This window comes from Stenotrophomonas sp. YJH_SMC_36 (genome assembly GCF_059369935.1).
In genome coordinates, this window is record NZ_JCAFTD010000003.1 from 392,005 (window position 1) to 448,912 (window position 56,908).

General features: G+C 66.3%; 50 protein-coding genes and 1 tRNA gene (1 of these 51 cut by a window edge). 27 read left to right on the top strand and 24 right to left on the bottom strand.

Annotated features, from left to right (window positions below):
* Together AC5P76_RS08365 and AC5P76_RS08370 are read left to right on the top strand one after the other, a co-directional pair.
* Positions 1 to 390, top strand: the final stretch of a protein-coding gene (locus tag AC5P76_RS08365) for an NYN domain-containing protein (RefSeq protein WP_253119249.1). Its footprint begins 405 nt before the window's first position; only the last 390 of its 795 coding nucleotides appear in the window; its start codon lies off the left edge, out of view; its stop codon occupies positions 388 to 390.
* Between the two features lie 106 nt (positions 391 to 496).
* Positions 497 to 1,117, top strand: a complete 621-nt coding sequence (locus AC5P76_RS08370; protein ID WP_065174440.1) for a glutathione S-transferase family protein — start codon at positions 497 to 499, stop codon at positions 1,115 to 1,117.
* Positions 1,118 to 1,176: 59 nt separating this feature from the next.
* On the opposite strand, the gene AC5P76_RS08375 is transcribed toward AC5P76_RS08370, so the two are convergent.
* On the bottom strand, positions 1,177 to 3,354 hold the full coding sequence (locus AC5P76_RS08375; RefSeq protein WP_253119246.1) for a primosomal protein N': 2,178 nt from the start codon (positions 3,352 to 3,354) through the stop codon (positions 1,177 to 1,179).
* 413 nt (positions 3,355 to 3,767) lie between these two features.
* On the opposite strand from AC5P76_RS08375, the gene AC5P76_RS08380 reads away from it, so the two are divergent.
* From AC5P76_RS08380 to sppA, 4 genes are all read left to right on the top strand, one after another.
* Positions 3,768 to 4,775, top strand: coding sequence for a hypothetical protein (locus AC5P76_RS08380; protein ID WP_128987728.1), 1,008 nt, complete (start codon positions 3,768 to 3,770; stop codon positions 4,773 to 4,775).
* A complete protein-coding gene (locus AC5P76_RS08385; RefSeq protein ID WP_065181583.1) occupies positions 4,768 to 5,337 on the top strand; it encodes a DUF3106 domain-containing protein in 570 nt (189 codons plus the stop codon). Before AC5P76_RS08380 ends, AC5P76_RS08385 begins: the two co-directional genes overlap by 8 nt.
* Positions 5,338 to 5,462: 125 nt before the next feature.
* On the top strand, positions 5,463 to 6,827 hold the full coding sequence (locus AC5P76_RS08390; RefSeq protein ID WP_053515745.1) for an MATE family efflux transporter: 1,365 nt from the start codon (positions 5,463 to 5,465) through the stop codon (positions 6,825 to 6,827).
* 109 nt (positions 6,828 to 6,936) lie between these two features.
* Positions 6,937 to 8,859, top strand: a complete 1,923-nt coding sequence (gene sppA / locus AC5P76_RS08395; RefSeq protein ID WP_262101410.1) for a signal peptide peptidase SppA — start codon at positions 6,937 to 6,939, stop codon at positions 8,857 to 8,859.
* Between the two features lie 100 nt (positions 8,860 to 8,959).
* On the opposite strand, the gene AC5P76_RS08400 is transcribed toward sppA, so the two are convergent.
* Positions 8,960 to 9,172 carry a hypothetical protein gene (locus AC5P76_RS08400; RefSeq protein ID WP_053515748.1) on the bottom strand — a complete coding sequence of 71 codons (213 nt, stop codon included), beginning with the start codon at positions 9,170 to 9,172 and terminating at the stop codon, positions 8,960 to 8,962.
* A gap of 111 nt (positions 9,173 to 9,283) precedes the next feature.
* On the opposite strand from AC5P76_RS08400, the gene AC5P76_RS08405 reads away from it, so the two are divergent.
* The gene (locus AC5P76_RS08405; RefSeq protein WP_065181584.1) at positions 9,284 to 10,060 is read left to right on the top strand and encodes an SDR family oxidoreductase; all 777 of its coding nucleotides are present in this window, start codon (positions 9,284 to 9,286) and stop codon (positions 10,058 to 10,060) included.
* A gap of 38 nt (positions 10,061 to 10,098) precedes the next feature.
* Here the strand turns inward: AC5P76_RS08405 and AC5P76_RS08410 are convergent, their stop codons facing one another.
* The 9 genes from AC5P76_RS08410 to AC5P76_RS08450 all read right to left on the bottom strand — a co-directional run bounded on the left by AC5P76_RS08410 (position 10,099) and on the right by AC5P76_RS08450 (position 19,564).
* Positions 10,099 to 10,821: a hypothetical protein gene (locus AC5P76_RS08410; protein WP_495222721.1), complete on the bottom strand. Its 723-nt coding sequence runs from the start codon at positions 10,819 to 10,821 to the stop codon at positions 10,099 to 10,101.
* Between the two features lie 25 nt (positions 10,822 to 10,846).
* The gene (locus tag AC5P76_RS08415) at positions 10,847 to 11,521 is read right to left on the bottom strand and encodes a DUF4124 domain-containing protein (protein ID WP_111186262.1); all 675 of its coding nucleotides are present in this window, start codon (positions 11,519 to 11,521) and stop codon (positions 10,847 to 10,849) included.
* A 56-nt stretch (positions 11,522 to 11,577) separates the two neighbouring features.
* Positions 11,578 to 12,168 (bottom strand): L-threonylcarbamoyladenylate synthase type 1 TsaC, encoded by a 591-nt coding sequence (gene tsaC, locus AC5P76_RS08420; protein ID WP_080375246.1) that lies wholly within the window; start codon positions 12,166 to 12,168, stop codon positions 11,578 to 11,580.
* Between the two features lie 105 nt (positions 12,169 to 12,273).
* The gene (locus AC5P76_RS08425) at positions 12,274 to 14,760 is read right to left on the bottom strand and encodes a DNA topoisomerase I (protein ID WP_111186261.1); all 2,487 of its coding nucleotides are present in this window, start codon (positions 14,758 to 14,760) and stop codon (positions 12,274 to 12,276) included.
* Positions 14,761 to 14,951: 191 nt separating this feature from the next.
* Positions 14,952 to 15,884, bottom strand: coding sequence for an RDD family protein (locus AC5P76_RS08430; protein ID WP_053517104.1), 933 nt, complete (start codon positions 15,882 to 15,884; stop codon positions 14,952 to 14,954).
* A 48-nt stretch (positions 15,885 to 15,932) separates the two neighbouring features.
* Positions 15,933 to 16,670, bottom strand: a complete 738-nt coding sequence (locus tag AC5P76_RS08435) for a pilin (RefSeq protein WP_459062361.1) — start codon at positions 16,668 to 16,670, stop codon at positions 15,933 to 15,935.
* Positions 16,671 to 16,709: 39 nt separating this feature from the next.
* Positions 16,710 to 17,183, bottom strand: a complete 474-nt coding sequence (locus AC5P76_RS08440; RefSeq protein WP_053517108.1) for a DUF494 family protein — start codon at positions 17,181 to 17,183, stop codon at positions 16,710 to 16,712.
* 43 nt (positions 17,184 to 17,226) lie between these two features.
* Positions 17,227 to 18,354: a DNA-processing protein DprA gene (dprA, locus tag AC5P76_RS08445; protein WP_164151334.1), complete on the bottom strand. Its 1,128-nt coding sequence runs from the start codon at positions 18,352 to 18,354 to the stop codon at positions 17,227 to 17,229.
* A gap of 79 nt (positions 18,355 to 18,433) precedes the next feature.
* Positions 18,434 to 19,564 carry a LysM peptidoglycan-binding domain-containing protein gene (locus tag AC5P76_RS08450; RefSeq protein WP_053517112.1) on the bottom strand — a complete coding sequence of 377 codons (1,131 nt, stop codon included), beginning with the start codon at positions 19,562 to 19,564 and terminating at the stop codon, positions 18,434 to 18,436.
* A gap of 126 nt (positions 19,565 to 19,690) precedes the next feature.
* Between AC5P76_RS08450 and def the strand changes: the two genes are divergently transcribed.
* The 5 genes from def (at position 19,691) to AC5P76_RS08475 (ending at position 25,727) form a co-directional block, all read left to right on the top strand.
* Positions 19,691 to 20,203: a peptide deformylase gene (gene def / locus AC5P76_RS08455; RefSeq protein ID WP_053517114.1), complete on the top strand. Its 513-nt coding sequence runs from the start codon at positions 19,691 to 19,693 to the stop codon at positions 20,201 to 20,203.
* 121 nt (positions 20,204 to 20,324) lie between these two features.
* Positions 20,325 to 21,248, top strand: coding sequence for a methionyl-tRNA formyltransferase (gene fmt / locus AC5P76_RS08460; RefSeq protein ID WP_053517116.1), 924 nt, complete (start codon positions 20,325 to 20,327; stop codon positions 21,246 to 21,248).
* A gap of 3 nt (positions 21,249 to 21,251) precedes the next feature.
* On the top strand, positions 21,252 to 22,583 hold the full coding sequence (rsmB, locus tag AC5P76_RS08465; protein WP_164151330.1) for a 16S rRNA (cytosine(967)-C(5))-methyltransferase RsmB: 1,332 nt from the start codon (positions 21,252 to 21,254) through the stop codon (positions 22,581 to 22,583).
* Positions 22,584 to 22,605: 22 nt separating this feature from the next.
* A complete protein-coding gene (locus AC5P76_RS08470) occupies positions 22,606 to 24,318 on the top strand; it encodes an ArnT family glycosyltransferase (protein WP_164151328.1) in 1,713 nt (570 codons plus the stop codon).
* A gap of 143 nt (positions 24,319 to 24,461) precedes the next feature.
* Entirely contained in the window at positions 24,462 to 25,727 is a 1,266-nt protein-coding gene (locus AC5P76_RS08475) for an O-antigen ligase family protein (protein ID WP_053517197.1), read from the top strand.
* Positions 25,728 to 25,825: 98 nt separating this feature from the next.
* Here AC5P76_RS08475 and AC5P76_RS08480 read toward each other — a convergent pair whose 3' ends face one another.
* The gene (locus tag AC5P76_RS08480) at positions 25,826 to 26,632 is read right to left on the bottom strand and encodes a glycosyltransferase family 2 protein (protein WP_065181591.1); all 807 of its coding nucleotides are present in this window, start codon (positions 26,630 to 26,632) and stop codon (positions 25,826 to 25,828) included.
* Here AC5P76_RS08480 and AC5P76_RS08485 point away from each other — a divergent pair.
* Positions 26,631 to 27,689, top strand: a complete 1,059-nt coding sequence (locus AC5P76_RS08485; RefSeq protein ID WP_065181628.1) for a CDP-glycerol glycerophosphotransferase family protein — start codon at positions 26,631 to 26,633, stop codon at positions 27,687 to 27,689. The genes AC5P76_RS08480 and AC5P76_RS08485 overlap by 2 nt on opposite strands.
* 101 nt (positions 27,690 to 27,790) lie before the next feature.
* Here the strand turns inward: AC5P76_RS08485 and AC5P76_RS08490 are convergent, their stop codons facing one another.
* From AC5P76_RS08490 to AC5P76_RS08505, 4 genes are all read right to left on the bottom strand, one after another.
* Complete coding sequence (locus AC5P76_RS08490) at positions 27,791 to 29,314, bottom strand: PH domain-containing protein (RefSeq protein WP_495222722.1); 1,524 nt, start codon at positions 29,312 to 29,314, stop codon at positions 27,791 to 27,793.
* Positions 29,311 to 29,811 carry a PH domain-containing protein gene (locus AC5P76_RS08495; protein WP_053517123.1) on the bottom strand — a complete coding sequence of 167 codons (501 nt, stop codon included), beginning with the start codon at positions 29,809 to 29,811 and terminating at the stop codon, positions 29,311 to 29,313. The genes AC5P76_RS08490 and AC5P76_RS08495 overlap by 4 nt, the downstream gene beginning before the upstream one ends.
* Positions 29,812 to 29,884: 73 nt before the next feature.
* Complete coding sequence (ribA, locus tag AC5P76_RS08500) at positions 29,885 to 31,021, bottom strand: GTP cyclohydrolase II RibA (protein WP_074899932.1); 1,137 nt, start codon at positions 31,019 to 31,021, stop codon at positions 29,885 to 29,887.
* 74 nt (positions 31,022 to 31,095) lie between these two features.
* Positions 31,096 to 32,016, bottom strand: coding sequence for a lauroyl acyltransferase (locus AC5P76_RS08505; protein ID WP_495222723.1), 921 nt, complete (start codon positions 32,014 to 32,016; stop codon positions 31,096 to 31,098).
* Between the two features lie 61 nt (positions 32,017 to 32,077).
* Between AC5P76_RS08505 and dtd the strand changes: the two genes are divergently transcribed.
* The 10 genes from dtd (at position 32,078) to AC5P76_RS08555 (ending at position 48,677) form a co-directional block, all read left to right on the top strand.
* Positions 32,078 to 32,518, top strand: coding sequence for a D-aminoacyl-tRNA deacylase (gene dtd / locus AC5P76_RS08510; RefSeq protein ID WP_053517128.1), 441 nt, complete (start codon positions 32,078 to 32,080; stop codon positions 32,516 to 32,518).
* 92 nt (positions 32,519 to 32,610) lie between these two features.
* Positions 32,611 to 34,464 carry an RNA polymerase sigma factor RpoD gene (rpoD, locus tag AC5P76_RS08515; protein WP_053517130.1) on the top strand — a complete coding sequence of 618 codons (1,854 nt, stop codon included), beginning with the start codon at positions 32,611 to 32,613 and terminating at the stop codon, positions 34,462 to 34,464.
* A 199-nt stretch (positions 34,465 to 34,663) separates the two neighbouring features.
* The gene (gene yjjJ, locus AC5P76_RS08520; RefSeq protein WP_253119235.1) at positions 34,664 to 36,064 is read left to right on the top strand and encodes a type II toxin-antitoxin system HipA family toxin YjjJ; all 1,401 of its coding nucleotides are present in this window, start codon (positions 34,664 to 34,666) and stop codon (positions 36,062 to 36,064) included.
* A gap of 65 nt (positions 36,065 to 36,129) precedes the next feature.
* Positions 36,130 to 36,205 (top strand) — tRNA-Ile (locus AC5P76_RS08525).
* 177 nt (positions 36,206 to 36,382) lie between these two features.
* Positions 36,383 to 37,594: a tyrosine-type recombinase/integrase gene (locus AC5P76_RS08530; protein ID WP_253119233.1), complete on the top strand. Its 1,212-nt coding sequence runs from the start codon at positions 36,383 to 36,385 to the stop codon at positions 37,592 to 37,594.
* A 282-nt stretch (positions 37,595 to 37,876) separates the two neighbouring features.
* Complete coding sequence (locus AC5P76_RS08535; RefSeq protein WP_253119231.1) at positions 37,877 to 38,743, top strand: hypothetical protein; 867 nt, start codon at positions 37,877 to 37,879, stop codon at positions 38,741 to 38,743.
* Between the two features lie 83 nt (positions 38,744 to 38,826).
* A complete protein-coding gene (locus AC5P76_RS08540) occupies positions 38,827 to 42,441 on the top strand; it encodes an AAA family ATPase (protein WP_253119229.1) in 3,615 nt (1,204 codons plus the stop codon).
* Between the two features lie 202 nt (positions 42,442 to 42,643).
* Positions 42,644 to 43,420, top strand: a complete 777-nt coding sequence (locus AC5P76_RS08545; protein WP_253119228.1) for an NYN domain-containing protein — start codon at positions 42,644 to 42,646, stop codon at positions 43,418 to 43,420.
* A 432-nt stretch (positions 43,421 to 43,852) separates the two neighbouring features.
* Positions 43,853 to 46,978, top strand: coding sequence for a DEAD/DEAH box helicase (locus tag AC5P76_RS08550; protein ID WP_253119225.1), 3,126 nt, complete (start codon positions 43,853 to 43,855; stop codon positions 46,976 to 46,978).
* A gap of 61 nt (positions 46,979 to 47,039) precedes the next feature.
* Positions 47,040 to 48,677: a hypothetical protein gene (locus AC5P76_RS08555; protein WP_253119224.1), complete on the top strand. Its 1,638-nt coding sequence runs from the start codon at positions 47,040 to 47,042 to the stop codon at positions 48,675 to 48,677.
* Positions 48,678 to 48,854: 177 nt separating this feature from the next.
* Here AC5P76_RS08555 and AC5P76_RS08560 read toward each other — a convergent pair whose 3' ends face one another.
* Positions 48,855 to 49,472: a hypothetical protein gene (locus AC5P76_RS08560; RefSeq protein WP_111186239.1), complete on the bottom strand. Its 618-nt coding sequence runs from the start codon at positions 49,470 to 49,472 to the stop codon at positions 48,855 to 48,857.
* Between the two features lie 178 nt (positions 49,473 to 49,650).
* Positions 49,651 to 50,043 carry a DoxX family protein gene (locus tag AC5P76_RS08565; RefSeq protein ID WP_065174465.1) on the bottom strand — a complete coding sequence of 131 codons (393 nt, stop codon included), beginning with the start codon at positions 50,041 to 50,043 and terminating at the stop codon, positions 49,651 to 49,653.
* A 183-nt stretch (positions 50,044 to 50,226) separates the two neighbouring features.
* On the opposite strand from AC5P76_RS08565, the gene AC5P76_RS08570 reads away from it, so the two are divergent.
* Positions 50,227 to 50,634, top strand: a complete 408-nt coding sequence (locus AC5P76_RS08570; RefSeq protein ID WP_065174466.1) for a hypothetical protein — start codon at positions 50,227 to 50,229, stop codon at positions 50,632 to 50,634.
* A gap of 52 nt (positions 50,635 to 50,686) precedes the next feature.
* Here the strand turns inward: AC5P76_RS08570 and AC5P76_RS08575 are convergent, their stop codons facing one another.
* The 5 genes from AC5P76_RS08575 to AC5P76_RS08595 form a co-directional block, all read right to left on the bottom strand.
* The gene (locus AC5P76_RS08575; protein WP_065181603.1) at positions 50,687 to 51,442 is read right to left on the bottom strand and encodes an SDR family oxidoreductase; all 756 of its coding nucleotides are present in this window, start codon (positions 51,440 to 51,442) and stop codon (positions 50,687 to 50,689) included.
* Between the two features lie 251 nt (positions 51,443 to 51,693).
* On the bottom strand, positions 51,694 to 52,335 hold the full coding sequence (locus AC5P76_RS08580; RefSeq protein WP_253119221.1) for a glutathione S-transferase family protein: 642 nt from the start codon (positions 52,333 to 52,335) through the stop codon (positions 51,694 to 51,696).
* 74 nt (positions 52,336 to 52,409) lie between these two features.
* Positions 52,410 to 52,982: a cysteine hydrolase family protein gene (locus AC5P76_RS08585; RefSeq protein WP_065174468.1), complete on the bottom strand. Its 573-nt coding sequence runs from the start codon at positions 52,980 to 52,982 to the stop codon at positions 52,410 to 52,412.
* A 3-nt stretch (positions 52,983 to 52,985) separates the two neighbouring features.
* Positions 52,986 to 53,624 (bottom strand): DUF6766 family protein, encoded by a 639-nt coding sequence (locus AC5P76_RS08590; RefSeq protein ID WP_053517150.1) that lies wholly within the window; start codon positions 53,622 to 53,624, stop codon positions 52,986 to 52,988.
* Positions 53,625 to 53,723: 99 nt separating this feature from the next.
* On the bottom strand, positions 53,724 to 53,918 hold the full coding sequence (locus tag AC5P76_RS08595; protein ID WP_253119219.1) for a hypothetical protein: 195 nt from the start codon (positions 53,916 to 53,918) through the stop codon (positions 53,724 to 53,726).
* A gap of 157 nt (positions 53,919 to 54,075) precedes the next feature.
* On the opposite strand from AC5P76_RS08595, the gene AC5P76_RS08600 reads away from it, so the two are divergent.
* The 3 genes from AC5P76_RS08600 (at position 54,076) to AC5P76_RS08610 (ending at position 56,295) form a co-directional block, all read left to right on the top strand.
* The gene (locus tag AC5P76_RS08600) at positions 54,076 to 55,239 is read left to right on the top strand and encodes a zinc-dependent alcohol dehydrogenase (protein ID WP_065174470.1); all 1,164 of its coding nucleotides are present in this window, start codon (positions 54,076 to 54,078) and stop codon (positions 55,237 to 55,239) included.
* 7 nt (positions 55,240 to 55,246) lie between these two features.
* Positions 55,247 to 55,741, top strand: a complete 495-nt coding sequence (locus AC5P76_RS08605; RefSeq protein WP_253119218.1) for a hypothetical protein — start codon at positions 55,247 to 55,249, stop codon at positions 55,739 to 55,741.
* A 125-nt stretch (positions 55,742 to 55,866) separates the two neighbouring features.
* The gene (locus tag AC5P76_RS08610) at positions 55,867 to 56,295 is read left to right on the top strand and encodes a BLUF domain-containing protein (protein ID WP_111186234.1); all 429 of its coding nucleotides are present in this window, start codon (positions 55,867 to 55,869) and stop codon (positions 56,293 to 56,295) included.
* 42 nt (positions 56,296 to 56,337) lie between these two features.
* Here the strand turns inward: AC5P76_RS08610 and AC5P76_RS08615 are convergent, their stop codons facing one another.
* Entirely contained in the window at positions 56,338 to 56,730 is a 393-nt protein-coding gene (locus tag AC5P76_RS08615; protein ID WP_053517160.1) for a response regulator, read from the bottom strand.
* Positions 56,731 to 56,908 lie beyond the last annotated feature (178 nt).

Here is a 56,908-nt window from a genome sequence, read left to right on the forward strand (position 1 = left end):
TCCAAATTCACCTATCTGGAAGCACTGGGCCAGGCCCATTCCAGCGTGCCGGAAGTGGAACAGGGCACGGCAGAGCCGGGAGCCATCGAGCCGGCCATCGGTGAAACGGGCAGCGGCGACGAAGTGCGCCCGCGCAAGAGCGGCGCGGAAATGCGCAGCGATACACGTCTGGTGAAGATGCTGCGCCGCGCTGTGTCCGCCGCGGAAGGCGAGGACGGCTGGTCGCACCTGGGGCCGGTGGGCAGCCAGATCGCCAACCAGGCCTCGTTCGATTCGCGCAACTATGGCTATGGAAAGCTGAGTGATCTGCTGGCGGCGATCGGTCTGTTCGAACTGAAGAAGGATGGCAAGTCGTCCTACGTGCGCGCGCTGCCGAAGAAGAACCGGTAGCGCCGGGCCATGCCCGGCCGACGCCCCCGCGCATCATTCCGCACGCCCACATGTACGCCGATCAGGCGTATCGTTGCCGCTCGCATTGCCCGCAAGGAATACCCGCATGTTGAAGATCTGGGGCCGTCGCAATTCCAGCAACGTCCGCAAGGTGCTGTGGTGTGCCGAAGAGATCGGCCTGCCCTACGAGTCCATCGAAGTGGGCGGCAGCCACGGTGGCACACAGACGCCGGAATACCTGGCGATGAACCCCAACAGCCTGGTGCCGGTGATCGAGGACCAGGGCCTGCCGCTGTGGGAGTCCAACGCCATCGTGCGCTACCTGAGCGCGCGCTACGCGCTGGGGACTCTGTACGCCGAGGATCCGATGGAACGTGCACAGGCCGAGAAATGGATGGACTGGAGCACTTCGCGGATGGCGCCGCTGTACAGCGATCTGATCTGGGGCATCATGCGCACCGCGCCGGCAGACCGCGACGAATCGCGGATCAATGCTGCCATCGTCCGCGCCGCCGATTACCTGGCGATGGCCGACGCGACGCTGGCCACGCAGCCGTGGCTGTCGGGCGCGACATTCGCGATGGGCGACATCCCGTTGGGTTCACTGGTGTACGCCTGGTATGAACTGCCGATCCAGCGTCCGGACCTGCCCCACCTGGCCGAGTGGTACGCCCGGCTGCGTGAGCGACCCGCTTACCAGCGCGGCGTGATGTCACCGCTGACGTAAGCGGGAATCGCGCGCGGGAACGGTAGCGCCGGGCCATGCCCGGCGGATTCCGCTTGCATTCAATACAGATCCGTCGGATCCACATCCAGCGACCAGCGCACCTTGCGGGCTTCCGGCAAGGCATACAGCTGCGGTACCAGCTGCGCCAGCACGCCGTGCAGAGGCGGGCGCTGTGCCGATGAGAGCAGCAGCTGCGTGCGCTGGTAGCCGGCCCGGCGCGGCATCGGTGCCGGCATCGGCCCGTACGCCTCCACCAGCGCCTGTTCGCCCAGCAATCGCCGTGCAGCCAGCAGGAACGCGTTGGCGTGCTCCACCTGCTGCGCTTCGGCACGCATCAGTGCCAGATGGGCGAATGGCGGGAAGCCGGCGGCCTGCCGCTGGTTCAGTTCGGCCTGCGCGAACGGGTGGTAGCCGCCGTTGACCAGCGTCTCCAGCAGGGGATGACCCGGATGGTGGGTCTGCAGCCACACCTCGCCCGGATCGCGGGCGCGCCCGGCGCGGCCGGCGACCTGGATCAACTGCTGCGCGAGTTTCTCGCTGGCGCGGAAATCGGCCGAGAACAGGCCCTCGTCGATGCCGACCACCACCACCAGCGTGAGTCTGGGCAGATCGTGGCCCTTGGCCAGGATCTGCGTGCCGACCAGGATGCCGGCCTGGTCCCCCAGCTTGGCCAGCTGCTGTTCCAGCGCATCGCGGCGGGCGGTGGTGCCACGGTCGATGCGCACCACCGGGTACTCGGCGAAGGCGGCGGTGAGGTGCTCCTCCAGCCGCTCGGTGCCGATTCCCTGTGGCTGCAGGGCCAGGCTGCCGCAGGCGGGGCAGGCCAGTGGCGCCGGTTGCCGCGCACCGCAGTGATGGCACTGCAGGCGACGGCCGCCGCCATGCACGGTCATCGGCGCATCACAGCGCTGGCACGGCGCCGTCCAGCCGCAGTCATGGCACAGCAGTACCGGTGCGTAACCACGCCGGTTCTTGAACACCAGCACCTGCTGGCCGCGCTGCAGGTGCTCGCCGATGCCGGCCAGCACTTCGGCCGAGAGACCGTCCTGCAGGGGACGCTTGCGCACATCCAGGATGCGCACGCGTGGCGGCCGCGCGCCGCCGGCGCGCTGCTTCAGGCGCAGGTGCAGGTAACGACCGGCATAGGCGTTGTGCAGGGTTTCCAGCGACGGTGTCGCGCTGCCCAGCAGCGCCGGAACCCCCAGCGCCTTGGCACGCACCAGGGCGAAATCGCGCGCGTGGTAGCGGATGCCGTCCTGCTGCTTGTAGCTGCCGTCATGTTCCTCGTCCACGATCAGCAGGCCGGCCTGCGGCAGCGGCGTGAACACCGCCGAGCGGGTGCCGACGATCACCCGCGCTTCGCCGCGCGAGGCGGCTGCCCAGACGCGCGCGCGCTCGTTGTCGTTCAATCCCGAATGCAGCGCATGCACGGCGATGCCCAGGCGGCCGCGGAAACGCGCCAGGGTCTGCGGCGTCAGTCCGATTTCGGGCACCAGCACCAGCGCCTGCCGGCCTTGGCCCAGGCAGTGGATGATCGCCTGCAGGTAGACCTCGGTCTTGCCGCTGCCGGTCACCCCATCGAGCAGGAAGGGCTGGAACCCCTCCGCGGCGTTGATCGCGGCAACGGCTTCGGCCTGGTCCGGATTGAGGGTCGGGCCGGGCAGCGGTTGCGCGTGCTGTGGCGCTACGCTCAGTGCAACGCGCTCGGCCAGTGCGCGCTTGCCGAGACTGCGCGCCGCGCTGCGCCAGTCCTCCATGCGCGCCCCCAGCACGTCCTCGTCCACGACGGCGTCGGCCAGCAGTTCCGCCAACTGCCGCGGGCGGCTGCCTGCGCGCAGCGTGCCGCGCTGCGCGTGGCCTGCGGCGGTCAGCTGCCAGCCCCAATGATGGGTGTCGGGCAGGGCTTCGCCGTGCCGCAGCGGCCCCGGCAGGGCCGTGCTCAGCACTTCGCCCAGCGGCGCGTGGGTGTATCGGGCCAGCCATTGCAGGCTCTGCCACAGTTCGCCCTGCAGCAGGGGCGCGGGGTCGCACCACGCGAGCGCCTGACGCAGGCCCTGGCCGTCGTCGGCCTGGCCGTGGCCGGCCACCACGCCGATGAGTTCGCGGTTGCCGAACGGCACCTTCACCCGGCAGCCGACCGCCACGTCCGGGGCATCGCCCTGCGGCGACAGATAGTCGAACAGGCGGGGCAGGGGGACGGGCAGGGCGACCTGCAGGGTCGGAATCGGGTCGAGCATCGGGGCAGTGTAACGGGCCGTGTGCACCCGCATGCCGCCCGGAAGGCCCACACGGGGGACGTCGCCGAATCATAAATGTCACCTAAATATCGGTGTCCATTGGAGATTCAGTCTTATCCACACGTTCTGTGGATAACACTGTGCGTTACCGGTCAACGGCTGCGCAGGACGCCGATGGCGACGGCCTCGCCCTTGGGTTGGTCAAAAAATCGCCATACTTTAAAATGCATTAAAATCAATACTTTATGTGTGAAACATTGCTGAAACAGAGTGAATTCAGCGAGATGTCGCGGTTTTGCCGGGCGCCAGCGTGGTGCTGTGCACAACCTGCAGCATGAAGTGCCCACGGACGCAAGTCCTGCCGGGCGCCGATGGCCTGCCGCTATCATGCCGGCAGACCTCTGGAGTGACCGATGACCGCTGTGCCCGCCCCTGTTTCCTCGACCGCGGCCGGTGCGCTGTCGGCGTTTCTGCGTGGCGTAGAGCGCCGTGCCCTGGTGGTGGCGGAGCTGCAATGCGGCGACCCGGCCCGCGCCGAGCAGACCCTGGTGGCGGTGATGCGCGCCTTCTCGGCCGTTGCCAGCGATCTGCCGATGGCACAGTGGCCGACCCGCTTCTGGACCCTGCTGGGGCAGCGGCAGGCACTGCGCGAGCCGGCCCCGGGCCAGTGGCCGCCGGCACTCGCCGCACTGGGCGGCATGGCACCGCTGCCACGGCTGGCCCTGCTGCTGCGGGTGGGCGGCAGCCTGGATGAGAACATCGCCACGCGGGTACTCGATCGTGATGAGGCCGGCTACCAGCAGCTGCTGGCCGATGCCTGCCCGCGTGATGCCCAGGGTCAGCCGGATGCTGTTGCCTGGCGCGGCCTGGCCGAACAGGTGCAGCAGCGCATCCGCGACCTGCCGGCGCAGCGCCTGCAGCAGCTGCAGCAGCCGGCAGCTGCCACCAGCAGCAATCCGCAGGCGCCGACGTCCAGCTGGAGGGCACCGCAGCGCGATGAACGGAGCGCTGCCAGCCCCCGGCGCCGGCGCCCCGATGCCCGACCGCGCTGGCGCGGGCCGGCGATCCTGCTGCTGACGGTGGCAGTACTGCTGGCAGCCGCTCTGGGCTGGCGCCATTGGAGCGGTCGGTCGCTGGTGAGCGATGCGCCGCTGCCGGAGGGGGTGGTTGCCGAGGCCGGCCCGGTCACGGTCGAGGCGCTGCCGCCGAGCACGGTCGCTGCCACGCCGCAGGCGGACAGCGCCCCGGCCAGCGATGACGCAGCAATGCTGGCCGACCGCGATTATCCGTTGCTGGCCGAGGCCGATCTGTATGCCTGGACGGCCGCCGGTGGTCCGCTGCCGGTGGACGAGTCGCAGACCAAGCCGAGCCGGCCAGAGCCGGCCAGCGCAGTGCTGGAAACCGCCGCCGCCGATGAATAAGTCCGTGATCACCAGCCTGCTGCTGGCCATCCCGTTGTCGCTGTCCGCAACGCCCCAGACCCTGAATGTTCCACTGCCACCCGCGCCGGCGGCCACGCCCGCGGTCCCGCCATCGGCGGCACCCACCGCGTTCGTCCAGCTCGACGCGCAGCAGCAGCGGCAGCGCCGCGTCGACTACGCCGCTTGGCGCGCGCTGCCGGAAAGCGAGCGCGAACGCATCCGTCAGGCGGCCACGCGGTTCGCCGCACTGCCGGCCGCACAGCAGGAGCGCCTGCGCTCGCAATTCCAGGCACAGGACCAGGCGTTCCGCGATGGCTGGCGGCTGGGGCCGCAACTGGGCGTGGAGTTTCCCAAGCTGCATGGGCTGTTCGGCTTCCTGCCACCGCAGCAGCGCGACAGTGCACTGGCCGTGCTGCACCAGCTCAGCCCGGCACAGCTGGCGCAGTTGGCGCTGGTGGCCCAGCGCACGCCGCCGCAGGAACGCGATGCGGTGCGCAGCGCGTTCCTCGCCGTACCTGCTGCGGAACGAGACGCCTGGCTCAAGCGCCAGGCCGGCCAGTAAGCGCGCGGTCAAACCCAGCGTTCACGCCATGTCATGGGAATGAACGCACCGCGCGCGTAAGATGACGGCCCGCAACCCGGTGCCTGTGCCCTTCGCGCGCAACCGCAGTTCGCGTTCTGCATCCCATGTCCAACGCAACCTCCACGCCGCGCTTCAGCAAGGAAGTCGGCGCCACCGGTCTGCTCGCCCTGCCGCTCGTGCTCGGGCATGTCTCCACCGGCCTGATCTCCTTCGTCGACAACGTGATTGCCGGTCATCACGCCACCTCAACCCTGGCGGCCGTGACCATCGGCACGGCCCTGCTCTGGCTGCCGATGCTGATTCCGATCGGCACGCTGATCTCGCTGACCGCCTCGGTATCACAGCTGCACGGCGCCGGCCGCGAGCGCGAGATCGGTCCGCTGTTCCGGCAGGCGTTGTGGCTGGCGCTGGGCCTGGGCCTGATCATGTTCACCTTCCTCACGGTGGTGCCGCCGCTGCTGCCCGCCTTCGGCATCGCGCCGGACATCGTGCCCGGCGCAACAGCGTTCCTGCATGCGGTGCGCTGGGGCGGGCCGGCGCTGACGCTGTACTTCTGCATGCGCTATCTCAGCGAGGGCATGCACTGGACGCTGCCGACCATGTTGATCGGCTTCGGCGGCCTGGTGGTGCTGGCGCCGATGGGCTACGTGCTGGCCAACGGCAAGCTGGGCTTCCCGGAGCTGGGTGCCGAGGGCCTGGGCATCGCCTCGGCGGTGATGATGTGGTTGCAGGCAAGCGCATTCGCCCTCTATCTGTGGCGTACACGGCGATTCGCCCATCTGCAGCTGTTCTCGCACTTCGAGTGGCCGCGCTGGAAGGCGATCTGGGACCTGCTGCGCACCGGTCTGCCGATCGGCATCACCGTGCTGATGGAAGGTGGGTTGTTCATCGTCACCGCGCTGCTGATCGGCCGCCTCGGCGCCAACGAGGCGGCAGCCCACCAGATCGCGATCAACGTGGCGCAGCTGTGCTTCATGATCCCGATGGGCGTGGCCGAGGCCACCACGGTGCGCGTGGGTCATGCAGTGGGGCGGGGTGATGGCTTCGGTGTGCGTCGTGCAGCCTGGGCCGGCTACGCGATCATCATGGGTACACAGACGTTGTCCGCGCTGGTGCTGCTGTTCGGCCACGATGCCATCGTCGGGGTGTACACCAACGATCTGGCGGTGGCCGGCCTGGCCTCCACGCTACTGCTGTACGCGGCCACCTTCCAGTTCCCGGACGGCATCCAGGTGCTGTCGGCCGGTGCTCTGCGCGGCCTGAAGGACACCCGCGTGCCGATGTTCATCGCCATGTTCGCGTACTGGGGCCTGGGCATGCCGCTCGGCGCCGGGCTCGGCCTGGGGCTGGGCATGGGCCCGCAGGGCATGTGGATCGGCCTGATCGTCGGCCTCACTGCCGCCGCCATCCTGATGGGCTGGCGCCTGCGTCGCAGCAGCCAGCGCATCGGCCAGTCCGCGCTGTCCTGACCGTCCGCCCGTCACCCCGTGACGGGCGATCCCCTGACTTGTGTCCGATGCCGCCTCACACGGCACCGGCTATGCTGTTACCACGGCAAGAAGCCATCCGGAGCGCTCCATGAATCAACCCGTGCCCCCGCTGCCCCAGGCGCGTCGCAATCCCGTCGCCAGTTTCTTCATCGGGCTGTGGGACGTCATGAATTTCACCCGCCGGTTGATCCTCAACCTGGTGTTCTTCGGCCTGCTGTTCCTGCTGCTGGTGGTGTTCGTCATCGCTGCCGGCATGGGCGCCGGCGCCAGCAAATCGCTGCAGGAGCGCACGACCCTGGTGATCGCACCGGAAGGGCGCCTGGTCGAGCAGTTCAGCGCCGATCCGGTCAGCCGCGCGCTGGCCAAGGCCGTGGGCGACAACAGCGCCGAAGAGGTCCAGCTGCGTGACTTGGTCCGGGTGATCGAGTCGGCGCGCGAGGACAAGAAGATCGAGCGCGTGGTGCTGGAACTGGACAAGCTGCAGCCCTCCGGCTTCGCCTCGCTGCGTGAAGTCGCCGCCGCGCTGCAGAGCCTGCGCGCGTCCGGCAAGCAGCTGGTGGCCTACAGCGAAAGCATGGGCCAGTCGCAGTACCTGCTGGCTGCGCAGGCCGACGAGGTCTACCTGGATCCGATGGGATCGGTGGTGCTCGAGGGTCTGGGCCGCTACCGCCAGTACTTCCGCTCCGGCCTGCAGGACAAGCTGGGCGTGGACGTGCACCTGTTCAAGGTGGGCGAGTACAAGTCCGCGGCCGAGCCCTATGTGCTTGATGCTGCTTCGCCGGCGGCCAAGGAAGCCGACCTGTACTGGATGAACGACGTGTGGCAGCGCTATCTGGGCGACATCGCCAAGGCGCGCCGGCTGGATCCGGCGCAACTGGCCGCCGGCATCGATACGCTGCCCGAAGGTGTGGCGGCTGCCGGTGGCGATCTGGCCAAGTTCGCCCTGCAGCAGAAGCTGGTGACCGCGCTGAAGACCCGCGAGGAGTTCGAAGACCTGATGATCGAACGCGGCGTGGCCGATGAAGACGCTGAGGGCGGCTTCCGCAATGTCGATTTCGGTCGCTACATGGCCCTGCTCGACGCCCGCCGCAGTCCGGTGGATGCACGCCCGCAGGTGGCCGTTGTGGTTGCCGCCGGCGAGATCAGTGGCGGTGACCTGCCGGCCGGCCGCATCGGTGGTGAGTCCACGTCGGCGCTGCTGCGCGCTGCGCGCGACGACGAGCAGGTCAAGGCCGTGGTGCTGCGCGTGAATTCGCCGGGTGGCGAAGTGTTCGCCTCCGAGCAGATCCGCCGTGAAGTGGTGGCCCTGCAGGCCGCCGGCAAGCCGGTGGTGGTGTCAATGGGTGACCTGGCCGCGTCCGGTGGTTACTGGATCAGCATGAATGCCGATCGCATCTACGCCGATCCCTCGACCATCACCGGTTCGATCGGCATCTTCGGCATGATCCCGAACTTCAGCCGCGCGCTGGACAAGATCGGCGTGCATACCGATGGTGTCGGCACCACGCGCTTCGCCGGTGCGTTTGACGTCACCCGTCCGATGGATCCGGCGGTGGGCCAGGTCATCCAGACGGTCATCAACAAGGGCTACGCCGACTTCACCGGACGTGTCGCCGAAGCACGCAAGAAGCCGGTCGAGGCCATTGATGAGGTGGCCCGTGGCCGTGTCTGGAGTGGCGCGCAGGCAAAGGAACGTGGTCTGGTCGATGCCTTCGGTGGCCTGAAAGACGCCGTGGCCGACGCCGCCAGCCGCGCCAAGCTGGGCGGCGAAGACAAGTTCCGCGTGCGTTACATCGAAAAGGCCGCGACCCCGTTCGCGCAGTTCGTCAGTGGGTTTGCCGGCAGCCGTACTGGTGCCTGGATGCTGTCCGATTCGGGCGTGGCGCGGATGATGCTGGCGCGCACGATGCCGGAAGTGGATACCCAGCTGCGCTTCGTCGAAAACGCCGCGCGCGAGAAGGGTAACGGCGCTCCGGTAAAGACCCTGGCGTACTGCTTCTGCGGGTTCTGAGCACAGCCAGCCACGCGTAGCGTGGATCGACGGAAAACGCCCGGCCCTTGGCCGGGCGTTTTCGTTCGGCGGCGCTCCGCTGACGGCACCATCGCTGCGATCAGCGCGCTGCGTCGGCCTCCGCGCTGCGCTCGCGCTCGGCGCCATCATCGACGGTCTTCTGCACGGCGCGCGCGCGATCGATCGGTTGCTGCGCTGCACGGGCCAGGGCTTGGGGTTCCGGCGGCCGTTCCGGGTCCGGTGCCGGTGGGCGTTGGCAGCCGGCCAGCAATACAGTCGCCGACAGCAGTACGGACAGGATCAGGATGCGCATGGTGGCTCTCCGCGACGGGCGTGCGGCCAGTGTGGCACCGCCGGCAGGGGCGTGCCGTGAGCGCGTATCCTTTCTGCATCGGAACACAGCGGGCGCAGCCCGGGAGGACACATGACCCAGCAACGGTGGCGACTGGACGGGCAGACCGCACTGATCACCGGCGCCAGCGCCGGCATCGGCCTGGCCATCGCGCGTGAACTGGCCGGCTTCGGTGCCGACCTGATGATTGTCGGGCGCGACATCGACGCGCTGGAAACCGCGCGCGACGAGCTGGCCGACGCCTATCCCGACCAGCAGGTGCGCGCGCTTGCCGCCGACGTCTCCGACGACGAGGATCGCCGGCAGATCCTGGACTGGGTCGAGGACCATGCCGATGGCCTGCACGTGCTGGTCAACAATGCGGGTGGCAACATCACCCGCGCCGCCATCGACTATACCGAGGACGAGTGGCGCGGCATCTTCGAGACCAATCTGTTCTCGGCGTTTGAACTGTCGCGCTATGCGCATCCGCTGCTGGCACGTCACGCCTCGTCGGCCATCGTCAACGTCGGCAGCGTCTCCGGCCTGACCCATGTGCGCAGTGGCGTGGTGTACGGCATGAGCAAGGCGGCGATGCATCAGATGACCCGCAACCTGGCCGTGGAATGGGCCGAGGACGGCATCCGCGTGAACGCGGTGGCGCCGTGGTACATCCGCACGCGCCGCACCTCCGGGCCGTTGTCCGACCCTGACTACTACGAGGAAGTCATCGATCGCACGCCGATGCGCCGCATCGGTGAGCCGGAGGAAGTCGCCGCGGCCGTGGGCTTCCTGTGCCTGCCGGCGGCGAGTTATGTCACCGGCGAATGCATCGCCGTGGACGGCGGTTTCCTGCGCTACGGGTTCTGACCGTCACCGCGTTGGGCCCGCGCCACGCCGGCAGGTCCTCACCCCGGTACCGGGCAGTCGCTGGCCTCGAGCACGGCCTGCAGACGCTCGCGCTCGCTGCGCGCGGCGTCGAGGTTCTCCGGCGCGGCGAAGCGCTCGCGCCCCCGGGCGTCGCGCAGGCGCTGCTGCCAGCTGCCGCAGCGCTGGATCTCGGGAACCTCCTCGCAGCGGTCGCGTACCACTTCGCAGCTGGCGGCATTGGCCGGGGTGACACCGCCAAGACCCTGTACGTCGAGCAGCACGCAGTGCGGTGGCGCCGCCTCGTACTCGTGCAGGTAGCGGCTTCCTTCCTCGCTGCTGCACTGGAAGATCGGCGGCAGCGGTGCCCGTGGCGCGGTGTCGCTGCGGCTTGCCGGGTCCGTCCGCGGCGGCAGCGCTGCGCTGTCCAGAATGGCGTCGCCGCCGCCAGCGGGTTCAACCATGCCCGCTTCCATGATGGTGCGCGCCTGGTCGAGCCCGCGCGGCGTGTCCGCCGCTGCCGGCGGCGGCGCTGACGACGGGGCGAGCTCCATTTCCTGGCCGGCGGGCGGCTCCACGCGCGGTGCCGGAGTCGCTGATGGCTCCGGTACCCGCTGGATCTGCTGCGTGCTGCCTTCCGGGCAGGGCGTGCGCTGCAGGGTAGGAACGTCGCTGCTGCTGAATGTGCAGCGGTAGATCACCATGTCCTCGGCGAACGCGTTTGCGGGCAGCAGCGCCAGAACCAGCCAGAGTGCTTTTCTCATGCGTGCAGCCTACACGGGCAGGGGCTCAACGCCCGCAGTCGCGCGACAGGCGCGCATCGATACCGCGCTGTTCGTTGCTGATCGCGGTGCGCTCGCTCTGCAGCGCGCTGTTGTAGCGGCGGTCCAGCTCCCAGCGGCGATCGCGCAGGCGCGAACAGACTTCCTGCGGCGGCAGCGCATGGCAGGTGTCGCGGACCAGGATGTTGCCTGCCGGCACCTGCACGCCGACGCCGACCGCAGGTGGCCGGTAGATCGGCGGACCTCCGGCCGATGCGCCCGTGGCCGGGCGGGGCCCGGGATGGCCTGGCCCGAAATGGCCGCGCGGCGACCAGACCGTGGTCCACAGCGGGACCCAGCGTGGATTGCCTTCGTTGCTGTCGCTGGTGTAACGCTCGCCGTCGGCGGTAACGCATTCGTACATCGGTTGCGGAGGCTGGACGTAGACGTGCCGGACCTCGCGCTCGATCACGGCCGGCGGCGTGCTGGTTGCGGGCGCGGCGTCGCTGCGCACCACCTGCGGCGCCGGATCACGCGGCCGCTGCAGGTCGCGCACTTCCTGGCGGCCGCTGCTGCACGGCGTGTCCTGCAGTGCCACGGTGCCGTTGCTGCCGACACAGCGGTAGACACGCACATCGTCGCCGGCGGTGGCGGTCAATGGCAGCAGCAGGCTCAGGCAGAGGGCGGCGCGCAGCGGGCTCATGGAGGCAGCGTGCGGGATCCGGCGGAGCGGCGCAATCCGCGCGTCCACAGGGCGGCTCAGGATCGCAGGACGTTGCCGCTGAGCGCATCGCGGATCGGCGTCGGCTGGGCCAGGCCGCCGGTCGGGCCATCCAGGATACCGTCCAGCAGGCGCAGCAGGCGCGGATCCAGTTCCTCGCGGCTGCGTGCCGGCGGCTCGCCGGCCAGGTTGGCGCTGGTGGAGACCAGCGGCCCGCCCCACGCGTGGCACAGTGCCGCCACCAGCGGGTGGGCGCTGATGCGCACCGCGATGCCGCTGTGTTCGCCGGTGATCCAGCCTGGCGCGCGTGATCCGGCAGGAAGAATCCAGGTGTTGGCACCGGGCCAGCTGGCCAGCACTGCACGCTGACGCTCGTCGGGCAACGCCTGCAGGCGTACCCAGCCTTCCAGCTGCGCCAGCTCGGCGGCCACCAGGATCATGCCCTTCTCGATCGGCCGCTGCTTCAGCCGCAGCACCGTGTGCACCGCCGCTTCGTGCGACGGGTCGCATCCCAGGCCCCAGACCGCTTCGGTGGGATAGGCGATCACGCCGCCGGAGCGCAGCAGGGTGACGGCAGAATCCAGGGTGAGTTCTTTCATGGTGGCGACCGGCCCGGCATGGGCCTTCATTATCCTCCCACCGCGTGCAGATGGGGTGGACCGGCGCCATCGAGGCGGCGGCGGACCGGGTACTGCACTGCCTGCGCCCGACCCATGGCCGGGCGCTGTCCCGCATCAGGCTTTCTTGACGACCTTCTTGGCCGCTTTCTTCGCCGGTGCCTTCTTGGCGGCGGCCTTCTTTGCCGGCGCCTTTTTCGCGGCCGCCTTCTTGGCCGGTGCCTTCTTCGGCGCGGCTTCCTTCTTCACCGCTGCCTTCTTCGCCGGTGCCTTCTTGGCAGCGGCCTTTTTCGCGCCGAAGCCCTTGCGCACCGGCTTGCCGGTTTCTTCCATCAGCTGCTGCACTTCGGCCAGCGTCAGCGAGGCGGGCTCGCGGTCCTTGGGAATCTTGCCGTTCATCCTGCCGTCGCTGATGTACGGGCCGAAGCGGCCATTCAGCACCTGGATGTCACTGCCTTCGAATTCCTTGATGATCCGGTTGCGCGCGATCTCTTCCTTCTCCTCGATCAGGAAGACGGCGCGGGCCAGGTCGATGGTGTACGGGTCGTCTTCCTTCTTCAGCGAGGCATAGGTGCTGCCACGCTTGGCGAACGGGCCGAAGCGACCAATGCCGACGCTGACCGGTTCGCCCTTGTCCTCACCCAGCGCGCGCGGCATCAGGAACAGCTCCAGCGCGTCTTCCAGGGTGATGGTGTGCATCGACTGGCCCGGGCGCAGCGAAGCGAACTTCGGCTTCTCCTCGGCATCTTCGGCGGTGCTGCCGATGGCGGCGTACGGCCCGAAGCGACCCAGGCGCACGCTGACCGGCTTGCCGGTCTTCGGGTCGGTGCCAAGCTCGCGCGCACCACTGGCTTCGGCACGATCAACCGATTCCTTCTTGTCCTCGACCAGCTCCTTGAACGGCTCCCAGAAGCGTGACATCAGCGGGATCCACTCTTCCTCGCCGCGCGAGACGGCGTCCAGCTCGTCTTCAAGCCTGGCGGTGAAGTCGTAGTCCACGTACTGGGTGAAGTGGCTGGACAGGAACTTGGACACTGCACGACCGACGTCGGACGGACGGAAGCTGCGACCTTCCATCTCCACGTACTTGCGGAACAGCAGGGTCTGGATGATCGAGGCGTAGGTCGAGGGACGACCGATCCCGTACTCTTCCAGCGCTTTGACCAGTGCCGCCTCGGTGAAGCGGGGCGGCGGCTGGGTGAAGTGCTGCTCGGCCAGGATGCGTTCCAGCGGCACGCGGTCGCCAGGCTTCATCGCCGGCAGCTTGCGGCCTTCGTCCTCGTCTTCGGCGCTCTTGCTGTCCTTGCCTTCCTCGTACACGGCCAGGAAGCCGGGCACGACCACGGTGGTGCCACTGGCACGGAAGACGTGTTCGCTGCCGGCCGACAGGTCGACGCTGACGGTGTTGAGCGTGGCCGGAATCATCTGGCACGCTACCGCGCGCTTCCAGATCAGTTCGTACAGCCTGCGCTCGTCGTCGGTCAGGAACCGCGACACCTGCGCCGGCGTGCGCAGCGCCGAGGTCGGTCGCACCGCTTCGTGCGCTTCCTGGGCGTTCTTGGACTTGGTCTGGTAGGTGTTGGGCTGGTCCGGCAGCGAACCGATGCCGTAATCGCGGGCGATCACGTCGCGGATTTCCGCCAGCGCATCCTGAGACAGGTTGACCGAGTCGGTACGCATGTAGGAGATCAGGCCGACCGTGCCCTCATCGCCGATTGCCACGCCTTCGTACAGCTTCTGCGCCACCTGCATGGTCTTGCGGGTGGTGAAGCCGAGCTTGCGCGAGGCTTCCTGCTGCAGGGTGGAGGTGGTGAACGGCGGCGCCGGGCGGCGCTTGCGCTCCTTGCTGGCCACGTCGGTGACGTGCAGCGAGCCCTGCGCCGCCTGCTGGATGCGCAGGCGCGCAGCCTCGGCGGTATCGCCGTCGGTGATGGTGAACTGTTCGAACTTCTGTCCGTCCAGCTTCACCAGCTTGGCATTGAAGTGCTGCGACGGGTGCGCGCATTCGGCAGCGATGGACCAGTATTCGCGCGCGATGAAGGCTTCGATCTCTTCCTCGCGCTCGACGATCATGCGCAGTGCCGGGCTCTGCACGCGGCCGGCGGACAGGCCGCGCTGTACCTTGCGCCACAGCACCGGCGACAGGTTGAAACCGACCAGGTAATCCAGCGCACGGCGTGCCTGCTGGGCGTCCACCAGATCGCTGGCGATGGCCCGCGGCTGGTTGATCGCTTCCTTGATGGCGCGCGGGGTGATCTCGGTGAAGACCACGCGCTGCATCGGCTTGTCCTTGACCAGCCCGCGCTCCTTCAGGATCTCGGCGATGTGCCAGCTGATCGCCTCGCCTTCGCGGTCCGGGTCGGTCGCCAGCAGGATGTCATCGGCGCCCTTGGCCGCCTTGGCGATCGCATCGACGTGCTTTTCGTTCTTGTCGATCACGTCGTAGTGCATGGCGAACCCGTTGTCCGGATCGACCGCGCCTTCCTTCGGGATCAGATCGCGCACGTGCCCATACGAGGCCAGGACGGTGTAGTCCTTGCCGAGGTATTTGTTGATCGTCTTGGCCTTGGCCGGCGATTCGACGATGAGCAGGTGCTTGGGCATGGCAGCAGTGTCTGTGGGGCGAGCCGCAGGGGAGGGGCCGCTAGGGTGGAGCAAACGGCCGCATTAGTGAAGCGGCCACGGGCAAATCCATAAACTGAACGCCCGGTTGGGTGCCGGGCGTTCAGGTTTCCTTATTAGAGGAATCACGCCCGGACGCTCCATGTCAAGCGCCCAAGCGTGAGGATGGCCGGTCAGGAGGCCATCTTGGCGATGAATCCGATGGCCGCCACCATCAGGACCAGGCCGGCCAGGGCCAGCAGGGCGGTGATGACCAGGACGGCGATGGTGACCACGCCCAGCTCGCGGCGTTGCAGCTGCGGCTGGTCGGTGAAGGCCCAGCGGTCCACCACCAGGGTGTCGCACATCATGTCGTGCAGGCCCTGCTTGCGCTCGGTGAACGCAGCCATCAGGTAGCCGATGCACAGGATCAGGCCGCTCAGCACGGCGGCCCAGTAGCGTCCGAAGGCACGTCCTACGGTCAGCCGGTCACCGTTGCTGCGCACGACCTTGATGCCGACGGCCATCTTGCCCAGGGTGGCACCGCCGCGCGAGGCGTGGAACCAGGTGTAGTACACCATGGAGATCACCAGGTTGAGCAGGCCGCTGACCAGCTGGCCCATGATCTCGATGGCCGACTCGCCGCTGCCGGCGGCCCCCATGCCCGCACCCAGTGCCAGGGCGGAAATGACGCCGATGATCGTGCCGGGGATGAGCAGCACGAAGTAGTCGATCACATAGGCAGCCACGCGCTTCCAGAAGCCTGCGTACACCACTTCGCCGCCCATCACCGGCTGTGCGTGGCCGGCCATGGCTGCGGTGCCCGGCGCGCTGTAGGGCGAACTGCTGAGCGCGCCGGTGCCGGGCAGCGGCGCCGTGCCGTTGTCGATGGCCTGGTAGTCGCTGCGCAGGTCGAAGCCGCCACTGTCAGCGGCCGTGGTGGCGCTGGCCAGGGTCTGCAGGCCGAGCTCGTCGACCACCTGCCGCAGCGCGGCCCATTGCGCCATGCCCTCGCGCCAGACCAGCGTATCCAGTGTCAGCTGGCCGCGCTGGAAGCGCTGGCGGATGTCCTCGACCGGCAGCGGTCCCTGGCGTTGCTGTCCTTCGGCGAAATACCACTCAGTCATTGTGTGTCCCTCCTGGGTCGTCCTTGCTTGGGGTGTAGTGCCGATGGCTCAGCCGCGGCACTGCTGCGGCAGATACTTGTCGTTGCTTTCGCCGCTGCATTCCCAGCGGCCGCTGTCGCGGTCGTATTCCAGCCACAGCAGATCGCCATCGATGGTCTTGCCGGGCGCGGCCAGCGTGGCTTCGATACCGCAATGACCGTTGTTGAAGCGGCCGATGTGGACCGCTGACAGGCCTGCGGCGGAGAAGTCCCCCGGCGCCGGGAAACCGGCATCGTTGGCCCCCGGGCAGCGTCCTTCCTCGTCGGCGAAATGCTGCACCTGGTCCTTCAGTGGCTGCAGTGCGGTCAGCGACGTGGCGACCTTGGAGCGCAGCATGTAGTCGTTGTAGGCAGGCAGCGCGATGGCCGCCAGGATCGCCACGATGGGTACCACCACCAGCAGCAGTGCCCCGCCGATGATGGCGGTCAGGGCGCAGCCGGACAGGCCCTTCTTCGGTGGCGGCAACGCGGCCGCGGGCGCACTGTGGGCATAGGGGGTTGCCGCCGGCAGTACCGGAGGCTGCGGGGCAGGGGGCTGCAGCCCGGGGTCGTCGCGGGCGGCATCGACGGCCGGCACGATCAGGCCGAGCTCATCCACCACGCTGCGCAATGGCTGCCATTGCGGCAGGCCATCGCGCCACACCAGGGTGTCCAGGCTGATCTGATTGTTGCGGAACAGCTCGACCAGCTGTTCTGCCGGCAGCGGGCCTTGCTGCCGGTTGCCTTCTGCATGGAACCACTCGCTCACGGGGCACGCTCCTGAATGCGCTATGCCCCAAGTGTACGGTCAGTGCAGGGGTTCTGGCTCGTCCATGAACATCTGCGTTTCCATCCAGGCGTAAGCCGCCTCGGCGCCGGGCTGGTTGAACAGCACCATCAGCACGACCCATTTCAGATCGTCCAGGTCCAGTTCGTCCTGGTCCAACGCCATCGCCCGGTCCAGCACCAGCTCGCGCTGGTCGGCATCGAGGATGCCGTGCTGCTCCAGGTACAGCAGGAAACCGCGGCATTCCACGTCCAGCTTGTCCAGCTCGGGCCCGTGATAGATGCGCACCGGGCCATCGACCCGCGCCTGGGCCACACTCGGACGCTGTGCCGCCAGGGCATCGAGCCAGTCGAATGCCTTGTTGATCTCGGTAGGGCTGAATCCGGCCTGGATCAGGCCGTTCTGGAGCGAATCGCGGTCACGGATCAGGTCCGCATCTTCGCTGAAATAGTGTTCAAACAGGTACAGCAGTACATCCAGGATGCTCTCTTTCATTGCCCCTCGGCCTGCGTCGCGCGACGCTGTGGAGGTGAAGAAACTAGGGAGTTCGACAGTAGCGGCCGTGTACGCAGACCACGATTCCCGCAAGTTCCATGGCCAGCAGCATGGAGGACACCTGCGGCGCCGTCAATCCACAGCGCGTGATCAGTGAATCCATACTGATTGGGTCAAGGTCCAGGGCCTGCCACAAGCGCTGGTAGTCAGGGTCGCCGACCCAGCGTGCCGGCAGGTCGGCTGGCACTGCCTGTTCAGTGGGGGTGGCCAGCCGCGATTGCAAGGCCGGCAGCTGCTGGCGCAGGGCCGGGGCCAGCAGCTCCAGCACGTCCTCGGGCCGTTCCACCAGGGCAGCTCCCTCGCGGATCAGGCGGTGGCAGCCGGCCGCCCGCGGATTGAGCACCGAGCCGGGCACGGCGCATACCTCGCGACCGGCCTCGGCGGCCAGGCGCGCGGTGATCAGGGCGCCGGACCGGTGCGCCGCCTCGATCACCACGGTGGCCAAGGCCAGCCCGGCCACCAGCCGGTTGCGCGCCGGGAAGTGGCCGGGACGGGCAGCCGTGCCGGGCAGGTACTCGCTGAGCACGGCGCCCTCGGCGCCGATCCGGGCCTGCAGTGGCGCATGGTGGTCCGGATAGGCACGGTCGGGGCCCGTTCCGATGACGGCAACGGTACTGCCGCCGGCATCCAGCACTGCAAGGTGGGCGGCCGCATCGATGCCGGCTGCCAGGCCGCTGGCGACCGCCAGTCCGGCTTCGGCGAAGCTGCCGGCAAAACGCGCCGCCAGCGCACGACCGGCCGGTGTGGGTGAGCGGCTGCCGACCACCGCCACCGCCGGGCGCCAGGCCAGGCCGGGGTCGCCGGCCACGAACAGCGCCAGCGGCGGGTTGGGGACCTCCGGCAGCAGGGGCGGGAAGGCCGGGTCGGTAACGGCCAGCAGGTGATGGTGGTCGTCCTGCAGCCAGTGCAGGGCGGCTTTCGACCGCTGCGCATCGGGGCGTTCCAGTGCCGCGCACTGCTCCGGGGTGCAGCCATGGGCGCGCCAGCCGGCCACGCCCAGCGCAAGGGCCGCTTCGGCGCTGCCCGCGCCCTGCAGCAGTGCCCGCCGCGGCGCCAGCGCGCCTCCCGCCATCACCAGGCGCACCAGCGCCTCATCTGCCTGCTTGGTCATCCCCCCACTATCGACCGCAGACAACAAAGGCGCCCTAGGGCGCCTTCGCGTGCGGCTGTCAGGGATGTTCCCGGCAACCCTACTTCGTGTCCGGATGCAGCGCGCTGTAGCCCACTCGTACAGGCTTCACGCCCTGCATCACCAGCGCATAGCTGACGTTGTCGAAGGTGCGGAACACCATCGCATGCGCGGCGTACTCGTCGGGCAGCGAGACCCGGCCGGCGCCGGTACTGAGCGAATCATCCATGCGCGAGGACCCCGGGTACTTCATCCGGTGCGCGACGTGGCGGCCGGGCCGCCACAGCGAGAACACGGTGCCGTTGTCCACGCCCTGCGCGCGGCCCGCCGAAATGGCGATCACATCGCGCGGCCCGCCAACGCTGAACATGTCGGTCACCGCGAGCACGCGCACGTCCACGCCCTCGACGCCCGCCGCCGGCACATGCGGCACGAACTGCAGGTCGTAGGGCCTTGCCTCGACCGGCACCAGCCGGTCGCCGGCGCGGACTTCACGCCCGCCGCTGTTCTTGTCCAGCACCAGGGTGGACGCCTCGACCTTGCCGCCGGCAACCTGGGTGATGGTGCCCGTGCCGACCTGCATCAGCTCGTAGCCCAGCATCTGGTGCGCACGTCGCGTCGGCGCGTTGTAGGCCCGCCACAGGTTGCCGCTGCCGGGGGTGACCTCGCCATTGGCGGTCAGGTCCTCGGTGGGCTTGGGCACGCCATAGCGCACGGTCGGGCGGACCACGGCCCAGCGCTGCCCGACCTGGGCATCGGCCAGGCGCACGTACACGGCTTCGCCACTGCTGGCGCGCAGGCGGTCTTCTTCCAGGCCCGCCACGTAGGGCAGGTGGTCGATGCGGTCGACCACGCTCAGCTGCTTCAGGAACGGCTCGACCTGGGCCAGCGGAATGGCATCGATCGGGGCCTCCTGGCGGGGCCCGGGCTGGGCCGTCACACGGTCCAGGTAGGCCAGGCTCAGCACGTCACCCGGATAGATCAGGTGCGGATTGGCGATCTGCGGGTTGGCCTGCCAGATCTCCGGCCACAGCCAGGGCTTCTGCAGGAAACGCGCGGCGATATCCCACAGCGTGTCCCCTTTTCGGACCACATAGGTATCCGGGTGCCCGCCATTCACTTCCACGGCGGTAGCATAGGCAGCCACGGTCAGCATCGCCGCGGCGACGACCGTACGAAAACGAAGCAACATAGGTGTGAAGCCCTGATTCCCCAACAGGTCCGCGCACTATAGTCCAGAAACCGGGGCGCAAGGCAAGCGTTGCAGCTAGAATCTGCGACGTATGCCGGCGTGCCGGCCCCCTATCCGGAAACTGCCATGGCCCTCCTCCCGATTCTTGAGTTCCCCGATCCGCGCCTGCGTACCAAGGCCGCGTTGATCGACGCCGCCGAAGTGACCACGCCGGCCTTCCAGGAACTGGTCGACAACATGTTCCAGACCATGTACGACGCGCCGGGCATCGGCCTGGCCGCTACCCAGGTGGACGTGCACAAGCGCTTCATGGTCATCGATGTCAGCGAAGAGAAGAACCAGCCGCTGGTGTTCATCAACCCGGAGATCGTCGCCAAGGACGGGGGCCGGGTGTACCAGGAAGGGTGCCTGTCGGTGCCGGGCATCTTCGCCGACGTGACCCGTGCCGACACCATCACCGTGAAGTTCCTCGACCGCAATGGCCAGGAACAGCAGATGGAGGCCGGTGAAGTGCTGGCCACCTGCATCCAGCACGAGATGGATCACCTGGACGGCAAGCTGTTCATCGATTATCTGTCGCCGCTCAAGCGCGAGATGGTCCGCAAGAAGCTGGCCAAGCAGCGCAAGCACGTGGCGTGATCGCCGCTCCGGGCCGCCCGCAGGGGTGGCCCGTGCCCGCGCGCAGCGCGCGGGCTGTACGGCGCCGGCCGACGGCGCCGTTTTCTTTCCTGCACGAATCCATCCTGCAAGTGGGGTAGCCATGAGGATTGTCTTTGCCGGTACGCCGGAATTCGCGGTGTCATCGCTGCGCGCAGCGGCGCGCCACCACGAGGTCGTGGCCGTCTACACCCAGCCTGACCGTCCGTCAGGCCGTGGTCGCGGCCTGGCCCCCTCGCCGGTGAAGCTCGAGGCGGTGGCCCGCGGCATTCCGGTGTACCAGCCCGAATCGCTGAAGGACGAAGCGGCCCAGCAGCAGCTGCGTGACCTGAAGCCGGATCTGATGGTGGTGGTGGCTTACGGCCTGATCCTGCCCAAGGCCGTGCTGGCCATCCCGACCTACGGGTGCTGGAACGTGCACGCTTCGCTGCTGCCGCGCTGGCGCGGTGCGGCGCCGATCCAGCGCGCGATCCAGGCAGGTGACGAGACCACGGGCGTGTGCCTGATGCAGATGGAAGCCGGACTGGATACCGGCCCGGTGCTGCTGCACCAGGCGCTGCCGATCGCGGCCACCGATACCGGTGGCCAGCTGCACGACAAGCTGGCCGAGCTGGGTGCGCAGGTGTTGTCCGATGGCCTGGGACTGCTGCGCGCCGGCATCAAGCCGATCGCGCGGCCGCAGCCGGAGCAGGGCGTGACCTACGCACACAAGCTGGACAAGGCCGAGGCGAAGCTGGACTGGGCGCAGGATGCAGCGGTGCTGGCGCGGACCGTGCGTGCGTTCAACCCGTGGCCTGTCGCCGAAGCAACGCTGGCCGGCGAGCGCGTGCGCATCCATGGCGCCGTGGCGCAGGCGATGGAGCACGGCCAAGCACCGGGAACGGTACTTGCTGCCGGCCGCGAAGGCATCGACATTGCCTGCGGCCAGGGCGCGCTGCGCCTGCGCGTGCTGCAGCGCGAAGGTGGCAAGGCGATCACTGCCGCCGATTACCTCAACGCCCGTCGCGACCTGCGCGTGGGAGCGTAAGCGGTGACGAAACAGAATGACTTCTCCATCGCCAGGGCGGCACCGGGTGCAGCCACCCGCATGCTGGCCGCGCGTGTGCTGGCCCAGGTGTTCACCCGTGGCCGTTCGCTGAAGGCGGAACTGGCGTGGGCCCTGCCGAAGCTGGCCGACAGCCGTGATCGGGCGTTGCTTGAAGCGCTGTGTTTTGCCGTGCTGCGCCGTCGCAGTACCTATGACGCGGCATTGCAGGCGTGGATGCAGAAGCCGCTCTCGGCGCGCGATGCAGACCTGCGCACGCTGCTGATGGTCGGCTTCGCCCAGCTGGACGTACTGGAACTGCCGGCGCACGCGGCCCTGTCGGCCACCGTCGACGCAGCGCGTGCGCTGGGCCGTGAGCGCCAGGCGGGCCTGGTCAATGCCATCCTGCGCCGCGCCCAGCGTGAGGGATTCCCGGAACAGCCGGCCCGCGATGCATTTCCGGCCTGGCTGGCCGAGGCCATCGAGCGCGACTGGCCGGCGCAGGCCGAGGCGATCTTCAGCGCCAGCCTGCAGCCTGCGCCGCTGTGGCTGCGCGCCAACCGCCAGCACGGTGGCCGCGAGAAAGTCCTGGCCGTGCTGGCCGAGGCCGGTATCGTCGCCGAGCCGAGTCCGCTCAGTGCGGACGCGTTGCGGCTGGCGACGCCGGTCGCTGTCAACCAGCTGCCCGGCTTCGCCGAGGGCGCGCTCTCGGTGCAGGATCTGTCGGCGCAGTGCGCGGCCGATGCGCTGGCGCCGGCCGCCGGGGCGCGGGTACTGGATGCCTGCGCCGCACCGGGCGGCAAGTCGGCGCACCTGCTGGAGCGTGATCCCAGCCTGCGCCTGCTGGCGCTGGACATCGACGCCCGTCGCCTGGCGCGTGCCCGTGACACGTACGCGCGCACGGGTGTCGGTGAGGGCGCACAGACCCTGGCGGCAGACGCCAGCGATCCTGGCGCGTGGTGGGATGGCACGCCGTTCGATGCGATCCTGCTCGATGCGCCCTGTTCGGCCACGGGCGTGATCCGCCGCCAGCCGGATGTGATGTTCCACCGCCGCGCCGAGGACATCGATGCGCTGGTCGGCGTTCAGGCCCGGCTGCTGGAGGCATGCTGGTCGATGCTGCGCCCCGGTGGCGTCCTGTTGTATGCCACGTGCTCGATCCTGCGTGCGGAGAACATCGAGCAGATCCGCGCGTTCCTGAAGTGGCACCCGGATGCGGTGGCGCAGCCGTTGGACGAGGCGTTCGGGCTGGATTGCGAAGGCATTGCACGCCAACGACTGCCCGGTGACAGCGATGCTGACGGATTCTTCTACGCGCGTCTGCTAAAAGCGGTGTGAATCCGCTGCCGTTCAAGTCCTCATGCTGAAAACCCGCGCGTCGCGAGAGACGTGGTTGTTCGTGGTGATGGCCCTGCTGGTGCTGGGGGCTGGACTCGGCCTGCGCGATCCCTGGCCGTCGGATGAGCCGCGCTTCGCGCTCGTCGCCAAGCAGATGGTGGACAGCGGTCACTGGTTGTTCCCGCATCGCGGCCTGGAGCTGTACTCGGACAAGCCGCCGATGCTGATGTGGTGGCAGGCCACGCTCTATCACCTGATCGGCGATTGGCGGCTGGCGTTCCTGCTGCCCTCGCTGATCGCCGCGCTGGGCACGTTGTGGTGCGTGGTCGATCTCGGCGGTCGGCTGTGGACGCGACGCGTCGGCCTGTACGCAGGCTGGGCACTGCTGTTCGCACTGCAGTTCACCTTCCAGGCGAAGAAGGCACAGATCGATCCGCTGGTGGTGCTGTTCATCACCCTGGCCAACTACGGGCTGCTGCGCCACCTGCTGCTGGGCCCGGCATGGCGCTGGTGGTGGCTGGGCTGGTTCTTCGCCGGGATCGGCGTCATCACCAAGGGCGTGGGTGTGATCGCCCTGCTGATGCTCGTTCCGGCCGTGATCGGCTCGGCGCTGCGGTGGAACGGTGTGCGCCTGCATGCGCGCGACCTGCGCTTCTGGCTGGCGCCGCTGGCGTTCCTGCTGGCCGTGGCGCTGTGGCTGCTGCCGATGGTGCTGGCGGCGCTGGCGACCGGGCTGGACGAGTACCGCGCCTACATGGACGACATCCTGTTCCAGCAGACCGCAGGGCGTTATGCCCAGTCCTGGGACCATCACCAGCCGTGGTGGTACTTCCTGGCGATCATGCCGTCGATGTGGATTCCCGCGTTCCTGGCACTGCCGTGGGCGATTCCGGCCTGGCGCCGCCGGCTGCAGCGACGCGACGCGCGCTACCTGCTTCTGCTGGGGTGGTGGTTGCTGATCGTGCTGTTCTTCTCGATTCCCGAGGGCAAGCGCGATGTGTACATTCTCCCTGCGCTGCCGATGTTCTGCCTGGCCCTGGCGCCGCTGCTGCCCGGCCTTCTGCGCCGTCGCGACGTGCAGGCACTGCTGGGGCTGTTCACGCTGGCCCTGGCGCTCGGCACGCTGCTGGCAGGCGCACTGGCATTGCTGGGCGAGCCGGGATTTGAGTCGAGGCTGGAGCACGAACGTGGTCTGGCACCGGGCGTGATGGATGCGTTGGCCTGGGCGGCGCTGGCGATGGGCGCCTGCGGTGTGGCCAGCCTGTTGCTGTCTGGCCGTGGCCGGCGTCATCTGGCCATGGTGTCGACCCTGGCCACGGTGTGGGTGCTGTACAGCCTGGTGGGCTACCCGCTGTTGAACGATTCGGGTTCGGCGCGGGGCCTGATGCGCCATGTGGGGGAGCGCATCGGCCCGCAGGCCGAGTTGGGCCTGGTGGCCTGGAAGGAACAGAACCTGCTGATGGCCGATCGACCGGCGGCCACGTTCGGCTTCAACACCGCCTGGGATGAACAGCTGCAGGCGGCGACGCGCTGGCAGCGGCTGGTGCCGGCGCGGCGCTGGTTGCTGGTGCAGGAGGACGCCCTGTTGCCGTGCGTGGACCGCGACCGGGCCGAACCGGCGGGCGTGGCCAATCGTCGCCGCTGGTGGCTGGTGCCGGCGGAGGCGGTGGTCGCGCCCTGCCAGGCCAGCGATCGCGAGCGCGAACGTGAACGGCGTTTGCAGGAACGCGGATAACGACCTGTGTCCACGCTTGTCCAGACTGCCCAACAGGCGACAAAGGCAGTAAAACAGCACACTGGGAGTGGCCGTTGTGGCCGCCCCCGTTCTTCCCGCACACCCGCAGCGAAACTTCCGACGTGCCAGCTCCACCGGACAACCTGAACCCCGCGGCCGGCGACCTGCCGGGTGCCCCCGTCGGCGGTCGGCAGCGCACGGCGCACTGGCTGGCGCAGATCGGTCTGTTCTGCCTTCCGGCGCTGGTGCTTACCGTGCCGATCAACCTGCTTCCGTATGGCCTGTTGCTGCTGGCCAGCACGCTGCTGGCGCCGGAACTGCTGTGGCGCGCCCGGCACATGGGCGGGCAGCCGGTGAAGGTGCTGACCTGGCTGATGCTCGCGGTGCTGGCACTGGGCCTGCTGTCGGTGCTGCTGTTCGAGCAGGGGCTGCGCGATGTCGACAACCGCTCGCGCTTCGTGGTGATCCCCTGGATCGCCCTGTGGGTCTGCGCGTTGCGCCCGGACCTGCGCTGGCTCTGGCGTGGCGCGCTGGCCGGGCTGCTGGTCACCTTCGCGATGTCACTGTGGCAGGTACTGCAGGGGGCTCCGCGTGCGGAGCTGTTCACCAATGCCATCGTGCTGGCCGACATCGTGATGGTGCTGATGGTGCTGCTGGTGTTCTGCCGACCTTCGCGACGCTGGTCGCTGGTGATCGTCGGCATGGCGGCCGGCTGTGGAACCATCGTGTTGACCGGCAGCCGTGGCGTGTTCGCGGCGTTGCTGGCTCTGCTGGTGGTGCTGGCGCTGAGCCTGCGCTGGCGGACCGGCACCGCCCGCCTGTCGGTGCTGGCAGGCATGCTGGCGATTGGCGCCACCCTGCTGCTGTCGGTGCCCGAGCTGCGTCACCAGGTGCGGCTGAGCGAGCTGCACAGCGACATGCAGCGCATGGAGCAGGGCGACAGCGACTCTTCCGCCGGTGCCCGCGTGGAGCGTCTGCAGGTTGCCTGGGATACCTTCCTGGACCACCCGCTGGTCGGTGTCGGAATCGGCCACTTCGATGACGCGATGCAGCGTGTGCCGGTCTGCCGCGAGAACCCGGACGAACAGCGGTGCCACCTTGGCCATGCCCATAACGACGTGGCCGAATGGGCCGCCACCCAGGGCATGCCCGGCCTGCTGCTGCTGCTGGCGGTGTATGGCGTTCCGCTGTGGGTGTTCGTGCGCCTGCATCGGCGCAGCGGGCGCAGTACGTTCCGCGGGCCTGCCGCGGCCGGGATCATGATCGTGACCACGTACGTGCTGTGCGGGCTGACCCAGTCGATGTTCGCGCACCAGATGACGGCCAGCTTCTACGTCACCATCGTCGGCCTGCTGGCCGGGTTGTCGATCCTGGAAGGTGCCCGCCACCGCGGGGCCAACGCGGGTTGACGCCCCGCCGCCGGGCATGGCCCGGCGCTACCCCTGCACCGCCATGCCCGGCGCACGCAGGTGCACGGGAGCGGTAGCGCCGGGCCATGCCCGGCGGATCAGGGCTGCGGCGGGTCGGCCACCGCCTGACCGTTGCCGAGCATCCACAGCATGATGGTCTTCTGCCGCACGTAGTTGGCACGCACGTAGGCATAGACCAGGCCGTGCCAACCATCGCGGAAACCGCCGCGGAAAATGAATCCCCGCCAGAAGCGCCAGGCCGGTGCCAGCACCAGCTTGCCCAGGGTGGCGCGCTTGCCGCGTGCGAACTCGTGCTCGGCCATCATCCGCGCGTACTTCTCGGTCTTGGTCAGTTGCTGCTGCAGCGAGCGGTAGGGGTAGTGGATGAGGTCGCCGCGCAGGGTGCCGACGCTGCCATCGACGCTGGCGGCCTCGTGGATCTCACGGGTGCCGCGCCAGCCGCCGCGGCGGCGGTCGAACAGGCGCATCACCCGGTCCGGATAGGCGTTGCCGTGGCGCAGGAAGCGGCCGAAATACTCTGAAAGGCGGGCGAAGCGGTAGCCCGCGTGGCCGCTGAATCCCCCCTCGCGGGCCTGTTCGATGGAGGCGCGCAGTTCCGGGCTGATGCGCTCGTCGGCATCCAGGCACACCACCCAGTCATGTGCTGCCTGCTCGACGCAGAACGCCTTCTGGCTGCGGAAGCCATCGAACGGCCGCTGCAGCACGCGGGCACCGGCGGCCTCGGCGATGGCCACGGTGGCGTCGCTGGAATACGAGTCCACCACGATGATCTCGTCGCAGAAGGCCAGCGAGGCCAGGCAGTCGCCGATGCGGCCGGCCTCGTTGAACGCGATAATGCACGCCGAGATGCGAGGCCGTTCGATGGGAGCGGTCGTGGAGGACATGATGGCCGGGTACCTGTTGTTTGCGACGGAGCGCTATGCGCTGCCTATTCTCGCCCCGTTGGCGCAGGCCTTGCACGCGTCCGGGCAGGAGGTGGCTGCCTGGTTCGAAGGTGGCGCCGCCGGCAGCCAGTTGCCGGGCGTGCCCGTGATCGGCCTGAAGCAGGCCCTGGCGATGCGCCCGCGCGCGGTGTACAGCGCGGCCAACTGGGTGCCGACGTTCCTGTCCGGTGCCAAGGTGCAGCTGTTCCATGGCTTCAACGTGGAGAAGCGCGACAGCGCACGTGGCCATTTCCGGGTACGCGGGATGTTCGACCTGTACTGCACCCAGGGCCCGGCCACCACCGCGCCGTTCCGCGACATCGCCGCCCTGCAGGGTCACTTCGCGGTGGCCGAGACCGGCTGGCCGAAGCTGGACCCGCTGTTCCGCGACGATGGTGGCGAAAGCGCCGCGCTGCGCGCAGCGGCGGGCGGTCGTCCGGTGATCCTGTTCGGCTCGACCTTCACCGAGCGGCTCAGCGCCGCCCCGCACCTGCATGCGCAGATCGCCGCCGACATCGCGGCCGGGGAACGCTACTGGCTGCTGACCCTGCACCCGAAGTGCCCGCCGGAGCTGTTCGAGCGTTACCGTGCGCTGGCCGGCGCCAATGCACGCTTCATCGAACCGGAGCAGGTCATGGCCGCACAGCGCGCCGCTGATGTGCTGGTGTCCGATACGTCTTCGATCGTTTCGGAGTTCATCGTCCAGCACAAGCCGGTGGTGACCTTCCGCAACCGCGTCCCGAAACCGCACATGATCGATTTCGACGTGCCGGCGCAGCTGCCCGTCATGCTGCAGCGCGCGCTGCACCCGGATGCCGCCCTGCAGGCGGAGATCGTGCGCTATGCCGACGCGATCCATCCGTACCGTGACGGCCGCTCCAGTGAGCGGGTGATTGCCGCAACCGAGGATTTCCTGTCCGGCGAGATGGGCGCGCTGCGCCGCAAACCCTTCGGAAGCTGGATGCGTGACCTGCAGATCCGCAGGGATCTGGGCTACTGGGGGCCATCACAGCGGTGATCGGGGGGATGTAGAGCCGAGCCCACGCTCGGCTGTGGCAAGCCGAGCATGGGCTCGGCTCTACAGTAGATCCACGCCAGGCGTGGAAGGGCGGCAACGGATCACCAGCGCAGCTTGCGGCGCGGCAGCGCGGCGGCCAGCTGCGCCATCAGCGCCCGTGCCTGTGCGTGCGGCAGGTAATGCAGCGCCAGGGCCACATCACCATGCGCGCCTGCGGTGTCCAACTGCAGGCTGGCCGTGCCCAGCAGCCTGTCCAGCGGTGAGCGCTGCAGGCGCAGGCCCTGCAGTTTGTCCAGTTCCGCCCAGCGCCACCAGCGCCTCCACCATCCGCCGCGCACCGCGACGTAGCGATCATCCAGATGCCAGCCCATGCGCGCCATCTGCCGATGGGCGACCCACAACGCGACCGGCAGCCAGCCCAGCACCAGCAGGCCGGGTGTTCCCCAGCGCCAGTACATCGCGGCGGCCAGCAACGGCACCAGCAGTACGCTGCCCAGGCACAACCGCCACCAGCCGCGCTGCGGCACCGGCTGCCAGTGCGCGGGCGGCCACTGCAGCTGAGGCAGCAGGCGCTGCACCAGATGATCGCAGTCGGCGGCCGGTGCCAGCGGCGCGAGTTCGCGCAGGGCCCGGTCTTCCTCGCGGGTGGGGCCGCCGGCAGCGCTGTCGATCTGCAGCTGGCGCCGCCCGAACCAGCGTTGCAGGGTGCCTTCGCGCAGGGTCCAGGCCTGGATGCGTCGGCGCGCCACGCTGCTGCGCGTGCGGCTGAGCAGGCCTGCCGCGACCGTCAGCCGGTGTTCCTGCTCGGTCAGGGTGAAGCCGGCATAGCGCAGCAGGGCCAGCACCACCGACAGCAGGCGGATCAGCAGCCAGCCTGCGACCAGCACCAGCGCGGCCAGGATCAGCAGACCGGCAAAGCCCTCGTGCAGCTGGCTGGCATAGCCGAACGCCTCGCGTCCTCCGCTGGAGATCACGCCGTCCAGCGAACGGCGCGGGATCACCTGCAGCAGCGCACCGATGGCGGCGGCGAACAGCACCCAGCCGCGGTTGGACAGCAGGCCCAGCCGGATCACTTCGGCGGTGGACATGCGCAGCAGCACTTCATCGGTCGGGTCGGCGGTGGCAGCCGGTGCGTTGCCAAGCGCCTTTCCACGCTGCTTCACCAACTGCTCCAGTGCCAATGCCTGGTCCAACCGCAGCACCCGCATCTCTGCCTCCGGGCGCACGCCGCCGGCCGACTCCAGGCGCAGCTCGGCCACGCCGAACAGCCGGTGCAACGGGTTCTGCCGCACTTCCACGTTGTGGATGCGGGCGAAGGGAATTTCCCGGCGGTTGCGCGCAAGCAGCCCGCTGCGCACGGTGATCGCATCACTGCCGATGCGGTAGCGGTAGCTCAGGTACTGCAGCACCGAGACCACCACCAGCGCGGCGATGGCCAGCAGCGGCATCAGCTGCGCCCACAGCGGGTCGCGGTCGCCGCGCTGGCCGAACACCAGCAGCGCGACCAACGGCAGGAAGTAGTGCCGCAGCTGCATCAGCAGCACGAACAGCCATGACCAGGGGTGCAGGCGCTGTTCGTCGCCGCCGCGTGGCAGCGGGGGCGGCAGGGGCGGTGGCTGGCTCACAGGGCGTCGGCGTCCTGGTCGAGCTGGTGGGCCAGGGTGTCGCGCAGGCGTTCGGCGTCGGCATCATCCAGGCCGCTGACAGTCACTGCACTGAGGCGGGTGCCTGCGGTGTGCACGATCAGGGTCGCCAGGCCGGCACGCCGCTCCAGCGGACCACGGCGCAGATCCAGGTGCTGCACGCGCGAGACCGGTACCTGCGTTTCGGTCTGCCACATCAGGTCCCTGCGCAGGCCCAGGCCCTGTGCGTCCAGGCGCCAGCGTGTGCGGGTCAGGCGGCGATGGCCCAGCCACGCGCCGAACAGAGCGCCGACCAGCAGGCCCGACGCTGCACCCCACAGCCCGGCAGGCAGATCGAAGAACCACCACGCGGCTGCCAGCGGTGCGCCTGGCACGAACAGTCCACCGAATGCGCCTTCCAGCGCGGCCAGGCGTGCGGCGCGGGCCGGCAGCGGCTGCCAGTCGTTGATGGGCACAGCAGGAAGAGGCTGGTCGGTCACACGGGCTCCGTCGGGCGGCAGGGCAGGCGGGCGGCCGCAGCCGCACCGCGCAGACGGTAGCAGGTCGGGCGCGCTACTGCGCCGCCTGGATCAGTGCATCGACATCGAGCAGATGGCCGGCACGGTCGGCCTTGGTGCGCAGGTAGTGTTCGTTCTCGGCCGTGATCTCGCCAGTGACCGGAATGCAGTCCAGCACTTCGATGCCGGCATTGCGCAGGCGCTGTGCCTTGGTCGGATTGTTGCTGAGCAGGGCCACGCGGCTGATGCCCAGGCCGCGCAGCATCGCCACGGCGCTGCCATAGCGTCGCTCATCGGCGCCGAAGCCCAGTTGTGCATCGGCGTCGATCGTGTCCAGCCCGTCGTGCTGGTAGCCATAGGCGCGCATCTTTGCAGCGATGCCCGTTCCCCGGCCTTCCTGGTCCAGATACAGCAGCACGCCGCCGCCCAGCTCCTTCAGTTTGCGCAGACCGCGTCGCAGCTGGTCCCCGCAGTCGCACTTGAGCGAACCGAACAGGTCGCCGGTCAGGCACGAGGAATGCACGCGTACCGGCACCACGGCAGACAGGTCCGGGTCGCCGACGATGATCGCCACCTGGTCGCGTTGTGCAACGCCGCCGCGGAACACCGCGAAGGTGGTCATGCCGACATCGCGCAGCGGTACCGGCGAACGGGCGACCAGCTCATAGTCGTGGGCGGCGTGCGCCGCACCTTCGGCCAGGTCGCACAGGGCGACGTCGGCGGCGCCGTCGAAGGTCGCATCATCCGCATCCAGGCGCACCGCGACCATGGCCGGCAGCAGCAGGCCCAGGCGGGCCAGTTCAACCGCGCCGGCATCGAAGGCATCGCCTGCGGTCCAGTGAGCCGGCATCGGCCCGGGCTCGCGCAGGTAGCCCAGCGTCGGCAGGGCGTCGAAGGCGATACCGGCCAGCGGCAGGCGCACACCGTCAGGTGCCTCCACCCCCAGCACGCGGGCGCGGGTCGCCGTCAGGAACAGGTAATGACGCTCGCGCGCTGCGCTGGCAAAGGCGGCAAAGCTGCTGGCGGTGGCGCTGTCCAGCGCGATCACGGCCAGGCGTTGGCCCTGGCCGTCGTGAAGCAGGACCGGGCGACCGGCGCGCAGTTCCGCGACCGCGCGCTCGCAGCGGATCGCGGCCGGGTCGCCGAACAGGGAGGAGGCAGCAGGCATGGCAGGACCGGGGGAGGCGGACATCGCAGTCTCTATGGGGGCGCCGGCGTCGTATTCAACGTGCTGCGGCCGCCGGTCGCAGGGCGGCACGGTGGGACTCAGTGGGGGTGTTCCTCGGTCGCGTAGGGGTCATCCTCGCCGCTGCCCGGTGGCCGCAGCGTATAGCGCTTGTAGGTCCACTGGTACTGCGCCGGATCGCGGCGGGCGATGCGTTCGATCCCGGCGTTGAGGGCGGTGGCCGCAGTCTGCGGGTCCGGGTCGGCCACTGCGGGGTCGGCCGGCTCGACGTGCAGGGCGAATTCCATGTCCGGCCCAATGCGCTCGCACCAGCCATACAGGACGATGGCGCCGGTGCGTTCGGCCAGGCGGTTGACCAGGGTCATGGTCAGCGCCCGCACACCGAAGAACGGAACGAACACGCCGTCACCGGCCTTCGGCTGCTGGTCCGGCAGGATGCCGGTGGCGCCACCATCCTTGAGTACCTTGAACAACTGGCGCACCGCCGGGCCCTCGGCGCGCACCTGCTGCACGTTCTGTCCCCCCCGCACCAGCTGCAGGAACGCGTCGCTGGCTTCATCCTCCGGCGGCTTGTAGACGATGGCGATCTGTCCGCGCGAGGCCAGCCACTGGTTCAGCAGCTCCCAGTTGCCGAAGTGCGGCGCGGCCACGATCACGCCCCTGCCGCTGGCCAGCGCCGCGTCATACAGCGCTTCACCGTGACGCTGCTTCAGGTGCAGGCGCAGGTTCTCGGCCGGCGGGCGGCTCCACAGGCGCAGGGTCTCGATGGCCTGCAGGGCGGTGGAGCGCAGCAGATCGCGATGCAGGCGCTCGCGCGCAACGGGGTCCAGATCCGGATAGGCCAGCTCCAGGTTGCGGCGGGTGACGCGACTCTCACGGGCGTTGAGACGGATCCAAGCCCAAGCCAGGGCCTGCGCGACGCCGCGCAGCAGCGGCCAGGGCAGGCGCGTGAACAGGGTGGTGGCGCGATAGGCCAGCCGGGCTTTGCGTTGCGGGTTCATCCACGCAAGTTTAGCCAAGGGCGCTGCTATCGTGGCCGGCCCCCTGACCGGAAACCCACAGATGCTCGTCCTGATCCAACGCGTCAGCCAAGCCGCCGTCCACGTCGATGGCGAGGCCGTCGGCCAGATCGGCCCAGGCCTGCTGGCCCTGGTGGGGATGGAGCCGGGCGACACCGAGCCGCAGCTGCAGCGCATGGCCGAGCGCCTGCTGGGCTACCGGGTGTTTGCCGATGAAGCCGGGAAGATGAACCGCTCGCTGCGCGATACCGGCGGCGGCCTGCTGCTGGTCAGCCAGTTCACCCTGGCGGCCGACACCCGGTCGGGCATGCGCCCCAGCTTCACCACTGCGGCGCCGCCGGCCGAGGCTGAACGCGGGTTCAATCGATTTGTCGACATCTGCCGTGAAAATCACGCGCCAGGGGTGGAAACGGGCCGCTTTGGTGCCCATATGATCGTCAGCCTGGTCAATGATGGTCCCGTGACCTTCCTTCTCAGGCCCTGAAGCCGCCGGGACCACCGCCCGGCAGGCGGGGCCCCGGGCTGGTATAATGCTACGTTCCCTATTTCCTACCCAGCCGGTGGCGCGAGCACTACATGGCCAACGAACGTCCTGCCCAATCCGAAATCAAGCAACTGATCAGCAAGGGCCTGGAACAGGGCTACCTGACCTACGCCGAAGTCAATGACCATCTGCCGGACGACATGGTCGATCCGGAACAGATCGAAGACATCATCGGCATGATCAACGGCATGGGCATTGATGTCCATGAAGTTGCGCCGGATGTGGAGACTCTCCTCCTCAACGACGGCAACACCGGCAACCGCGAAGTCGACGACACCGCGGCCGAAGAAGCCGCTGCCGCGCTGAGCGCGCTCGACACCGAAGGTGGCCGTACCACCGACCCGGTGCGCATGTACATGCGCGAAATGGGTACTGTCGAGCTGCTGACCCGCGAAGGCGAAATCGCCATCGCCAAGCGCATCGAAGAAGGCCTGGGCCAGGTACAGGCCGCACTGGGCCAGTTCCCGGTGTCGGTCGAATCGCTGCTGTCCGATTACGAAGCCCACAAGGAAGGCAAGAAGCGCCTGGCCGAAGTGATCGTCGGCTTCAATGACCTGACCGACGAAGAGCCGGCTCCGCCGGCGGCCGCCGCCGATGACAGCGACGATGCCGACGCCGAAGCCGACGAGGACGAGGACGATGATGTCGACGGCGCCGATGAGGAAGCCGCACCGACCGGTCCGGACCCGGAGGAAGTCGCCGCGCGCATGCAGGCGCTGAGCGATGCCTTCAATGCCTTCAAGAAGGCCGCCGGCAAGGGCGACAAGAAGAATCTGCCGCGCCTGCGCGAAGAGATGTCGGCCGTGTTCGTCACCCTGAAGCTGCCGCTGCCGCTGACCGACGTGCTGACCAAGCAGCTGCGCGACACCATGGCCGAGATCAAGAGCCATGAGCGCCGCGTGCTGAACCTGGCCACCGTCACCGCGCGCATGCCGCGCAAGGATTTCATCCGCTCCTGGGAAGGCAACCAGACCAACCTGGAGTGGGTGGAAGACGCACTGAAGCGCAAGCAGAAGTGGTCGTCGGCGCTGCGTGAGGTGAAGGACCAGATCATTGCCGAACAGCAGGCCACGATCGACATCGAGAAGCTGACCCAGCTGGACCTGGAAGAGCTGAAGGAAATCAGCCGTGCCATGGCCTACGGTGAAGCCAAGGCGCGCAAGGCCAAGAAGGAAATGGTCGAGGCCAACCTGCGCCTGGTGATCTCGATCGCCAAGAAGTACACCAACCGCGGCCTGCAGTTCCTCGACCTGATCCAGGAAGGCAACATCGGCCTGATGAAGGCCGTGGACAAGTTCGAGTACCGCCGCGGCTACAAGTTCTCCACGTATGCGACCTGGTGGATCCGCCAGGCCATCACCCGCTCGATCGCCGACCAGGCGCGCACCATCCGTATTCCGGTGCACATGATCGAGACGATCAACAAGTTGAACCGCATTTCCCGCCAGATGCTCCAGCAGTACGGCCGCGAGGCCACGCCGGAGGAGCTGGCCAAGGAAATGGACATGCCGGAAGACAAGATCCGCAAGGTGATGAAGATCGCCAAGGAGCCGATCTCGATGGAAACCCCGATCGGCGACGACGAGGATTCCCATCTGGGCGACTTCATCGAGGACACCAATGTGGAGTCCCCGATCGAGAACACCACCAACATCAATCTGTCTGAAACCGTGCGTGACGTGCTGGCCGGCCTCACCCCGAGGGAAGCCAAGGTGCTGCGCATGCGCTTCGGCATCGACATGAACACCGACCACACGCTGGAAGAGGTCGGCAAGCAGTTCGACGTGACCCGCGAGCGCATCCGCCAGATCGAAGCAAAGGCGCTGCGCAAGCTGCGTCACCCGAGCCGCTCGGAACAGCTGCGCAGCTTCCTGGATATCGATTGATTCCAGCGGTTGTGTCGTGAACTGGAAAACCCCGCTTCGGCGGGGTTTTCCTTTTTTTTCGTAAATTAATTCGTAATTTAATTCGGATGGTGAAACCGCGCGACCCTATGGCAATCAATGGATTGTGTTGACCGGAGCCTTGCGCATCGCCTCACCATGTGGCAAGAATACGTAAATTAACTCGTAACGATATTGGTGCATGGCCCGTCCCCGCACTCACCTGGTCAACGACCTGCTGGAGCGCCTGCCCCCCGGGCAGGTGGTGCCGGCGGCCGATCTTCTGGCGGGCCTTGGGATCACTCGCCCGACCCTGGGGCGGCTGGTCGCCGACGCGGGAGGCGCGGTGGTGCGGCTGGGCCGCACCCGGGCCACTGCCTACGCCCAGCGCCAGGACACCCCCGCCGGCAGCGAATGGCCTCTCTTCCGCATGCGCGAAGATGGTCGTCTGGAAGAGCTGGGGCAGGTCGTGGCACTGCGCGGCGACACCTTCTACGTTCAGACGCAAGGGGATCGTCCGAATCTTGTCCGCCCGCCCGAGGGCGACATCATGGGTCACTTCCCGGGCCTGCCCTGGTATCTGGATGACCTGAGGCCACAGGGATTCCTGGGAAGAACGTTCGCCCACCGACGCGGACGTGAGCTTGGCCTCCCTGAGGACATCAACCGCTGGCAGCTTGGCGACACCCTTCAGGCGCTGGTGCGCGCAGGTGGTACCGATGTCGGCAATCTGCTGCTGGGCGGGGACGCGGTTTCGTCTGCTCTTGCGACGATGGACACACCGCCGGACCGCGTGCGCAGCGAGGATCGGCAGCAGCGCTATCCCGAATGGGCAACTGCTGCGCTGGAAGGCGAAGATGTCGGCTCCTCGCCCGGCGGCGAACAGCCCAAGTTCACCGCGACGGTCGAGCACGATGGCGGCCGCTATGCCGCGCTGGTGAAGTTCGCCCTGCCGGGCGCGGGGGAGGCTGCCGAGCGGTGGGCAGACCTGTTGGTCTGCGAGCATCTGGCGCTTGAGGTTCTGCGCGAGGCGGGTGTATCAGCAGCAGAATCGTCGCTCATCCAGACCGACAGCCACACCTTCCTGGAGGTGAAGCGGTTTGACCGCTCGCCGGGCACACTGGGACGGCGTGGATTCGTGTCGCTGTTGGCCCTGTCCTCGGCGTATGTGGGTGACGTAACCATGGATTGGGGGCAGGCGGGTGAGCAGTTGCTGGCGCAGCGGTGGATCCATCAGGAGACCGCAACCGCCCTGTCGCGGCTGCACGCCTTTGGGCAATTGATTGGCAATACCGATATGCATCAGGGCAACGTCGGCTTCCATCTGCTGGATCGCGGGGCGTTGCCGCTTGCCCCTGCCTACGACATGCTGCCGATGTCCCTGGCCCCCTCGCGAACCGGCGTTCTGCGGGCGACAACGCCGCTTCCCCCGGTCGCACCACGGCGCGCAGGCCAATTGGATCACCTGCACTGGGCGGCTCCGCTGGCGGTAGATTTCTGGGAGCGGGTAGCAGCGTCGGGCCTGTTGCGGTCCAAGGTGCTGCTGGAGGTGGCCGGACAGAATGCAGCGCGGGTCCGGGCCATGGGGAATCGTTTCGGTTGAGGCACGCTTCTGCGGCCGGTCGGTGGCGAGAGAAGGCCTGACTCAACTACACTTTCCCGTTGCACGGGCCTATAGCTCAACGGTTAGAGCAGAGGACTCATAATCCTTTGGTTCCAGGTTCGAATCCTGGTGGGCCCACCACATAGGCGTCCAACGTTGTCCAGGTTGGTCCAGCTATCGGCACAAAACTCCGCAAATCGCGGGGTTTTTTGTGCGTGCATGTCCGTGGTTGTCCAGTTGAATCCGGCAGAAAAGTGAGTCAGGCTGTGAGTCAGACGGTCGGCGCTGGGGTCGCTGACTCACAAGTGGCTGACTCACATGCTCACCGACACGAAGATCCGGACACTCAAGGCGCGCGATACTGCTTATCGCGTCGCTGACACCAACGGCCTGTGTATCGAGGTGCGCCCGAGTGGCGCCAAGGCTTGGCGGTACCGATATCGCTACGCCGGCAAGCCGAGCATCATCACGATGGCGGAGTACCCCGCCATGGGGTTGGCGGAGGCACGCTCCGAGCGAGACCGCCTGCGTGCCTTGGTAAAGGGCGGGGGAAATCCTGCGAACGCCGCCAGGATCGAGCGGGCCGCGAAGATCGAGCAGGCGGAGACGACGTTCGGCGCCATCGCCGCCGAGCTCCTGGTCAAGCGTGCGAAGGAAGGGCTGAGCCCTGGGTCGGTGAAGCGAGAGCGCCGGCTGATCGAGAAAGACCTGGCGGTAATCAGTGGAATGCCGATCGCCGAGGTGACCGCACCGCTGTTGCTGGCGTCGCTGCGGAAGCTGGAAAGGCGGGGCGTGGTCGAAACGGCCCATCGCGCTCGATCGTTCGCCGGGCGTGTCTTTCGGTATGCCATCGCAACGGGTCGGGCCGAGAGCAACCCTGCCAACGATCTCGCGGGGGCGCTTGAGCAGCCGCAGGTCAAGCACTTTGCCAGCGTGACCGACCCCGCGAAGATCGGTGACCTGCTTCGGGCCATGTACTCCTACCAAGGGTCGCCGGTGACCGTGGCGGCTTTGAAGCTGGCGCCCATGCTCTTCGTGCGACCAGGTGAGTTGCGGAAGGCGCGTTGGGCTGACATTGATCTAGGCGCGGCGGAGTGGCGCTTCACTGCCAGCAAGACCGGGACCCCGCACATCGTGCCGCTTCCATCTCAAGCGATAGATATCCTGGAGGATCTACACCCGCTCACGAGACGAAGTAATTTTGTCTTCCCCGGGGGCCGGAGTGCAAAACGGCCCATGAGCGAAAACACCATCAATGCCGCATTGCGCTACCTCGGCTTCAATGGCGAAACCATCACCGGGCACGGATTTCGGGCTATGGCGCGGACCGTCTTGGATGAAGTGTTGGGCTTCCGGCCGGACTATATCGAGCATCAGCTGGCGCATGCAGTACGAGACCCTTTGGGGCGCGCCTACAACCGAACCGCGCACCTGGCGGAACGCAAGAAGATGATGCAGGCGTGGGCTGACTACTTGGACGGCTTGCGGCTCAATGCCAACGTCGTGCCTATGCTTCGGCGTGCTAGGTGATAGGAGCGCTGGGTTCTCCTATACATCCATTGTGGCCATCCGCGGACAGCACTGCCCGCTTCGTTTCCCGTGCGCCGCGAGAGCGACGAAGTTCGACCGGGTGGCACCGGGCGTACAAAGACCTGCAGGAGGGGTTATGCGCCACTTGTTGACGTAGTGCAGCTTGAATAAGCTCAAGGCAAATCAGAGGATTGCGGCAGGTCGCGGTGTGCCGCGCTGATGGATAACTGGGTTCAGAGATCCGTCGCTTAGTCGGGTTCAAGTGATACTTCAGGGGGCGCGATGCTGGAAGCACTCTTCGGCGGTTTGTTTAGCTTTGTCGTGCGTGTCGGTACACGCTTGATCGAAAAGGCAGTTGAGATCGTAGGTGAAGAGCTCGGGCTCTCATCGTCGCGGTCCGGGCGCTCGTTCATTAGTTCCGCCGCAAATAAGCTTCAGGACATTGCGGGCGAAATATCCGGACGAGAGCGTTCACTTGCACAACGCCCAAATGCCGCCGATCAGCAAGCTCTTGAAAACTTGCAAGCTCAGCGGCGGCAAGCATTGCTCGAGTACGAACAAGCACAGCAGCAGACAGCTTCAGCGGAACTAGCCGGCGCGCCAGACGCGTTCACTGAGTCCAGACTGATGCCGGGTGGCGAAAACAAGCTTCTCTACCACGTAGGACTGGTGACGCTTAAGAAGGAGTGTTCTGTATGCTCGCGGCCAATGAAGCTTCAGCATAGAACGGTGCAATCACCGCAATTCACCGACTTTTTCTGGCAATGCACCGGTTTTTATGGCGGTCATTGTCACCGTACACAGCAGTTCGCGCCTAATGACCTCGCCCTGCTGCATAAGACTGACATCCCCGAGATAGCGATTGATAACGTAGACCTAACCACTATCGCATCGGATGCCAGCATTCAAAAGAGCACGGGCAGGCGGGTTTCAAGTCACCTTGGTCAAACTGATTTAGATATTCTCTGTCCGGTCCACGCCACTCCGATGGTGTTGCGCGAAAAGCACGGCCCCGACGATCTGCCATTACTGGACAGGTACCATTTGCGATGCCCGCAGCATCCTTGCTCGCAAACAACCAAGCTCAAATCCTATCCCCAGCTCGCATCGTTCCTTCGTCGCAAGGAGGGAGTCGGAATACTTCACTAGCTTAAGCGGATCGGGTGAAAGACAAGGCGACTCAGTCGCCGCAATAGCGTTCTGTGGGATTCGCGAGGGCGAGGAGATTGGGCATGGGAAATCATTTGACTCTGCGATTGGCATGGCACAACGACGGTTGGAGCGGCCGCGTCTGCAGCAAGCCCGAACGCAACTCCTATTGCGTGGGATGCGCCTCTTACCCGGGTGAGATGATTCGTGAGCAGCGCGACCTGGCATGGGAAAAGCGCCATGCGGGCGTGCCGTTTCCCGAACTCGATCGGGCTCCGCCCTGCATGTACAGCGCCAGTGCTTTCGCGGAATTCGAAACCCGGGTACACGCCGACCCGCCTGGCTTTTTTCGAGACGAAACCAAGACTCGATACTGGGATCTGCCATCGCACACAGCGTGCGTGTGGCCCTACGAGGCCATGTACAACAAGCCAGGAGTAAAGCGTCCCGATGGCACCTTCGATTACGACCTGCGCCTGAAATACGCGGAGGAGTACTTCGAGAGCGTTGAGCCCGGCCGCAGTCTCGTCTTCTACTACGCGAACTACTCCAATCCATGCAGCACCGATGAGAATCCGGCCTACCTCCTGATCGGCGTCGCGCGGGTCAAGGCGGTGGGGCCGACGCTGTACTACGAGGATTGCTCAGACCGAACGCTGGAGCGTTACAAAGGGTTTGTGTGGCAGCGCGCGGTCACGGCCGACTTCCCGGAACAGGGCGTTCGCCTGCCCTACCACCGATACATTGATCAGCCGGATGTGCTGCGGACATTCGCGGTGGTCCCCGAGAACGCCGCGCTCTGTAAGTACGCCACGCGGCATGTCAGCGACGACGAAGCGCTGGGGCTGCTGGAACAATTGCTGGAAGCCTTCCAGACGGTTCGTGAGGACCTGAAGGACGCCAGCGAAAACTGGGACCAGCGGATCACTTGGCTGCAGTCGCTCATCGCGGAGCTCTGGCAAAGCCGAGGCGCTTTCCCAGGCATGCCCGCTGTGCTGGAAGCGATCGGGCTGAGTGACGTCGTCGAGCCCTTCCGGAAAGCGGTGGAGTCGGGCCATGAGCAGGAAGCGGTCGCCGATATCCAGCGCTTCGTGCAGGGCGGTGAACAGGTCCTTGGCTACCGCCCAAATAATCCCGCCGGAGTTCGCCGCAAGATTCTCCTGACGATGGAGGGCCCGCAGGCGCTTTGGCTGGATACCTTCGCGCGAATCGCACTGTCGGCCAATCAACTTGAACGAATTGCCGACGCAGAGCGAGCGCAGTGGGGAATCCGGGCGAGCCTGGAAGAGATTCACCGGAATCCATACCTGCTCGCAGAGCAGTACCAGGGCGAGGATGCGACGGACCGAATCCGTTGGAGCAAGGTGGATCGCGGCATGCTGCCCTCGCCAGAGCTGCCCGCGACGCCACGTTTCGACAAATCCGACCCGGAGCGGCTGCGCGCCCTTCTGTTGGAAACCCTGAAGGGCGAGAGTCAGCAAACCTTCTTGCGGGCCGATGTCCTGCTCGGCAAGGTCAATCGCCGTATCAAGGCACAACCCGAGTGGAAGCAGAACCTGCTTACCGAAAAGTACTTGGTGGTGGATGCCGACTTCCACTCGGATGCGCTCTATCGGCGCAGCGAGCTTGGGGTTTCCTACTACTACGACAAGCGCGTCTGGGAGGATGAGCGCTTTGTCGAGCGCGTCATCTCCGATCGATTGACGGGAAGCGATCTCCCCCTCAAGCGCCCTGTAGGCCCCGACTTCTGGCAGCAGTGCCTGTTCGACGAGAGCAGCCGCCTGGCAGCGTCCGCCCGGGACGAATACAGCAACGCAGTCCACGAACAGCAGCAAGCCTGCGCACGCATTCTGGACAAGAGATTCGCCGCGATTACCGGCGGCGCGGGCACGGGAAAGACGACGGTGGTTTCCACGCTGATACGGGCAATCCGCAAAGTGGAAGGCGAAGGTGCGGGTGTCGCGGTGCTGGCGCCGACGGGCAAGGCAACCGACAAGCTGCGTTCGACGCTTCAGCGAGCGGGTGTCGGCGGTGTCACCACGCGCACCATCCATTCGCTGCTGGCCAGTCATGGATGGCTCAATCCCAACATGACCTTCAAGCCTGCTGGCGGCAAGGCGGTCCAGGACTATGGGACGCTGATCATCGACGAGTGCTCGATGATCGATCTGGGGTTAATGGCGGCCCTGTTTCGCGCCATCAACTGGCACGCCGTGAAGCGGCTAGTGCTGGTGGGGGATGCCGCGCAGCTTCCGCCGATCGGCATCGGTAAGGCCTACGCCGAAATTGTGTCGTGGTTGCGTGCGCACTACCCGGAGCTTCTAGTTTCGTTGCGCATCAACTTGAGGCAGATGGAGAACCGTGCGTCCAATAGGGGCGCCGCCATCCTGACGCTGGCCGACCAGTTCATCAACGAGGCGGTCACGGGGAACGAGGACGAGTCCGGAGAGAGCGCAATCTCTCGTAAGGATCTGATCGAGCGGCTGCATGAGGGCGGCGACATCGACAAAGACCTCCGAGTTATTTACTGGAGTGATCCCGAAGTCATGCAGCAGCAGCTCATGGCGCAAGTCACACGCGACCTTGTACAGGGAGATCCGAGCGAAGGGGTAGAGGTCGCCCAGGTGTGGTCGGATGCTTTCAAGCACAACATTAATTGCGTGCAGATCCTCTCGCCGGTCCGTGGAGATCTGTACGGCACCGACGCTATCAACTTGGTGGCCCAGCGGATCAAGAGCCAGTCTTGTCTTGATCGGTATGGGAGCTTCGACGGCATCACCTACTTTGACAAGGTGATCCAGGTCATCAATCGCCCGGCATCAGACCCCTTGTATGGCTACAACTTCGAAAAGCGATCCACGGAGAAGGTCGAGGTCTTCAACGGCGAAATTGGCTTCGTGGTGCCGACTGGGAAATGGACGACGGCCCTCCACTCGCGCAAGCGCGTTTCCGAGTTCTCGGTGAAGTTCTCTGGAAAGGCGCACCTGAGTGTGAACTACGATTCCCGCAACAAACCGGAACAGAACCTGGAGCTGGCCTACGCAATTTCCGTCCACAAAGCCCAGGGCAGTGAATTCGACCGGGTCCATTTCGTGCTGCCGACGGGACGAGTGTCGGCGCAATACAAGGAGCTGATCTATACGGCGCTGACTCGAGCGTCGCAGCATTGCACCCTTTTCGTGCAGGGCGGCGTGGAGACGCTGGTCAATGCGATGCGGCCGGAGCAGTCCGCGCTGAAGACCATCAATTCGTCGTTGTTTCGATTCAGTCCGGTCGCGCCCGATTTCATCACCAAATCGGACTGGTATGAGGCAGGCAAGATTCACAGAACTCTTGCGGGAGACATGGTCCGCAGCAAGTCAGAAGTAATCATCTCCAACATCCTGCATGACCGTGGCATCGACTTCGCTTATGAAATGCCGCTGGTCGCAGCAGATGGCAGCATGCATCTCCCTGACTTTAGTATCCGGTGGCAAGGCGAAGTGTACTTCTGGGAGCATCTCGGCATGCTTGATCGGGCGGACTATCGGCTGCGATGGGAAGCGAAGAAACTCTGGTACGAACGACACTTTCCTGGACGACTGTTCATTACTGAGGAATCTGCTGATCTATCAGAGCGGGCGGCATCAATTATCGCCGCGATCATTGATGTAGTGAAGGTCGAGCGGGAGGAGGACGATTCGGCGCCTGTGTCATGAAGAAGAACGAGTGAGTCTTATGGCGAAGATGTGCCTAGTGCGACTTAGGGGCTCTCCAGAATCGCCACTTGCCCCAAAGTTGACGTTCCTGGTCTGGACAACGCTCCAAGTCCTATTACCGGACGGATGAAATGGTGACGCCTGGCCGTCGACATTGAATAGCTAGATCATGCGATTTTTTCACTAAGGGGGCTGGCCGACTATGGCGACTTTTCCACCTAACAGCGACGGGCGGGTCGCGGTCCTGGTCGATTGCGACAATACGAGTCCAGAAATTCTTGAGCACGCTTTGCAGGTAGTGGCCCAGTTCGGTCGCGTGGTCCTGAGACGCGGCTACGGTAACCATTCGACTCTAGCCAATCGATGGCAGGAAGCCCTCGTCAGGCTCGCTTTCACGCCATGCCTGCAGTACCAGTACGCAGCCGGCAAGAATACGGCGGATATCGCGTTGGCTCTCGATGCTGTGGAAGCAATGTTCGATGGCCGGGCCGATACGTTTTGCTTGGTTACGAGCGACTCAGACTTTGCCTACTTGTGCAGAAAGCTCCGGGAGCGCGGCGCGACGGTCTACATTGTTGGCGAAACAAAGACGCCGGACGCACTGCGAAACGCGAGCGACCAGTTCTTTGCGTGGCAACGGCCGGAGCCGTCGGCAGGAGTGATCGATTCCGTTGAGCCCATGCAAGCGTCTCCGACTAAGGCTTCAGTGAAGCGGCGGCCGAAAACCCTGATCAGTGCGGTGGCCATGCTTGCGGGGGGGACGGAGGATGGTCGTGTGGGGCTCGGGGCACTAGGGCAATACCTCAAGCGGACCGACCCGGCGTTCTCTGCCAAGGTCTATGGTCATGCCACTCTTTCCGACATGGTTCGGACATACCCCGACCTCTTGATAACGCAGGAACCTGGCACTGGCTTCTGGGTGAGCCTGAAACCTAAGGCCGCACCCAAGTCAGAAAATGCGGTCGCGGCATCCGCTTGAGGTCGGCGTGCAGTTGTTGAACCCGCCCGACTGTAGTGCGCTATCGGGCCGATAGCGGTCGATGCAGCGTGAATGTGGGCTTCTAAGCACGATGTCCGCTTCCGACCCGAGGTGGACACTCTGCGGCCGGATGCAGAGCGGACCTCGTCGGCGCTCGATCGCGCGCAAGGCGCTGAGGTGCCGCCAAGACCGCTTCCTGCAAGGGTCTTAGCCTTGCCGCGCAGTACGCCGCCGGCGCGCGTGCGCCCTCGGCAACCTCCCGTGCCTCGGCCTCGCGGCGCCGGTCGTCGGATCGGCTGGAGTGGCATGCAGGGGGCAGAGGTCTCGCGAATTGCGACTTGGGCAAGGCATCATTGGAGACGGAACACGGTCTTGGGGAGGTGCATGTGTCTCCCAGGGCCTGCATTCGCCGCCGTCCATCGGAGACACGCTATGCCCGAGCTCGAATTCGAGCGAAGCCTTTCCCAGCCCGGAACACGCGTCCGCTCACGGCATGACTCTGGCCTGGTCGGTGAGTCCACGGGACGCACCCGAGACGACGGCGATGGACTCATGGTGCAGGTCCGCTTCCCCGGTCACCAGCCCCGTTTTGAAATGGCTGAAGACCTCGAACCCGCCGACACTGAGCTCGACGACCGTGAGCAGGTGCTGGCGGGCAAGTTCGCCAGCGCCTCGCACCTGCGCAAGCGCCTGACCTCCGTCCAGCTGGCCGGCCAACTATCGGAAATGATCTACAGTCTGGATACGACCGATACTCAGTTCATGCCGCATCAGTTCAAGCCACTGCTTGCGCTGCTGGACTCCCCTTCCAAGGGTGTGCTGATCGCCGACGAGGTCGGCCTGGGCAAGACCATCGAGGCCGGACTGATCTGGACCGAACTCCGCTTCCGCACCCATGCAACCCGCCTGTTGGTGGTCTGCCCTGCGGTGCTGACCGACAAGTGGAAGCAGGAGCTGTATCGCCGCTTCGGAACCACCGCGCAGGTCATGACCGCCAAGGAGCTGTTGCAACATCTGCAGCAAGGCGATGCAGCGCCCAAGGTGCCGGCCATCATTTGCAGCCTGCAGGGCATCCGACCGCCCACGGACGCCACCGACGAAGACTCGACCTCGAACTCCGCGGTCGTACGGCTGGCCCGCCACCTTAATGACGCGCAGGGCCAGACCCTGTTCGACTTGGTGGTGATCGACGAAGCGCACTACCTGCGCAATCACCAGACCTCTTCCGCCTTTCTGGGCCAGCTGCTGCGACCGGTGGCCGAGTACTTCGTCCTGCTATCGGCGACACCGGTCAACAACCGCAGCACCGACCTGTTCAACCTGGTCTCACTGGTGGACCCGGACCAGTTTCGGTTCGAGGGCGAGTTCGAGAACGTGCTTGGCGCCAACCGACCGCTGGTGCGTCTGGCCAACCAGCTCAAGCGGCCGGAGGCCAGCATTGGCATGGTGCGCGAAGCGCTGGACGAAGCCGAACTGCACTGGCTGTTCCGCAACAGCGAGAGCCTGAAGCTTTTCAAGGAGAGCCTGGGCGAGCGTGACGATACCGAGGTGCTGGCGCCAGAAGAGCGCGTGGCGATGAACCATCGCCTGGAGCGCGTCAATCTGCTCGGTCAGGTGATTGTCCGCTCACGCAAGCGCGAAGTGCTCGAGAACCGGGTGGAACGCAAGGTGCAGAACTTCCCGGTGCCGATGACTACGGCCGAGCAGGATTTCTACCAGCGCGTGACCGAAGCGGTCATCTCCTACGGCTTGCTCAATGGTGGCGTGCAGGGATTTCTTCTCGCCACGCCACAGCGGCAGATGTCCAGTTGCATGTTTGCGGCCGCATCACGCTGGCTGGGGCGTGGCGGTGAGTGGAGCGAGGAAGAAGCCGAGGCCTTCGCTTACGACGCATTCGGCGAGGACATCGAGCCCAATGACCTGACATCGGTTTCCGGGTATGTCGCGCGGGCGCTGACGGGCCATGTCGACCTGAAAGTGCTACGTGCCAATGACTCCAAGTACGAACAGCTCGAGGCGCTGCTGAAGGAGTACTTGCGCGACTATCCGCAGGAAAAGGGCATCGTCTTCAGCTATTTCCGGGACACGCTTGGCTACCTGAAGGAGCGGCTGGAATCGGTGGGCATTCCGGCGCTGGTCGTGATGGGCGGCGACGACAAGCAGGCCCGCATCGATGAGTTCCGCCGGTCCGATCGCTACAAGGTGCTGCTAGCATCGGAAGTGGCGGCAGAAGGCGTAGACCTGCAGTTCATGCGTTTCCTGGTCAATTACGACCTGCCTTGGAATCCAATGCGGGTGGAGCAACGCATTGGCCGCATCGACCGCATCGGCCAGCAAGCACAGGCCATATCGATCGCCAACCTGGTGTACCGGGACACCATCGACGACCGCATTCTAACCCGCCTGTTCGAGAAGCTGAGGCTGTTCGAGGACGCGCTCGGCTGCACGGAAGACGTGCTCCAGGATGGCATCAGCCTGTTGACACATGACCTGCTGAGCCGCCATCGGACTCCGGAACAGCAGGAGCGGCTCATCGACCAGGCGCGCGCGGTGATGGAGCAGAACCGCCGGAGTATGGCGGAGATCCAGGAGCACGAAGCCGACTTCGTGGGCCTGGGCGAGTTCGTTCGCAACAAGGTTTCGCATGCGCGCGACACCCAGCGACGCATCACCGACCAGGACTTGCAGCTTCACATCCGCGAGTATCTCGAGGAGAACGCGCCCGGGTATGCCATGCGAATGGATCCCGGTGGCGCCACGGGCAGCATCCGCCTGGGTGCGGACGCCACCGCAAGGCTGATCCGCTTCCGTGAAAGCCGCCAGTTGCCGCGCTCGAAGCTGGAAAGCGGCGGAGACTGCGATGTGGTGATCCGCAACCACGTCAATCGCGGCGAGCATCCGGCCAAGTATGAGCTGATCAACCAGTACCACCCTCTGGTACGCATGATGGCTGACCATGAGAGTCGCAGTCAGCACCGCGACTTGGTGGTGGCCGTCGAGGTGGAACTGGCCGAACTCGGCTTGGACACTCCCCCGGGTGACTACGCCTTCGCGGCCGAGATCTGGCAGTTCGAGGGTGCGCGGCGAGAGGAAACCATTCGCGCATTCTTCGTTCCAGTGTGCAATGGCGAGTCGATTGGCGGCGAGACCGGCTTCGACCTGGTCAACGCACTGCGCTCGCAGACTCGCGACTGGGTAGACATTGGTCCGTGCCTGCCAGACAAGGCGGCCGCAGCCGACTTACTGGAGAGTACGAAGGCGGCATTGGTGCGCCAGTTCCGCGAAGCCAGGAGGGTCTTTCAGGCCGAGAACGCCGACCGCATCCGCATACAGCGCGAAAGCTTGGCGCGTCACTTGCAGCGGCGTATCGGCAAGCTCGAAGCTGCGATGCAGCGGGTAGCCGATTCGCATCGCGCCAACTACCAGCGGATGGCGGAGGGGCAGATCCGCGACTTGCGCCAGAAGCATGAAGTGGCTGTCGCCGGGCTGGATCAGCGTGAGCAACCCAGCGTGACGCGCGGTGGACTGATTTCAGGATTCGTCAGGATTAGGGGCTGATCGAATGGACAGGGGGAAAGGCAAGTCGAAACCGACACTAGGGGATTTCGCACCGGACTTCATGGCGAAGTGGAAGGCATCCAGGCCCGAAGTGTCACCAACAGTGCCTGACACCGAGGGTGACCTGACGAAATCCGGTGGCAATCGACCTATCGAGCGAACGCTTCGCAGCTGGAAGCGCGGCGGTGGCGAGGTGAAAGTCACGAATGGCACCTCGACGGGCTATGAGAAGCGCCAGAAGAACCCGGGCGTGTCTCCACCCGACGAGAAGCCTGTAGTGCACGCTCCCGCGCCTCGGATCGTCAAACCGTCGCCGCGCCGCATTCCGCAGCCTGGCCCGGTGCTCATCGTAAAGAGCTTGAGGCAACGCCTGTTCGAGGCCTCGGCCGATGTGCATGATCTGCGAATTGTCGCTGCGATGTCACGTCCCCGTGCCTTTGCCGGGCTTGCTCCGGTGGTCGAGGACAAGGGCGGAAGGCTTGCCATTCTTGGACTGGACTTCGGAACCGCCTTTACCAAGGCCGTGGTGCGCTGGTCCGGCCATCACCACGCCGTCGACTGGTCCGATGCCGTCGAGGGTGAAGAGCGCAACCTCCTAGCGTCGGTCTTCAGCGAAGCGTCGGACGGGCGCTGCGTGTTGGGCGCAAACGAGGCGTCGGGGTGGTCTGTCCGTGAAGGCATCAAGCTCCAGCTGCTGTCTTCCGAGGTGACGAGCATAGATGGGCGCATGTCGGACGCGGTGATCTTCATCGCCTTGGCGTTCCGTTATGTGAATGGATGGTTGCGACGGACAAATCGCGACGTCGACAAGGGCCTTCGATGGCGCTTGCACGTCGGTCTGCCCACGAAGTCGTGGGACAGCGACGCCACCGCCGAGACCTTCAAGACGGTAGCGCAGGCAGCGAGAGTGCTGGCTTGCATGCCAGGGCCGGTGACGCGAGTGGCGGCACTTGAGGCCTTGCGAATGACGGACCAGGTCGATAGGCCCGCCGTGGACGTCTTCCCTGAGTTCGCTTGCCAGCTGTACTCCTACCTGTTGTCGCCGGAGCGCAGGGAAGACCTGCATGCGCTTGTCGATATCGGGGCGGGAACGCTGGACGTCGCCTACTTCAATGTATTCATGAAGGATGGCGAAGCGCTCTTGCCTATCTTCGCCTCCGAGGTGGACAGGCTTGGTGCGCATTATCTCATTGCTGCTTTGTCCGGCGCGGCAGGCCGTCCCGTTTGGACGGATGGCGACTCTTCGATCTCAGACGAAGAGGCCGGGCGAAGGCTTAACTGCGCGGCGAATGATGTATGCGGTAGGCGATCCTTGTATCTCAGTTCGGTAGCCGATGTATTCAACGGGGCAACCCTTATGGCAAAGGGGACATACCCAACGTCGCCGGCTTTCCGTAGGTCTGAGAATGTTCGCCTGTTCTTGTGTGGTGGCGGCAGCCGTATCCCCTCGTTGAAGAAGCGGTTCGAACGCATTGCCGTGGAGGCTGCAAACGTAATGGGTATCAAGTTCCAGGTTTCGGAGCTGGTCATGCCCCACGATGTCGTTGGTAGTTTCTACTCTGGATTCGATCGCCTCTCCGTTGCCTACGGTCTAAGCCAGAACGCGGCCAACATCGGGCGCGTAATGCGCAGTGCAACACTTGAACCAATCAGTGGGAGAGAAGTTGTCGAAGAAGCGGACAGGGACGCAGATAGATAATTTCACAACCGCTTCAGAAGGAAGCAGCGCTTGGCGCGCGCAGAAACGCCAAGCGAAATCCTCGGGCGCACCGTCGCTCTTGCTGATCGAAAGAACATGACGCGGCAGGGGCGGAGTATCGGATCGATGGGGGTACGGTCCCCACCGTGTGATGAACGGGCTTGGCGTCGGCCACCCTTACTGGATCGCTGATGCGCTCCGGCTGACCGGCCCGGGCGCTGTCGGCAGCCGCTCGAAGGCAACGACCCGGCGCGAGAGCCATGGCCAGAACATCCGCCTGCGCAACAGCAGGCCGCGCACCTCATCCAGGCTTGCATGGAGCAGGCCGATGCGGTGCGCCAGCTCCTCCAGCGTACTGTCGGGCAGGCGCGCGAAGCCCTCCTGCTCGATATGCCAGTTGTCGGCGTACTCGATCAGCTGCACGCAGCGCATCTCCAGATGGATACGTGCGTGGATCACATCCCAGTCGATCAGCTCGTGCGTTGGAATCTGACGCAGCGAGTTGAGCATGTCCATGCCGCAGGTGCGGTGGTAGCGATACAGCTGTGTGTCGCCGGATCGATCCGTGGCCAGCTTCGCCGCCTGCAGGAACTGGAAGAGGGTGATGCCGCACAGTGTCAGCGAGGTGGTGATGCGGCGCTGGGTCTGCGCGCGGGACATCTGCCAGGGCACATAGATGGCAGCGAAGCCGATCACCACTGCCACCAGCACCTGTGACCAGTCCGCCCATTCGCCGACCGGCAGGCAGGGACGGCCGATGATCCAGGGGCAGAAGGTATCCACCGTGTCGCTCATGCAGGACCTTGCGCGTTGCCGATCTGGAGCACCACGTAATCACAGGCTCGCCGATGCAGGCAAGGCAGGGGCCCGCAACCGGCGCGGTGTCGCGCGCCGGCGCAGATCGCGAAGGCGGGGGAGCGGTGAAAAACGACACGCTGCCACCCCCGTCAGCCTCAGATGGACGAGGGTGCCCTCATCCGCGACGCCGGCGACCATCGATGCTGTAGCGGCCGGCGCCGGTGCAGGCCAGCAGAATGAAGCCACCGGCGATGCCCATGTTCTTCAGGAACATGATCTGCTGGGTGGGATCGTTGAACTGGTGATGGAAGATGAAGGCGGTCACCAGGCTGAAGGCGGCCAGGACCGCGGCGACCAGACGGGTCTGGAAGCCCAGCAGGATGCACAGGCCGGTAATGATCTCGAACGCGATGGTTGGCCACAGCAGGATGCCGGGCACGCCCATCGTCTCCATGTAGCTCTGTGTGCCGGCCAGGTTGCCGAGTTTGCCAAGGCCGGAGACCAGGAACAGCAGCATCAGCAGTACGCGTGCAACGAGTATGGCAAGGGGAGGCGATGAGTGGTTCACGTCGATATCCTCAGGCGGAGACAGGCAGGGTGGCCGTGCGCGAGGGCACAGGAGATGGGCCGATCGGACTCCAGAGCCGGTGAAGCCCGCGTTGAGAGCATTGCGGGCACAGGGCTGCGGGGTGGGGTCATACGGCGCGTTTCACGCTACCCTGCGCGGGTCCGGCGACGAAGGAGGCACAGGATGGCAGACGATGGCGGCATGACGATTCCAGCGAAGACCCTGTACATCGCAGGCGCCGTGGCTGTGCTGGTGAGCCTGCTGGCGTGGTCGGTGGAGTGGAGCGGGCTGGCCTACGTCTGTCCCTATTGCCGTGTGCAGCGCACGGTCATCGGCGTGCTGGGGGTGCTGACCCTGTTCGCGCGGCCCGGCGGCATCGTCGTGCCCTGGCTCTCCTTCTCCGCGGGAGGCTTCGCGTTCGTGGTGGCGGCGATGCAGCACTTCAACGGCTGGAAGCGCATTTCCTCAGGCAGCTTCAGCTTCAACGCGCAGTGGTACATCGACCCGTGGTTGCTGTCGGGATGCGCGATGCTGATCCTGGTCGCGCAGTTGATGCTGGTGCAGGCGGCCTGCCGGCGCAGCGCGCGCTGAAGCCACCGCCGGCGTCTGCCGGCGGCGGCCTCCATTGCATTCCGTGCCTGCGCTAGGCTGGATTCATCAGTGCGAAGAGCGTGTCGTAGGTGCCATCGCGTTCGGCCCAGCGTCGTGCCTGGTCCGGCTCCAGCAGCAGCTCTCCCCGCGGGTGGTCCCCGCGCTCGAGCTTCAGCAGAACCTGCTGCACGTACTCCTGCACGGGCATCGCGCGCGGGTCGGTCGCCTGCGCCTCACCCGTCAGTTCGGTCTGCACATACGGGGGCGACAGTTCCAGCACCTCCACCGGCAGATGGCGAAGCTGATGACGCAGCGATACCAGCCACGAATGCAGGAACGCCTTGCTGGCGCAGTAGGTCGGGAAGCTGGCCAGTGGCAGGAAGGCGAGCGCAGAACCGGTGGCCATCAAGGTGGCGCTGCGTTGTTGTGTCAGCAACGGCAGGAACGTGGCAACGGTGCGGAGCACCCCCAGGATGTTGGTGTCGATGATGGCTTCGGCATCGAAGTCGTCCCAGTGTCCGCTGGCCAGGTTTTCCGGGCGGGAGATGCCCGCGTTGGCGATGAGCACGTTGAGGCCGGGGAAGCGGGCATGGACGATCTCGGCCAGGTCCGCCAGTGATGCAGGATCGCCCAGCTCCAGCGGCAGGGCGACGAGGCCCGGGCGCTGCTCGCCGATCGCCTGCAGCAGTGCCCGGTCGCGGCCGGTGATGATGACCTGGTTGCCGCGGTCGTGGAGCGCCTCGGCCAACGCACGGCCGATGCCGCGGCTGCCGCCGGTGATGAGGATGGTGTTGCCGGTGAGGTTCATGGGAGTGCCTTTCCAGAGGGTCTTGGGAAAGGCCACGGCGTGATGCATCCACTCCCGCAGGAGCGAAGGGCAGGGCAGTACCGTGGCGCCTGTCGCCCGGGTTTCCTCTGCTGAGGCCCTCCCGGCTGTGGGCGCGTTGGATGACGATAACGCCTGCGGCAGCGCCGTTGCGGGGCTGCGGCGCAGACTGTAGGCGCAGCCTGGTGAGGCGTCAACCGTGTCGGCGCATCGGGGTCCCGCCCGATGCAGGGCTACCGGCTCTGGAAGACCGCCCGCTGGGCGGCGAATGCGCGCTGGTAGGCAGGGCGTTCCGTGGCCCGCGCCAGGTAGGCGGCCAGCGTCGGATACCCGCCGATCATGCCGCTGCTTTGAAGACGCAGCAGCACCGCCACCATCATCAGGTCGCCAACGCTGAATTCGTCCTCCAGCCAGGTCCTGTCGCCCAACCATGCCGACAGCTGGGACAGCCGTGCGTGCACGCGCTCGTCCAGCATCACCTGCCGCTGCGCATACCAGGGCTGCTCGCGTTCCAGCAGCCATGCCATGGATCGCTCGACGATGGGCGGCTCGACGGTGTTCAGCGCAGCGAACATCCACATGATCGCGCGCATGCGGGCGCTGTCCCCGTCCGGCAGCAGGCCGCGATGGCGCTCGGCCAGGTGCAGCAGGATCGCGCCGGATTCGAACAGCACCCGCTCGCCTTCCTGGTAGGTGGGGATCTGCCCGAAGGGGTGGCGCGCCAGATGGGCCGGCTGCTTCATCTCGGCAAAGGACAGCAGCTGGACGTCATAGGCCACGCCCAGTTCTTCCAGTGCCCAGCGCACGCGCATGTCGCGGGCCAGGCCCTGGCCGCGATCGGGCGAGGTGGCGAAGGCAGTGAGGATCGGGGTCATCGGAGGTGCTCCGGCCGGCGGGAGGCCTGCCTTCCCTGTTTCGACGAGCGGCAGGACCGGAAATCGACCGTTGCTCAGCGCTGCGCTCGCCGCGGCGAGGACAGCAGCCCGGCAACCGTCTCGATCCGTGCGGCGCCTGAACGCTCCAGCGTCTGCAGTGCCACTCTCCTGCGTGCTGGCAGCGCCGCGGTGGCATCAGCCACCACGGTTACTTCGAACTCCCGCGCGTTGGCATCCAGCGCGGTCGCCAGCACGCAGGAATCGGTCGCCATGCCGGTGAGCCACAGGTGGCGGACCCCCAGTTTGGCCAGCAGGATCGGCAGGGGCGTGGCGAGGAACGCCGAGTGCTTCGGTTTGAGCACGAAGTAGTGGTGAGGGGCCGGCGCCAACATGTCCGCGATGCGCGCGGCACTGCCACCGTCCCGTCTGCACTGCTCCACCTGCTGACGGAAATCCCGTTGCCAGTCGGAGAAGTTGTCGTTGGCATGGATCACCGGCCAGCGGCGGGCATCGCAATGGTCACGCACCCTGCGGATGCGGGTCGCGGCCCGCTCCGCCAGGGGCGCCAGCGCGCCAGCGTCGGGAAAATCGAAGCGGCTGAACATGTCGATGACCAGCAGTGCGGTCGTGGCATTCCGGCGTGGCATGGCTCAGTCTCCGGTCTGCGCATGCGGCGCCTGCACCGGCTTGGACTGCGGGGAATCCTTCTGCCGCAGGAAGATGGTCAGCACGACCAGGGCCAGTACCGCCAGGAATTCGCTTTGCCAGTTCTGCATGGACTCGAACCAGAACGTGCTGCTGGTCAGATGCTGCAGGAAGGACGGAGGGGGCAGCCCCTGCAACTGCTGTTCCACCTGTTCTGCCTTCCAGCTGCCGACGGCGTGCAGACTGAAGCTGACCAGGAAGAGCAGTCCGAAGGCGATCGCCAGTGAATGTCCATAGAGCGTCTTCCATATACCGCCACGCAGCACCGGCCAGGGTGTCGGGCCGGGCTCGATCCGTGCGTGTTCCTGTGCAGGGTCGAGCGGGCGCGATTCCGCAGAGCCGCGCTGGCGCAGGCTGACGGTGAGCAGCACGTACATGCCCATCTGCAGGAACTCGCTTTCCCAGTTCTCGAAGGTGGCACTGATGAAGTGGCCGCTGGCCAGGTAATGCCACAGATCCAGTGGCGCGCGGCCGTGGTGGACCAACTCTTCGTTGTGCACCTGCAGTCCTGACAGTGCCTGGCCGGCAATGAACAGCACGGTCAGAGCCAGCAGAACCAGTGACAGACCGTTCCGCTTCCACATGCAGCACCTCGCCATGCAGATCCTATGGGGATGCGGTGAGCTTGCGTGGCCGGTCAAGAAACATCCGTGAATCCCGCGCATGCGGTCCGTGAGGCGGACTCAGCGATGGCGCTTTCCGGTGGGGTCCGGATCGAGCCGTTCATAGTCATCCGGGCGCGCCTTGGGGCCATCGCCATCGTCGGGCATGCCGTGCTCCTTCCATCTGGCGTTGTCGTTGCGGCGCTTGTCGGGTGTATGTGCCTTGGCCTGGTCATCGACATCGACGGTGGGGTTGAACGGCAGCTTGTTGCTCATGGCAGTCTTCCCGTGGATGGTGGATGGAGGCTTCAGCGTGCACGCGTGAGGGTTAACGCAATGGCGCAGTCGAATGAACATCCCGCACACCGTGCGGTCACTCTGCCCGCAGGGGGAGGGCTGCGATCCTGCAGGTCCGTTTCCTAGGAGAAGCACGATGCAGGCACTGACCTATCACGGCCGCAGGGATGTGCGCGTCGAGACAGTTCCCGATCCGGTGCTGGCGCAGGATGACGATCTCATCCTGCGCGTGACCGCGACGGCCATCTGTGGCTCGGACCTGCACCTGTATCGCGGCAAGATCCCGGACCTGCATGATGGCGATGTGCTCGGCCATGAATTCATGGGCATCGTGGAAGAGGTCGGCAGCGCCGTTACCCAGGTGCGCGCCGGTGACCGCGTGGTGATCCCGTTCGTGATCGCCTGCGGTGAGTGCTTCCATTGCCGCCTGGCCGAGTATGCCGCCTGCGAGACCACCAATCCCGGCAAGGGGGCGGCGCTCAACCAGAAAGGCCTGCTGCCTCCTGCAGCGCTGTTCGGCTACAGCCACCTGTACGGGGGCGTGGCCGGGGGGCAGGCTGAATTTGTCCGCGTGCCCAAGGCCAACATCGGCCCGCTGCGGATTCCGGACGGTGTGGCGGACGAGCAGGTCCTGTTCCTGTCCGACATCCTGCCCACCGGCTACCAGGCTGCACTCAACGCCGGCATCAGGCCGGGCTCGACCGTGGCCATCTTCGGAGCCGGTCCAGTCGGCCTGATGAGCGCAGCATGCTGCCGCCTGCTGGGTGCGGAAACCATCTTCATGGTCGACCATCTGTCCTACCGGCTGGACTATGCACGGGATGCCTACGGCGTCATTCCGATCGATTTCAGGGACATTCCGGATCCTGCCGATTACATCCTCAGCCAGACCAGTGGCCGGGGCGTGGATGCCTGCATCGAGGCCGTCGGATTCGAGGCCGAAGGCAGTGCACTGGAAACAGCGCTGACCACCGTCAAGCTGGAAGGCAGCAGTGGCGTGGCGATCCGGCAGTGCATCGCGGCCGCGCGAAGAGGCGGCGTGATCAGCATTCCCGGCGTCTATGCCGGTTTCATCCACGGCTTCCTGCTCGGCGATGCTTTTGACAAGGGCCTGACCTTCAAGATGGGACAGACGCATGTGCAGGGCCTGATGCCGGAACTGCTGGATGCCATCATGGAGGGCCGCCTCGACCCGGGCGACATCATCTCCCACCGCATGCGGCTGGCCGACGCCGCACAGGGCTACGCGATGTTCGATGCCAAGGACGATGACTGCCGCAAGATCGTGCTTACGCCGTGAGAGCAGCATGAGCGCCTCGGCCATGATGGTCCTGTACGTGCTGTGGCTTGCCGCAGGCACGCTGGACTTCCATTTTCATCGCCGCACCGATCTGCCCCACACCTCGGGCCTGCGCGAGAGCACGCTGCATGGGGTGCAGCTGGGGCTTGTGGGGAGCGGCGTGCTGGCCTGGCTGCTGCTGGCCGAAACGCGGGCGCTGGCGCTGTTGCTTACCGTGCTGGCCGCCGCTCATGCGATTGCAGGGTATCTCGATACCGCCAGCGCGGATGGCCGGCGACGCATCAGTCCGGCCGAGCAGCATGTGCACAGCGTGCTGGATGTGGCACCGTGGCTGTTCGTGCTTTGGGTGGCCCATCACGCTGAACCTTCGTGGGCACTGCAATGGCGCCCGGCGCCGGCGCAGGAGTGGGTGCTCACGCTGCTGCCGGCGGTGGTGGTTGTGTTCTCATGGCTGTGGGAGCTGCTGCACTGCCTGCGCTCAGCCCGGTCTCTGTCGCGATGACGCCGCGTTGCGGCCGCCAACACGAGTATGAATGCAGCGGAGTGTGACCGGGTCACGGTACGCGTACACAGGCGGTGAACGGGAGGCACGATAGGCTCGGCGTTTGTGGGAGCAGGAGCCGGAGCGTGCCGAACAGAGCCATCGTCTACATCAGTGAGGCCAGCGAGGGCTTCACGACCGGGAAGCTGGAATCCCTGATGGCCGACGCCGCGCGTTTCAATCGAGGCGCGGGCGTAACCGGTGTGCTGCTGTTTGATGGGCAGCGGTTCCTGCAGTACATGGAAGGCCCACCGGATGGACTGGAGGTGGCCTACTCACGGGTGACGGGTGCCAGCAGCCATGGTGGCATCATCGAGTTGGCCCACGGTCGAGTCGGTCAGCGCCGGTTGCCGTTCTGGCCAATGCGATGCCTGCATACAGAGTCGGACATCCTGCGGGACATCGCCCGGGCGGACTGGACCAGCTTCATCCTGCGCGCTGCCGACGGTCACGAGGATGCAACGGCGATGGAGCGGCTGCTTGCCGTGGTCGAGCCCTACGCCCGCGCGGCCTGAGCCGCCCTCGGCGGAGCGCGTTTCGCTGCTGCACGATCTGGTTCAGCGCTGGCCTCCCGCCGCCGTATCGCTGCAGAGTGTCTGACGGACAGCGCGTTGCAGACCCTCGATGTGGAACGGCTTGGCGACGAAGGGGGCACGCCGGTGGCGTGCAGGTACCAGCTGGTCGTACACCGCGGAGACGAACAGGTAGGGAATCTTCAGTTCGGCCAGGCGGTCGGCTACCGGAAACACCACGCCATCGCGCAGTTCCACATCCAGTACCGCGCCATCGAACCGTTGACGGTCCAGCAGGCCGAGGGCATCAAACACGCTGTAGGCATGGGTGACGTGGTCGCCACTGTCCTCAAGTGCCTGTTCCATCAGTGCCGCCAGATCGAACTGGTCCTCCACCAGAAGCAGATTGCAGGGAGGCTGGCCGGTCGTGCGAGGCATGAGGTAGGTCTATGGAGCCGTGGGGACGACAGTGTCCGCCGCAGGCCATCAAGGCGATGCGGAGATGATGTGGTGTCGACGCGAAGCCGCGCGTGCCGTGCAGGCAGCGTGCACGGACGGGCCGGCAACGTTGACGATGCCTTGGCGATCACTGTGGATACTGCCGCCGTCCCCGCAC

Bases quoted from the DNA above. Each gene is read 5' to 3' on its own strand.
- AC5P76_RS08555 (WP_253119224.1), top strand. From the start codon at position 47,040: ATGGCGAAGTGGAAGGCATCCAGGCCCGAAGTGTCACCAACAGTGCCT.
- AC5P76_RS08450 (WP_053517112.1), bottom strand. From the start codon at position 19,564: ATGTTGCTTCGTTTTCGTACGGTCGTCGCCGCGGCGATGCTGACCGTG.
- AC5P76_RS08390 (WP_053515745.1), top strand. From the start codon at position 5,463: ATGTCCAACGCAACCTCCACGCCGCGCTTCAGCAAGGAAGTCGGCGCC.
- AC5P76_RS08425 (WP_111186261.1), bottom strand. From the start codon at position 14,760: ATGCCCAAGCACCTGCTCATCGTCGAATCGCCGGCCAAGGCCAAGACG.
- AC5P76_RS08590 (WP_053517150.1), bottom strand. From the start codon at position 53,624: ATGTGGAAGCGGAACGGTCTGTCACTGGTTCTGCTGGCTCTGACCGTG.
- AC5P76_RS08505 (WP_495222723.1), bottom strand. From the start codon at position 32,016: ATGAACCCGCAACGCAAAGCCCGGCTGGCCTATCGCGCCACCACCCTG.
- AC5P76_RS08535 (WP_253119231.1), top strand. From the start codon at position 37,877: ATGCTGGAAGCACTCTTCGGCGGTTTGTTTAGCTTTGTCGTGCGTGTC.
- AC5P76_RS08405 (WP_065181584.1), top strand. From the start codon at position 9,284: ATGACCCAGCAACGGTGGCGACTGGACGGGCAGACCGCACTGATCACC.
- AC5P76_RS08595 (WP_253119219.1), bottom strand. From the start codon at position 53,918: ATGAGCAACAAGCTGCCGTTCAACCCCACCGTCGATGTCGATGACCAG.
- AC5P76_RS08410 (WP_495222721.1), bottom strand. From the start codon at position 10,821: ATGAGAAAAGCACTCTGGCTGGTTCTGGCGCTGCTGCCCGCAAACGCG.
- AC5P76_RS08480 (WP_065181591.1), bottom strand. From the start codon at position 26,632: ATGTCCTCCACGACCGCTCCCATCGAACGGCCTCGCATCTCGGCGTGC.
- AC5P76_RS08415 (WP_111186262.1), bottom strand. From the start codon at position 11,521: ATGAGCCCGCTGCGCGCCGCCCTCTGCCTGAGCCTGCTGCTGCCATTG.
- AC5P76_RS08400 (WP_053515748.1), bottom strand. From the start codon at position 9,172: ATGCGCATCCTGATCCTGTCCGTACTGCTGTCGGCGACTGTATTGCTG.
- AC5P76_RS08575 (WP_065181603.1), bottom strand. From the start codon at position 51,442: ATGAACCTCACCGGCAACACCATCCTCATCACCGGCGGCAGCCGCGGC.
- AC5P76_RS08600 (WP_065174470.1), top strand. From the start codon at position 54,076: ATGCAGGCACTGACCTATCACGGCCGCAGGGATGTGCGCGTCGAGACA.
- tsaC (WP_080375246.1), bottom strand. From the start codon at position 12,168: ATGAAGGCCCATGCCGGGCCGGTCGCCACCATGAAAGAACTCACCCTG.
- AC5P76_RS08485 (WP_065181628.1), top strand. From the start codon at position 26,631: ATGATGGCCGGGTACCTGTTGTTTGCGACGGAGCGCTATGCGCTGCCT.
- AC5P76_RS08570 (WP_065174466.1), top strand. From the start codon at position 50,227: ATGGCAGACGATGGCGGCATGACGATTCCAGCGAAGACCCTGTACATC.
- AC5P76_RS08550 (WP_253119225.1), top strand. From the start codon at position 43,853: ATGCCCGAGCTCGAATTCGAGCGAAGCCTTTCCCAGCCCGGAACACGC.
- AC5P76_RS08560 (WP_111186239.1), bottom strand. From the start codon at position 49,472: ATGAGCGACACGGTGGATACCTTCTGCCCCTGGATCATCGGCCGTCCC.
- AC5P76_RS08385 (WP_065181583.1), top strand. From the start codon at position 4,768: ATGAATAAGTCCGTGATCACCAGCCTGCTGCTGGCCATCCCGTTGTCG.
- def (WP_053517114.1), top strand. From the start codon at position 19,691: ATGGCCCTCCTCCCGATTCTTGAGTTCCCCGATCCGCGCCTGCGTACC.
- AC5P76_RS08375 (WP_253119246.1), bottom strand. From the start codon at position 3,354: ATGCTCGACCCGATTCCGACCCTGCAGGTCGCCCTGCCCGTCCCCCTG.
- AC5P76_RS08605 (WP_253119218.1), top strand. From the start codon at position 55,247: ATGAGCGCCTCGGCCATGATGGTCCTGTACGTGCTGTGGCTTGCCGCA.
- fmt (WP_053517116.1), top strand. From the start codon at position 20,325: ATGAGGATTGTCTTTGCCGGTACGCCGGAATTCGCGGTGTCATCGCTG.
- AC5P76_RS08540 (WP_253119229.1), top strand. From the start codon at position 38,827: ATGGGAAATCATTTGACTCTGCGATTGGCATGGCACAACGACGGTTGG.
- AC5P76_RS08430 (WP_053517104.1), bottom strand. From the start codon at position 15,884: ATGACTGAGTGGTATTTCGCCGAAGGACAGCAACGCCAGGGACCGCTG.
- sppA (WP_262101410.1), top strand. From the start codon at position 6,937: ATGAATCAACCCGTGCCCCCGCTGCCCCAGGCGCGTCGCAATCCCGTC.
- AC5P76_RS08615 (WP_053517160.1), bottom strand. From the start codon at position 56,730: ATGCCTCGCACGACCGGCCAGCCTCCCTGCAATCTGCTTCTGGTGGAG.
- rpoD (WP_053517130.1), top strand. From the start codon at position 32,611: ATGGCCAACGAACGTCCTGCCCAATCCGAAATCAAGCAACTGATCAGC.
- yjjJ (WP_253119235.1), top strand. From the start codon at position 34,664: ATGGCCCGTCCCCGCACTCACCTGGTCAACGACCTGCTGGAGCGCCTG.
- AC5P76_RS08470 (WP_164151328.1), top strand. From the start codon at position 22,606: ATGCTGAAAACCCGCGCGTCGCGAGAGACGTGGTTGTTCGTGGTGATG.
- dtd (WP_053517128.1), top strand. From the start codon at position 32,078: ATGCTCGTCCTGATCCAACGCGTCAGCCAAGCCGCCGTCCACGTCGAT.
- AC5P76_RS08545 (WP_253119228.1), top strand. From the start codon at position 42,644: ATGGCGACTTTTCCACCTAACAGCGACGGGCGGGTCGCGGTCCTGGTC.
- AC5P76_RS08585 (WP_065174468.1), bottom strand. From the start codon at position 52,982: ATGCCACGCCGGAATGCCACGACCGCACTGCTGGTCATCGACATGTTC.
- AC5P76_RS08580 (WP_253119221.1), bottom strand. From the start codon at position 52,335: ATGACCCCGATCCTCACTGCCTTCGCCACCTCGCCCGATCGCGGCCAG.
- AC5P76_RS08440 (WP_053517108.1), bottom strand. From the start codon at position 17,183: ATGAAAGAGAGCATCCTGGATGTACTGCTGTACCTGTTTGAACACTAT.
- AC5P76_RS08530 (WP_253119233.1), top strand. From the start codon at position 36,383: ATGCTCACCGACACGAAGATCCGGACACTCAAGGCGCGCGATACTGCT.
- AC5P76_RS08370 (WP_065174440.1), top strand. From the start codon at position 497: ATGTTGAAGATCTGGGGCCGTCGCAATTCCAGCAACGTCCGCAAGGTG.
- ribA (WP_074899932.1), bottom strand. From the start codon at position 31,021: ATGTCCGCCTCCCCCGGTCCTGCCATGCCTGCTGCCTCCTCCCTGTTC.
- dprA (WP_164151334.1), bottom strand. From the start codon at position 18,354: ATGACCAAGCAGGCAGATGAGGCGCTGGTGCGCCTGGTGATGGCGGGA.
- AC5P76_RS08380 (WP_128987728.1), top strand. From the start codon at position 3,768: ATGACCGCTGTGCCCGCCCCTGTTTCCTCGACCGCGGCCGGTGCGCTG.